The sequence below is a fragment of the Pseudomonas sp. IPO3778 genome, from assembly GCF_013386825.1.
Classification (GTDB): Bacteria; Pseudomonadota; Gammaproteobacteria; order Pseudomonadales; family Pseudomonadaceae; genus Aquipseudomonas.
Map to the genome: position 1 here is coordinate 1 of NZ_JACARC010000005.1, position 54,039 is coordinate 54,039.

62 protein-coding genes (1 of these 62 only partly in view) are annotated in these 54,039 nt (G+C 62.4%); 44 read left to right on the forward strand and 18 right to left on the reverse strand.

The window, feature by feature from the left end:
* Positions 1-357 precede the first annotated feature (357 nt).
* Positions 358-645 carry a hypothetical protein gene (locus HX855_RS00760; protein WP_177089696.1) on the forward strand — a complete coding sequence of 96 codons (288 nt, stop codon included), beginning with the start codon at positions 358-360 and terminating at the stop codon, positions 643-645.
* A gap of 21 nt (positions 646-666) precedes the next feature.
* Here HX855_RS00760 and HX855_RS00765 read toward each other — a convergent pair whose 3' ends face one another.
* On the reverse strand, positions 667-2,382 hold the full coding sequence (locus tag HX855_RS00765; protein WP_177089695.1) for an amidase: 1,716 nt from the start codon (positions 2,380-2,382) through the stop codon (positions 667-669).
* Positions 2,383-2,533: 151 nt separating this feature from the next.
* On the opposite strand from HX855_RS00765, the gene HX855_RS00770 reads away from it, so the two are divergent.
* Together HX855_RS00770 and HX855_RS00775 are read left to right on the forward strand one after the other, a co-directional pair.
* On the forward strand, positions 2,534-2,839 hold the full coding sequence (locus HX855_RS00770) for a putative quinol monooxygenase (RefSeq protein ID WP_177089694.1): 306 nt from the start codon (positions 2,534-2,536) through the stop codon (positions 2,837-2,839).
* 86 nt (positions 2,840-2,925) lie between these two features.
* Positions 2,926-3,180, forward strand: a complete 255-nt coding sequence (locus HX855_RS00775) for a hypothetical protein (RefSeq protein ID WP_177089693.1) — start codon at positions 2,926-2,928, stop codon at positions 3,178-3,180.
* A 14-nt stretch (positions 3,181-3,194) separates the two neighbouring features.
* Here the strand turns inward: HX855_RS00775 and HX855_RS00780 are convergent, their stop codons facing one another.
* Positions 3,195-3,995, reverse strand: a complete 801-nt coding sequence (locus tag HX855_RS00780; protein WP_177089692.1) for an SDR family oxidoreductase — start codon at positions 3,993-3,995, stop codon at positions 3,195-3,197.
* A 120-nt stretch (positions 3,996-4,115) separates the two neighbouring features.
* On the opposite strand from HX855_RS00780, the gene HX855_RS00785 reads away from it, so the two are divergent.
* The 4 genes from HX855_RS00785 (at position 4,116) to HX855_RS33735 (ending at position 7,783) form a co-directional block, all read left to right on the forward strand.
* Positions 4,116-4,640 (forward strand): MarR family winged helix-turn-helix transcriptional regulator, encoded by a 525-nt coding sequence (locus tag HX855_RS00785; protein ID WP_177089691.1) that lies wholly within the window; start codon positions 4,116-4,118, stop codon positions 4,638-4,640.
* Between the two features lie 293 nt (positions 4,641-4,933).
* A complete protein-coding gene (locus tag HX855_RS00790; RefSeq protein WP_177089690.1) occupies positions 4,934-7,081 on the forward strand; it encodes a TonB-dependent receptor domain-containing protein in 2,148 nt (715 codons plus the stop codon).
* A 118-nt stretch (positions 7,082-7,199) separates the two neighbouring features.
* Entirely contained in the window at positions 7,200-7,463 is a 264-nt protein-coding gene (locus HX855_RS00795) for a type II toxin-antitoxin system ParD family antitoxin (RefSeq protein ID WP_177089689.1), read from the forward strand.
* Positions 7,464-7,468: 5 nt separating this feature from the next.
* Entirely contained in the window at positions 7,469-7,783 is a 315-nt protein-coding gene (locus HX855_RS33735) for a type II toxin-antitoxin system RelE/ParE family toxin (protein ID WP_177089688.1), read from the forward strand.
* Here the strand turns inward: HX855_RS33735 and HX855_RS00805 are convergent.
* Together HX855_RS00805 and HX855_RS00810 are read right to left on the reverse strand one after the other, a co-directional pair.
* Positions 7,704-8,042, reverse strand: a complete 339-nt coding sequence (locus HX855_RS00805; RefSeq protein ID WP_177089687.1) for a hypothetical protein — start codon at positions 8,040-8,042, stop codon at positions 7,704-7,706. The genes HX855_RS33735 and HX855_RS00805 overlap by 80 nt on opposite strands.
* Positions 8,039-8,206 (reverse strand): hypothetical protein, encoded by a 168-nt coding sequence (locus HX855_RS00810; protein WP_177089686.1) that lies wholly within the window; start codon positions 8,204-8,206, stop codon positions 8,039-8,041. The genes HX855_RS00805 and HX855_RS00810 overlap by 4 nt, the downstream gene beginning before the upstream one ends.
* A gap of 211 nt (positions 8,207-8,417) precedes the next feature.
* Between HX855_RS00810 and HX855_RS00815 the strand changes: the two genes are divergently transcribed.
* The 4 genes from HX855_RS00815 (at position 8,418) to HX855_RS00830 (ending at position 13,588) form a co-directional block, all read left to right on the forward strand.
* Positions 8,418-9,263 (forward strand): DNA/RNA non-specific endonuclease, encoded by an 846-nt coding sequence (locus HX855_RS00815; RefSeq protein WP_177089685.1) that lies wholly within the window; start codon positions 8,418-8,420, stop codon positions 9,261-9,263.
* 258 nt (positions 9,264-9,521) lie between these two features.
* Entirely contained in the window at positions 9,522-10,067 is a 546-nt protein-coding gene (locus tag HX855_RS00820) for a sigma-70 family RNA polymerase sigma factor (protein ID WP_177089684.1), read from the forward strand.
* Positions 10,064-11,008, forward strand: coding sequence for a FecR family protein (locus HX855_RS00825; protein WP_177089683.1), 945 nt, complete (start codon positions 10,064-10,066; stop codon positions 11,006-11,008). The genes HX855_RS00820 and HX855_RS00825 overlap by 4 nt, the downstream gene beginning before the upstream one ends.
* A 90-nt stretch (positions 11,009-11,098) precedes the next feature.
* A complete protein-coding gene (locus HX855_RS00830; protein WP_177089682.1) occupies positions 11,099-13,588 on the forward strand; it encodes a TonB-dependent siderophore receptor in 2,490 nt (829 codons plus the stop codon).
* A gap of 55 nt (positions 13,589-13,643) precedes the next feature.
* On the opposite strand, the gene HX855_RS00835 is transcribed toward HX855_RS00830, so the two are convergent.
* From HX855_RS00835 to HX855_RS00845, 3 genes are all read right to left on the reverse strand, one after another.
* Entirely contained in the window at positions 13,644-14,237 is a 594-nt protein-coding gene (locus HX855_RS00835) for a TIGR00730 family Rossman fold protein (protein WP_177089681.1), read from the reverse strand.
* An 83-nt stretch (positions 14,238-14,320) separates the two neighbouring features.
* Positions 14,321-15,733 carry a PLP-dependent aminotransferase family protein gene (locus tag HX855_RS00840; protein ID WP_177089680.1) on the reverse strand — a complete coding sequence of 471 codons (1,413 nt, stop codon included), beginning with the start codon at positions 15,731-15,733 and terminating at the stop codon, positions 14,321-14,323.
* A gap of 17 nt (positions 15,734-15,750) precedes the next feature.
* Complete coding sequence (locus tag HX855_RS00845) at positions 15,751-16,353, reverse strand: FMN-dependent NADH-azoreductase (RefSeq protein ID WP_177089679.1); 603 nt, start codon at positions 16,351-16,353, stop codon at positions 15,751-15,753.
* Positions 16,354-16,548: 195 nt separating this feature from the next.
* Here HX855_RS00845 and HX855_RS00850 point away from each other — a divergent pair, with 195 nt between their 5' ends.
* From HX855_RS00850 to HX855_RS00860, 3 genes are all read left to right on the forward strand, one after another.
* Positions 16,549-16,995 carry a carboxymuconolactone decarboxylase family protein gene (locus HX855_RS00850; RefSeq protein ID WP_177089678.1) on the forward strand — a complete coding sequence of 149 codons (447 nt, stop codon included), beginning with the start codon at positions 16,549-16,551 and terminating at the stop codon, positions 16,993-16,995.
* Between the two features lie 67 nt (positions 16,996-17,062).
* On the forward strand, positions 17,063-17,383 hold the full coding sequence (locus tag HX855_RS00855; RefSeq protein WP_177089677.1) for a multidrug efflux SMR transporter: 321 nt from the start codon (positions 17,063-17,065) through the stop codon (positions 17,381-17,383).
* Between the two features lie 114 nt (positions 17,384-17,497).
* Positions 17,498-18,136 carry a hypothetical protein gene (locus HX855_RS00860; RefSeq protein WP_177089676.1) on the forward strand — a complete coding sequence of 213 codons (639 nt, stop codon included), beginning with the start codon at positions 17,498-17,500 and terminating at the stop codon, positions 18,134-18,136.
* Between the two features lie 65 nt (positions 18,137-18,201).
* Here HX855_RS00860 and HX855_RS00865 read toward each other — a convergent pair whose 3' ends face one another.
* A complete protein-coding gene (locus HX855_RS00865) occupies positions 18,202-18,747 on the reverse strand; it encodes a hypothetical protein (protein ID WP_177089675.1) in 546 nt (181 codons plus the stop codon).
* A 213-nt stretch (positions 18,748-18,960) separates the two neighbouring features.
* Here HX855_RS00865 and HX855_RS00870 point away from each other — a divergent pair, with 213 nt between their 5' ends.
* Complete coding sequence (locus HX855_RS00870; protein WP_177089674.1) at positions 18,961-19,290, forward strand: hypothetical protein; 330 nt, start codon at positions 18,961-18,963, stop codon at positions 19,288-19,290.
* Positions 19,291-19,293: 3 nt separating this feature from the next.
* Here HX855_RS00870 and HX855_RS00875 read toward each other — a convergent pair whose 3' ends face one another.
* A complete protein-coding gene (locus tag HX855_RS00875; protein ID WP_177089673.1) occupies positions 19,294-19,845 on the reverse strand; it encodes a DUF4262 domain-containing protein in 552 nt (183 codons plus the stop codon).
* 172 nt (positions 19,846-20,017) lie between these two features.
* Between HX855_RS00875 and HX855_RS00880 the strand changes: the two genes are divergently transcribed.
* Positions 20,018-20,713 carry a fumarylacetoacetate hydrolase family protein gene (locus HX855_RS00880; RefSeq protein ID WP_177089672.1) on the forward strand — a complete coding sequence of 232 codons (696 nt, stop codon included), beginning with the start codon at positions 20,018-20,020 and terminating at the stop codon, positions 20,711-20,713.
* Between the two features lie 36 nt (positions 20,714-20,749).
* The gene (locus HX855_RS00885; RefSeq protein ID WP_177089671.1) at positions 20,750-21,661 is read left to right on the forward strand and encodes an AraC family transcriptional regulator; all 912 of its coding nucleotides are present in this window, start codon (positions 20,750-20,752) and stop codon (positions 21,659-21,661) included.
* Here the strand turns inward: HX855_RS00885 and HX855_RS00890 are convergent.
* Both HX855_RS00890 and HX855_RS00895 read right to left on the reverse strand, forming a co-directional pair.
* Positions 21,646-22,014: a VOC family protein gene (locus tag HX855_RS00890; RefSeq protein WP_177089670.1), complete on the reverse strand. Its 369-nt coding sequence runs from the start codon at positions 22,012-22,014 to the stop codon at positions 21,646-21,648. The two genes, HX855_RS00885 and HX855_RS00890, sit on opposite strands and share 16 nt — an antisense overlap.
* 9 nt (positions 22,015-22,023) lie before the next feature.
* The gene (locus tag HX855_RS00895; protein ID WP_177089669.1) at positions 22,024-22,968 is read right to left on the reverse strand and encodes an SDR family NAD(P)-dependent oxidoreductase; all 945 of its coding nucleotides are present in this window, start codon (positions 22,966-22,968) and stop codon (positions 22,024-22,026) included.
* A gap of 106 nt (positions 22,969-23,074) precedes the next feature.
* On the opposite strand from HX855_RS00895, the gene HX855_RS00900 reads away from it, so the two are divergent.
* From HX855_RS00900 to HX855_RS00910, 3 genes are all read left to right on the forward strand, one after another.
* Entirely contained in the window at positions 23,075-23,965 is an 891-nt protein-coding gene (locus HX855_RS00900; RefSeq protein ID WP_177089668.1) for a LysR family transcriptional regulator, read from the forward strand.
* A 79-nt stretch (positions 23,966-24,044) separates the two neighbouring features.
* A complete protein-coding gene (locus tag HX855_RS00905; protein WP_177089667.1) occupies positions 24,045-24,491 on the forward strand; it encodes a GNAT family N-acetyltransferase in 447 nt (148 codons plus the stop codon).
* A 4-nt stretch (positions 24,492-24,495) separates the two neighbouring features.
* The gene (locus tag HX855_RS00910; RefSeq protein WP_177089666.1) at positions 24,496-24,756 is read left to right on the forward strand and encodes a hypothetical protein; all 261 of its coding nucleotides are present in this window, start codon (positions 24,496-24,498) and stop codon (positions 24,754-24,756) included.
* Between the two features lie 287 nt (positions 24,757-25,043).
* Here HX855_RS00910 and HX855_RS00915 read toward each other — a convergent pair whose 3' ends face one another.
* Positions 25,044-25,988: a sensor domain-containing diguanylate cyclase gene (locus HX855_RS00915; protein WP_177089665.1), complete on the reverse strand. Its 945-nt coding sequence runs from the start codon at positions 25,986-25,988 to the stop codon at positions 25,044-25,046.
* Between the two features lie 243 nt (positions 25,989-26,231).
* Here HX855_RS00915 and HX855_RS00920 point away from each other — a divergent pair, with 243 nt between their 5' ends.
* The gene (locus tag HX855_RS00920; protein WP_177089664.1) at positions 26,232-26,480 is read left to right on the forward strand and encodes a DUF1652 domain-containing protein; all 249 of its coding nucleotides are present in this window, start codon (positions 26,232-26,234) and stop codon (positions 26,478-26,480) included.
* 4 nt (positions 26,481-26,484) lie between these two features.
* Here the strand turns inward: HX855_RS00920 and HX855_RS00925 are convergent, their stop codons facing one another.
* Positions 26,485-26,628, reverse strand: a complete 144-nt coding sequence (locus HX855_RS00925; RefSeq protein ID WP_166742173.1) for a hypothetical protein — start codon at positions 26,626-26,628, stop codon at positions 26,485-26,487.
* 270 nt (positions 26,629-26,898) lie between these two features.
* Between HX855_RS00925 and HX855_RS00930 the strand changes: the two genes are divergently transcribed.
* The 5 genes from HX855_RS00930 (at position 26,899) to HX855_RS00950 (ending at position 29,200) form a co-directional block, all read left to right on the forward strand.
* A complete protein-coding gene (locus tag HX855_RS00930) occupies positions 26,899-27,219 on the forward strand; it encodes a YXWGXW repeat-containing protein (RefSeq protein ID WP_177089663.1) in 321 nt (106 codons plus the stop codon).
* Between the two features lie 47 nt (positions 27,220-27,266).
* Positions 27,267-27,848: an RNA polymerase sigma factor gene (locus HX855_RS00935; RefSeq protein WP_177089662.1), complete on the forward strand. Its 582-nt coding sequence runs from the start codon at positions 27,267-27,269 to the stop codon at positions 27,846-27,848.
* Entirely contained in the window at positions 27,845-28,276 is a 432-nt protein-coding gene (locus HX855_RS00940; protein ID WP_177089661.1) for a hypothetical protein, read from the forward strand. Before HX855_RS00935 ends, HX855_RS00940 begins: the two co-directional genes overlap by 4 nt.
* Complete coding sequence (locus tag HX855_RS00945; RefSeq protein WP_177089660.1) at positions 28,273-28,749, forward strand: periplasmic heavy metal sensor; 477 nt, start codon at positions 28,273-28,275, stop codon at positions 28,747-28,749. Before HX855_RS00940 ends, HX855_RS00945 begins: the two co-directional genes overlap by 4 nt.
* 241 nt (positions 28,750-28,990) lie before the next feature.
* Positions 28,991-29,200, forward strand: coding sequence for a YXWGXW repeat-containing protein (locus HX855_RS00950; RefSeq protein ID WP_081480101.1), 210 nt, complete (start codon positions 28,991-28,993; stop codon positions 29,198-29,200).
* 134 nt (positions 29,201-29,334) lie between these two features.
* On the opposite strand, the gene HX855_RS00955 is transcribed toward HX855_RS00950, so the two are convergent.
* On the reverse strand, positions 29,335-30,234 hold the full coding sequence (locus tag HX855_RS00955) for a LysR family transcriptional regulator (RefSeq protein WP_177089659.1): 900 nt from the start codon (positions 30,232-30,234) through the stop codon (positions 29,335-29,337).
* A gap of 106 nt (positions 30,235-30,340) precedes the next feature.
* Between HX855_RS00955 and HX855_RS00960 the strand changes: the two genes are divergently transcribed.
* The 10 genes from HX855_RS00960 (at position 30,341) to HX855_RS01005 (ending at position 40,154) form a co-directional block, all read left to right on the forward strand.
* Entirely contained in the window at positions 30,341-31,204 is an 864-nt protein-coding gene (locus HX855_RS00960; protein ID WP_177089658.1) for a VOC family protein, read from the forward strand.
* Entirely contained in the window at positions 31,201-31,905 is a 705-nt protein-coding gene (locus HX855_RS00965) for a class II aldolase/adducin family protein (RefSeq protein WP_177089657.1), read from the forward strand. The genes HX855_RS00960 and HX855_RS00965 overlap by 4 nt, the downstream gene beginning before the upstream one ends.
* Complete coding sequence (locus HX855_RS00970) at positions 31,902-33,359, forward strand: 2-hydroxymuconic semialdehyde dehydrogenase (RefSeq protein WP_177089656.1); 1,458 nt, start codon at positions 31,902-31,904, stop codon at positions 33,357-33,359. The genes HX855_RS00965 and HX855_RS00970 overlap by 4 nt, the downstream gene beginning before the upstream one ends.
* 8 nt (positions 33,360-33,367) lie before the next feature.
* On the forward strand, positions 33,368-34,144 hold the full coding sequence (gene dmpE, locus HX855_RS00975) for a 2-oxopent-4-enoate hydratase (RefSeq protein ID WP_177089655.1): 777 nt from the start codon (positions 33,368-33,370) through the stop codon (positions 34,142-34,144).
* Between the two features lie 11 nt (positions 34,145-34,155).
* A complete protein-coding gene (gene dmpH, locus HX855_RS00980; RefSeq protein ID WP_177089654.1) occupies positions 34,156-34,956 on the forward strand; it encodes a 2-oxo-3-hexenedioate decarboxylase in 801 nt (266 codons plus the stop codon).
* Between the two features lie 10 nt (positions 34,957-34,966).
* Positions 34,967-35,158, forward strand: coding sequence for a 2-hydroxymuconate tautomerase family protein (locus tag HX855_RS00985; RefSeq protein ID WP_177089653.1), 192 nt, complete (start codon positions 34,967-34,969; stop codon positions 35,156-35,158).
* Between the two features lies 1 nt (position 35,159).
* Positions 35,160-36,098 carry an acetaldehyde dehydrogenase (acetylating) gene (locus HX855_RS00990; protein ID WP_177089652.1) on the forward strand — a complete coding sequence of 313 codons (939 nt, stop codon included), beginning with the start codon at positions 35,160-35,162 and terminating at the stop codon, positions 36,096-36,098.
* Positions 36,099-36,108: 10 nt separating this feature from the next.
* Positions 36,109-37,128 carry a 4-hydroxy-2-oxovalerate aldolase gene (dmpG, locus tag HX855_RS00995; protein WP_177089651.1) on the forward strand — a complete coding sequence of 340 codons (1,020 nt, stop codon included), beginning with the start codon at positions 36,109-36,111 and terminating at the stop codon, positions 37,126-37,128.
* 179 nt (positions 37,129-37,307) lie between these two features.
* Complete coding sequence (locus HX855_RS01000; protein WP_177089650.1) at positions 37,308-38,657, forward strand: aromatic acid/H+ symport family MFS transporter; 1,350 nt, start codon at positions 37,308-37,310, stop codon at positions 38,655-38,657.
* Positions 38,658-38,804: 147 nt separating this feature from the next.
* Positions 38,805-40,154, forward strand: coding sequence for an OprD family porin (locus HX855_RS01005; protein WP_177089649.1), 1,350 nt, complete (start codon positions 38,805-38,807; stop codon positions 40,152-40,154).
* 293 nt (positions 40,155-40,447) lie between these two features.
* Here the strand turns inward: HX855_RS01005 and HX855_RS01010 are convergent, their stop codons facing one another.
* The gene (locus HX855_RS01010) at positions 40,448-41,389 is read right to left on the reverse strand and encodes a LysR substrate-binding domain-containing protein (protein ID WP_177089648.1); all 942 of its coding nucleotides are present in this window, start codon (positions 41,387-41,389) and stop codon (positions 40,448-40,450) included.
* A gap of 118 nt (positions 41,390-41,507) precedes the next feature.
* Here HX855_RS01010 and HX855_RS01015 point away from each other — a divergent pair, with 118 nt between their 5' ends.
* From HX855_RS01015 to HX855_RS01025, 3 genes are read left to right on the forward strand one after another with little or no spacing between them, the layout of a single operon-like run.
* Entirely contained in the window at positions 41,508-42,512 is a 1,005-nt protein-coding gene (locus HX855_RS01015; protein ID WP_177042586.1) for an aldo/keto reductase, read from the forward strand.
* Positions 42,513-42,529: 17 nt separating this feature from the next.
* A complete protein-coding gene (locus tag HX855_RS01020; protein ID WP_218176001.1) occupies positions 42,530-43,327 on the forward strand; it encodes an SDR family NAD(P)-dependent oxidoreductase in 798 nt (265 codons plus the stop codon).
* A 29-nt stretch (positions 43,328-43,356) separates the two neighbouring features.
* A complete protein-coding gene (locus tag HX855_RS01025; protein WP_177089647.1) occupies positions 43,357-43,773 on the forward strand; it encodes an SRPBCC family protein in 417 nt (138 codons plus the stop codon).
* 133 nt (positions 43,774-43,906) lie between these two features.
* On the opposite strand, the gene HX855_RS01030 is transcribed toward HX855_RS01025, so the two are convergent.
* The gene (locus HX855_RS01030; RefSeq protein ID WP_177089646.1) at positions 43,907-45,304 is read right to left on the reverse strand and encodes a cell wall metabolism sensor histidine kinase WalK; all 1,398 of its coding nucleotides are present in this window, start codon (positions 45,302-45,304) and stop codon (positions 43,907-43,909) included.
* On the reverse strand, positions 45,282-45,965 hold the full coding sequence (locus tag HX855_RS01035) for a response regulator transcription factor (RefSeq protein ID WP_003219726.1): 684 nt from the start codon (positions 45,963-45,965) through the stop codon (positions 45,282-45,284). The genes HX855_RS01030 and HX855_RS01035 overlap by 23 nt, the downstream gene beginning before the upstream one ends.
* A gap of 367 nt (positions 45,966-46,332) precedes the next feature.
* Here HX855_RS01035 and HX855_RS01040 point away from each other — a divergent pair, with 367 nt between their 5' ends.
* The 5 genes from HX855_RS01040 to HX855_RS01060 all read left to right on the forward strand — a co-directional run bounded on the left by HX855_RS01040 (position 46,333) and on the right by HX855_RS01060 (position 53,601).
* Positions 46,333-47,238 carry a hypothetical protein gene (locus tag HX855_RS01040; protein WP_177089645.1) on the forward strand — a complete coding sequence of 302 codons (906 nt, stop codon included), beginning with the start codon at positions 46,333-46,335 and terminating at the stop codon, positions 47,236-47,238.
* Positions 47,239-47,536: 298 nt separating this feature from the next.
* Entirely contained in the window at positions 47,537-47,884 is a 348-nt protein-coding gene (locus HX855_RS01045; RefSeq protein ID WP_177089644.1) for a hypothetical protein, read from the forward strand.
* 95 nt (positions 47,885-47,979) lie between these two features.
* Complete coding sequence (locus tag HX855_RS01050; protein WP_177089643.1) at positions 47,980-49,218, forward strand: TolC family protein; 1,239 nt, start codon at positions 47,980-47,982, stop codon at positions 49,216-49,218.
* Entirely contained in the window at positions 49,211-50,491 is a 1,281-nt protein-coding gene (locus tag HX855_RS01055) for an efflux RND transporter periplasmic adaptor subunit (protein ID WP_177089642.1), read from the forward strand. Before HX855_RS01050 ends, HX855_RS01055 begins: the two co-directional genes overlap by 8 nt.
* Positions 50,488-53,601: an efflux RND transporter permease subunit gene (locus tag HX855_RS01060; RefSeq protein WP_177089641.1), complete on the forward strand. Its 3,114-nt coding sequence runs from the start codon at positions 50,488-50,490 to the stop codon at positions 53,599-53,601. Before HX855_RS01055 ends, HX855_RS01060 begins: the two co-directional genes overlap by 4 nt.
* Before the next feature lie 202 nt (positions 53,602-53,803).
* Here HX855_RS01060 and HX855_RS01065 read toward each other — a convergent pair whose 3' ends face one another.
* Positions 53,804-54,039, reverse strand: partial view of a Gfo/Idh/MocA family protein gene (locus HX855_RS01065; RefSeq protein ID WP_177089640.1) — the final stretch only. 880 nt of this gene lie beyond the right edge of the window; the window shows 236 of its 1,116 coding nt (coding positions 881-1,116); the start codon falls outside the window, past its right edge; it ends in the stop codon at positions 53,804-53,806.

Consider the following 54,039-nt stretch of genomic DNA (forward strand, 5'->3'; position numbering starts at 1 on the left):
GAAGAAACGGATATGTACTCGCTCCACCTCCAAACGCCAACAACGAACCCCCTTCGCCTACGGAAGAACCAAGTTGAAAGCACGCCTGAGGAAGGTACAAAAAAATCGGCGCTTACGTTTCGCTTCCATCGACGGACCCGGAGAGATCGCAAAAGGCCGGCGAGCAAAATGAACAGCAACAAGGCGGCAAGCGCGAGGGGTTTTGGGCCCTGTTCCATAGGGTGACCCCGTGTCCGTGAAGTTTTGTAAGTCCTTTCCCTGTTTACTGTAGGAGCAGGGCTTTCTCCCGATGCAACACTTGAAACAACACCCCCCTCGGCCATAGCCTCACGCTTTTCCTGACACTGAGGCCCGGCATTGGGTAAGCGAAAAACGGTTTGGCCCACGGAGCGGGAAGTTCGACTGCGCTTTATCCTGCTGGCAATCATTGAAACCGCCTGTGATCGGGGCGTTCCCATCGAGCGGCTTCTGCTCTCGTACATCCTCCTGCGCAACAAGCCGAGCCAAGAGCAGCTTTGGGAGGCAATCAGCGACTGCCTGCTCCTCGATGAGATGCGCGGCTTTCGCTTTGAACCCGGGTCGGAAGCGGATCGGTTGATGCGCCAACTCGGCGATGATGATGCAAGGAAAGGGATTGGAACCTGAACCGTTCCAATCCCTTTTTGTTTACGGCATGCTCACCACCAACCCCGGCGTGCGCGGCGGTACCCGGCGCTTGCTCCCGGTCGACTCATACGCCGACGCCAATCGCAGCAGCGCCGAATCGTCATACGCCCGGCCAGCAAAGGTCAGCCCCACCGGCATGCCGATGTCCGCCATGATGCCCATCGGTACCGTCACCGTCGGTACGCCCAGGTGCCGAATGGCGAGGTTGCCGTTGGCCACCCATACGCCGTTGCTCCAGGCGATATCCGCCGACGCCAGGTTCACGTCCGCATCCGCCGGGCCCACATCGGCGACGGTCGGAAAGATCACCGCGTCCAGCCCCAGCGTGTCCATCCAGTCTTCAAGGTCGATGCGCCGTGTCTGTTCGAGGCCGCGCAGGCCGTCGGGCACGGTGCTGATCCGGTCCCACGGCGTGATACCGCGCTCGGCCATGCGCACGTACTCGTCCATGCCAGCGGCCAGGTCGTCTTCGCGGTTGGGCAGGGTGCCGGGGTCGTGGGGGAAGATCTTCGGCCCGTCGACATCGGCCAGGCGGTTCAGCGTGGGGTCGTTGTTGGCCCGCAGAAAATCATCGAACGCCCAGGCCGAGAGTTCCCACAATTCATCGTGGAGGAATTCCTTGGAGACCAGGCCACGGGTAAACACTTTCGGCGCGCCCGGGCGGTCGCCTTCGCAATTGGAGACCAACGGGAAATCCACGTCGACCACTTCTGCGCCCGCCGCTTCGAGGGCGTTGCGCGCCGCTTCCCAGAGGTCAATCACCGAGGCGCGGGTGTTGATGCGCTGGCCGGTGGGGCCGCCGATTCCCGGCTCGTCGCTGGTGCCGGCTTCCGGGTCGGCGTTGATGTACATGCGCGGCACGCCGAAGCGTTTGCCGGCGAGTGCCTCGCCGGTCGCGGCCAGGGCTCCATAAGATGCAGGGCGTACCGAGGCCACGCCGGGGATCGGCACCCAGGGCTGCATCCGCCACAGGTCGCCGCGTGTGTCGGGGTCTTCGGCCACTACCACGTCGAGCACTTCAAGCAGGTCGGCCATGGTGCGCGCATAGGGCACGACCACATCCATGGTCGGGGTCAGCGGCCAGTTGCCGCGCACCGAGATCACGCCACGGGACGGGGTGTACGCACACAGGCCATTGTTGGACGCCGGGCCGCGCCCGCTGGACCAGGTTTCTTCCGCCAGGCCAAAGGCCGCGAAGCTGGCCGCAGTGGCGGTACCGGCGCCGTTGGAGGAACCAGAGGCGAAGGGGGCGGTGAGGTAGTTGGCGTTGTACGGGCTCTCGGCCCGGCCATACACACCGCGCTGCATGCCGCCGTTGGCCATGGGCGGCATGTTGGTCTTGCCCAGGCAAATGGCGCCGGTGGCGCGCAGCCGCTCGATGGTGAAGGCATCGCGGTAGGCCGTCAGGTTCGCGAACGCCGGGCTGCCGGAAGCAGCGGTGAGGCCCTTGACCAGGTAGCTGTCCTTGGCCGTATAGGGAATGCCGTCGAGCGGTCCCAGGGTTTTGCCGTTGGCGCGGCGTGTATCGGAGGCCCGGGCCTCCTCAAGCGCTTGCGGGTTGCGCACCACCACAGCGTTCAGAGCGGTGGCGGTGTGGGGGGCATCGTAGGCGTCGATCCGGGCGAGGTAGGCCTCTACCAGTTCAACCGCGGTGGTCTGGCCGGACTCGAGTGCCGCGCGCAGCTGGGCAATGGAAACTTCGGTTACTTCGATCACGTGGTTATCGCCGGGTGCAGAAAAGGGGAGGGCTTGAGGGCTGACTCAATCCATTCAGTGAAAGTAGCTTACTGATAGATTTTTCGTAGCGCCAGAGCATGGCATCCCTTACTGTGGCCCCTCACTTTCCTTATTGATAACGGTGCTGTTTATGTCCGATGAAGTGCGGCTTGTCGTCATCATCAATACCCAGCCTGGGCGGGGTGCGGACCAGTTGGCCGCGTTTGCCAGGCTCGCTCCGCAGGTGCGGGCCGAAACGGGTTGCATCCAGTACGACCTGCATCCGGTGGAAGGCAACCGCGACAGCTTTGTGTTGATCGAGACGTGGGCGTCAAAGGCGGCGCTCAAGGATCACCACGCTGCGCCCCACATGCTGGAAGCCGCGAAGCACAACCCGACATTCCGTGCCGGCCCCGCCAACGTCTTGGTGCTGGAACCCGCCGTCCAGACGCTCTGACTTCAATCCGTTGGCTCAAGGGTTTATCATCGGCCCTTCATTTTTTGCTGCCCGGAAAGAGTTCGATGGTGTTTACAAGGACTGTCATGGCGAGCGCACTGCTCGCCGTTCTGGCCACCCAGGCCCACGCGTCCAACCTGGACCTGACTTACGAAGCGCCCATCCTCAGCGCCGTACCCCTCATCCCGCAGGCTGAGCCCAAGCCGCGCTTCCCGGTCAAAAGCCTGGCGCCGGTGACCGTGGAAAACAGCTGCACCGGCCCCGAGTGTACGTACGAAACCGACATCAGCCTGCCCCGTGAGGAGCAGACTGTGCGGCGCATTTCCATCGGTATTCAATAAGACCAACGGGTGCCTCAGACAATCCCGTACCGAGGTGCCGGTTTACCCGTCTGCGTGGCCGCAAACAACGCGCCGCGCGCGGCATCGTAGGTATCCCACAACCCGCCATCGGCTACCGAAGGCCAGGTGATCGACTCGCCCTGGTCAAGCCCGGCCAATGCCGCGTCCACCAGATTTTCAGTGGTCATGACCGACTCTTTTTGCAGTGCGGAAAGCGGAATGCCCGACTCGTCCCAAATCTCGGTAGCGGTGGACGCCGGCAACACGATCTGCACCTTCACCGCGGTTTCTGCCAGCTCTGCCTGCAAGCCACGGCTGAACGCCAGGACATAGCTCTTGGTGCCGCTGTATACGGAACTGACCGGCAGCGAGTGCACGCCCAATACCGACGCCACGTTGATGATCACACCTTCATTACGCACCAGCATACCGGGCAACACCGCGTGGGTCAGGCGGGTGAGGGCGGTGATGTTCAGGGCGATCTGGGTCATGGAGTCCTCGACCGAGGACTGTGCCAGCGGGTGCAGGCGGGCCAGGCCGGCGTTATTTACCAGCACCTGGATCGCCGGGTTGCTGGCGAGCAGGCTTTCTACGCGGGCCAGGTCCGCAGGGTTGACCAGGTCGGCGCCAAGGGTCTGGACCTGGCGCCCATGGGCCTGGGTGATCTTCGCCGCCAGGGCTTTCAGGCGGTCTTCACGACGGGCCACCAGGATCAAATCGTAGCCGCGAGCCGCCAATCGGTCGGCATACACCGCACCAATACCGGAGGACGCGCCTGTGATGAGGGCAATTTTTGTGGAAGCGGGGGTCGACATGAACGGCTCCAATAGATGAGTACTCAACCAATATTGTTGAGGGCTCAAGTTATAAGCTCGGGATTTGTCCTTGTCAATGGTTTAGTACTCAATCATTCTAGCGGCATGGAGGAACTGAAAATGCCAACAGAGAAGATCAACACCGATAACGCACGCGCCGACCTTTTGGGTCTGCTGGGCGACGTGGCGTGCACCAACAACGCGTTGCGCCGTGCCGCCAGGCGGCTGGGGCAACTGTATGACGAGGCGCTGGCACCGATTGGCCTGAAGGCCACACAAGTTGGCCTGCTGGGTGAAATCACCCGGTTGGCAGCGGATGACGAGCAGGGAGGGCCGACGTTGCAGGAGCTGGCCGGGCGCCTGGCGATCCTGATGTCGGCCCTGACCCACGCCATGAAGCCGCTGGTGCGCGACGGGATTGTCGAACTGCGCCCGGATGCGTCGGACAAGCGCACCAAGCGCTGCGTGCTCACGCCCAAGGGCGAGGCGCTGTTCAGCGAGGCGCTGGTGTACTGGGCGAGCGCCAATAACCGGGTGGAGGAAGTGCTGGGGCATGAGTCGGCGGCGCAGCTGCGGGGCATGGCGGACCATGTCGCCTCGGATGAGTTTTTGGCGGACTACAACGGCCGGTCAGTCCAGGCATAAACTTGATCTTTGGTTATCAGACAGACGCCGTCCGCCCATCCAATCGATGGCTTACGAGGGGGTGATCAGTGGGACGGCCACGATCTCGAATCTGCCATCGGCACTCACCCGTGACCCGTACCACTGATTGCCATCAATACTGAGCGTGTTTTTGTTCACTCGATGTGGACTTAACGTTGATGGGCGTCTGTCCGTTCATCAGTGGTGACCCGCCGTGCCCCGCAGGCATCCCACCACAGACCTTGTGCCGGACCCAGCCCGTCGCAACACCGAATTCCAAGGATTTACCCCTCATGCCCCCCGCGTTTCTGTTCCCCGCCCGAAAAGCCTGGCCCTTGCTGGGCTTTGGCGCCGCCCTGAGTTTCAGCCAGGCCACTCAAGCCGATGACACCCTGCAACTGGCCCCCGTTGAAGTCAGCAGCGCCGAACTCAGCGCCGACGAACTGGCCCAGGCCCAACTCAAGAGCGTGCCCGGCGCTACCAACTACATCGACATGGGCAGCGTCGACCAGGGGCGGGTGAGCACCAACGAAGACGTCTTCAAATACCAGGCCGGTGTATACGCCAAGGCGGCCAACAACGAAGGGGTGAAGCTTTCGATCCGTGGTTCGGGCATCAACCGTGGCCCCGGCGCCCATGCATCCGGCCTGTACGAAACCTTTGACGGCCTGCCACTGACCGGCCCGGGTGGCACGCCCTACGAACTCAAGGACCCGTTGTGGCTCAGCCGGGTTGAAGTGCTGCGCGGCGCCAACGGTTTTGACCGGGGCGCGTTGGCCTTGGGCGGGGCGGTCAACTACGTGACCCACACCGGCTACGACGCCCCCACGTTGCAAGTGCGCTACGAAGCCGGCAGCCATGGCTACGGCCAGCGGGAAATCAGTTCGGGGCAGGTGCTGGGGGATGCCGACTACTACATCAGCCTCACCGACTCCCACTACGACGGCTTCCAGCACCACAGCGCCGGCAGCGGCAAGGGCATGGCGGCCAACTTCGGCTACCGCTTCAATCCGGACCTGGAAACCCGCTTCTACTTCCGCTACCGCGAAACCGACAACGATTCCCCCGGCAAGCTGACCCGCGAGCAGATCAGCCATGACCCACGCGCCGCTGCCAGTCTCAACGTGACGCGGGACTCGAAACGCACGCAACCGGGCTCCACCTGGATCGCCAACAAGACCACCTTGCACCTGGACGACAACGCCAGGGTCGAAGTCGGGCTGGCGTATCACGACTACCCGATGGACTTGCGCGAGGGCACCAACCGCCTCAAGGTCGCGTACACCGACGTCAGTGGCACTGTGAATTACATCCGCCAGGACACGTTGTTCGGGCGCGACAGCAAGACCACCCTCGGCCTGCGCACCACCCAGGCGATGCCGAATAACGGCGGCTCGGAGTTCGTGCGGATTCCCACCGGCAATACGGCGGGCTACGCGCCCGGCACCAAGACCCGCGACTACAGCTACCTGGGTTCCGACAGCGTGCTGCATATCGGCAATGACCTGGAGCTGATGCCGGACCTTTGGCTGACCACCGGGCTGGCGGCGATCTACACCCGCCGCGAAACCGAAGTCAGCTATCCAGAGACCCACACACCCGTCAGCCAGCACGATTGGGACTACGCACCACGGGTGGGCCTGCGCTATGACTTCAGCCCGCAGCTGCAGGTGTACGGCAACCTGAGCCGCTCGGTTGAGCCGCCCCATGCGTGGTCGATGATCTGGGGTTCCAACCTGTATTTCCCCAAGGGCAGCGGCCCGGCGACCGGCCTGCAACGTGAAGGCGTGAAACTGAAAAACCAGACCGCCACCACCCTGGAAGTCGGCGGGCGCGGTGAAGAGTGGTTCGGCCAGTGGGATCTGGCGCTGTACCGTTCCGAGGTACGCCACGAACTGCTCAGCGTCGAAACCCAGGCCGCGACGTCTACCACGTCCGCCATCATCGCCGAATCCAACGCCAGCCCCACCGTGCACCAAGGCCTGGAACTGAGCCTGATCAGCCCGCTGTGGGACGGCGGCCGCACTGGCCAGCTCGCCCTGCGCCAGGCCTATACCTACAGTGACTTCCGTTACCGCAACGACGACCGCTTCGGCGACAACACCTTGCCCGGCGTTCCCAAGCACTACTACCAGGCGCAACTGCGCTACAGCCACCCGAGCGGTTTCTACACCAGCCTCAACGGCGAGCATTCATCGCGGGTGGCGGTGGACTACGCCAACTCCTACTACGCAGCGGCCTATACGCTACTCGGCGCGACGCTCGGGTATGACGCGCCGAAGCACGACTGGCAAGCGTGGGTCGACCTGCGCAACCTGACCAACCAGCGCTACGCGAATACGGTCACGCCGGGTTATGACGACAAAGGCATGGATGTGGCGCGGTCGACGCCGGGGGATGGCATGGGGGTGTACACCGGGGTTTCCTGGAGCTGGCGCTGAGGCACAATCCCTGCGTCGGGCAGGTGGCTCGTCCGGTTTTGCTATCCACGGCTTGCGATTGAAATGGCTCAAAACTACTATCTATTAGTATCCAATCCCAGTTGTAAGGAGAGTAACCATGGCTACCAGCGTCGCTTTGAGCCCTCACTTTGAGGATTTTATCCAGCAGCAACTGGCTTCGGGTCGTTTTAATAATGTGAGTGAAGTCATTCGCGCAGGGTTGCGCTTGTTGGAGGAACAGCAGCAACAGTTCGCGGCCAGGCAGCTTGAGTTAAAAGCGGCTTTGGCAGAGGGGCTTGCCAGCGGAAAGCCGCGTTTGGCGGACGAGGTATTCGACGAACTTGAAGCTAAATTCCGCGATTTGGTCAAAACCAGGGGTTAGTACGCATGAGGCTACTGATCACGCCGAGTGCTGTTCAGGATATCGAAGATATCGGTTTTTACATTGCGCAGGACAATGCTCGACGAGCCCTCAGTTTTATTGGCGAGTTGAGACAACAATTTCGGATAATCGCGTCGACGCCATTGGCCTATCGCAGCCGAAAGGAGCTGGGTGAGAACCTGCGTTCCAGCGGCTACGGACGCTATGTGATTTTCTTTGAGTGTTCCGATGAGCTCGTCACTATTGTTCGGGTGTTGCACGAGGCTCGTGACCTGGGTGCTCAATTAAGCCCTCAAGTCGGGCCTGCTCCCATGCACTGAGCAAGGCGACCGGATCGGTACCGAAACGCTGCCAGTTCTCGGGGCTGCCGGTCCTGCCGTCAGGGGCTTCGCAGGAGAGGCAGCCGCGAAGTACGCCATCGTGCGCCAGCAGCGTGATCTGCCAACCCTCCACGCGAAACAGCTTCCCATCGATCTCGATCGGGGACGCTGCAACCTCCACGGTACGGGTGCCAAGGGCGATGTCCTTGAGCAACTGGTAAGCCTCCCGCGCAGAGACGGTCGAGGTGGATGGAGTCATGAAGATGAGCCTTTTCCGAGGGCGTGCAGTGTCGCTTTCCTGAGCGGGTGTTTCAAGTTTGGAGCATCAGTCCATGCGCCGGTTTTTTTGCTTTTAACGCTGGTTTTTTTGTAACAATTGCGTGTATAAGATAAAGCCTGCTCAACTGAAAGATAAATGTTCATGAGCAGTTAGTTCCTTGCGCCACTGGCGTGGGCACTTAAGCGGGTACGCACATGGAATGTCGCGGTACGCGCAAATACAGTTATCCAACTGTCAGCAATCAACTTGATAGCGTTGTCATCTCATTACGAAGTGGCTGGCATCCTGTCAAGGTCAATTGCGTCCGCTTTATCCATTCAAACTTAACTAATCTGTTGTAAATGGAGTATGACCATGCAAAGGAAAGCACTGTTCAAATACGTCGCGTTGTTGTGGGTGCCGCTGATGGCGGGCTGTATCAGCACCCCGCCTTCACGGGTGCCGGAGCGCGCCATTCAGGCGCCTGTGGAGCAGGCCGTCACGGTCGATAACTGCTCTGAAGGTTGCCCTTCCGGCGGCGGGCCGCTGACGTTGAATCGCCAGGCCTACACCCTCAATAACAACGCGTCGACCAAGTTTGCCAACTGGGTCGCCTACCGGATTACCAAGTCCACACCGGCCAGCGGTCGCCCGCGTAATTGGCAGACGGATCCGGACATTCCTGCGGGTGAAACCCTTGACCCGGTTGACTATAACGGCGCCAACGTGGCGTTGAAGGTCGACCGCGGGCACCAGGCAAACCTCGCGTCGATGGCCGGGGTTGCCGACTGGCAAACCCTCAATTACCTGTCCAACATTACCCCGCAAAAGTCCGATCTGAACCAGGGGCCGTGGGCACACCTGGAGGATCAGGAGCGCAAGCTGAGCCAGGACGCGACGGTGGATGAGGTGTATGTGATGACCGGCCCGCTGTATGAGAAATTCATCGGCACCTTGCCGGGCACTAATAAGGTCCACACAATTCCCAGCGGTTACTGGAAGATTGTGTCTGTGGGCAAGTCGCCGCAAGACGGTCTTTATGCGTCCTTCATCATGAATCAGGAAACACCCAAGGGCGCCAACTTCTGTGACTACCGTGCCACGGTTGAACAGATTGAACAACGTTCCGGGCTGACATTCTGGAGTGAGTTGCCGCAAGCGGTGCAAACGGCACTTAAGTCAAAACAAGGGCAACTGCCGCAGAGAATCGGCTGCAAGTAAGCGCCGCGCGCTAAGTTTTATTGTTAGTTATCATTGGCCCCTTAAGTGGGCAGGCACAAGCGTGCCTGTCGACTAAGGGGCGTTTTAATTAAGTCAGGTATTAACCCATCGCTTAACAAGCCCTTATTGTCTACCCGCGTCCGGCTCACTGCAGGTCACCCACGTCGGCTTCGATTGGCGAGCCCCCTTGCTCCCCCTTCGTTTTACTGTCATCGTTCGCGCAATTGGTAATCTTTCTTGTTTGAGAAATTTTTGCGCATGCACGACTTTCCTGTCGCTGAGGGTGATATAGCCCGTCGCCAGCAGACCCTCACCGCCCTCTACAGTGACCACCATTCGTGGCTGCACGGTTGGCTGCGCAAGAAACTTGGCTGCTCGCACCATGCGGCAGACCTGGCCCACGACGCGTTTATCCGCATCCTGCTGCTGGCCGACCCCCACACCATCAAGGAACCTCGGGCTTTTCTGGCGACGACGGCGGGGCGCTTGATGATTGATGGCGCGCGCCGGCGGCGGATCGAGAAGGCCTATATGGAAGCCCTGGCGATTCAGCGTGAAGACGCCGGCATGCCCGACCCGGCGGCGATTCATGTGGCGCTCCAGGCCCTGGAACGCATCGCCGAGATGCTCACCGGCTTGCCCGCCAAGGCCCGCGAAGCCTTCCTGCTCAGCCGGCTCGACGGCCTGACCTACAGCGAAATCGCCGCACAATTGCAGGTGTCACCCAGCACCGTGAAGAACTACATCTCCAGCGCGCTGGTGCACTGCTATCACACCCTGCATGGGGCGGACCCGCTGTCGTGAATTCCGAGCAGATCATCAGTGAAGCCGCTCGCTGGCTGACGCTGTTGCACGACGACCCCGTGACCGAGGCCGACCGCGCAGCCTTCGAGCGTTGGCGCCAGGCCGACCCACGGCACGCCGTCGCGATCGAGCGCATGCGCAGCCTCTGGGGCAGCCTCGACGACGTGCCCGCTGCCCCGGCGCGCGTCGCCCTCAACCGTGCATTCGCCCCGCAAAAACCCAGGTTCGCCGCCCGTGGCACCCAGGCTATCGCGCTGTTGGGTGTGTTGCTGTGCGGCTGGGCCGGGTTTGAGCGGATGCCCGTGTGGATGGCTGACCAGCGCACCAGCGTCGGTGAACGGCGCCAAGTGGCACTGGCGGATGGCAGCCAGGTGCAGCTCAACAGCAATTCGGCACTGGACGTGAAGTTCGACGGCCACCAACGGGTGATCGACCTGTTGCAGGGCGAGATGTGGGTCGAGGTGGCCAAGGACGCGCAGCGGCCGTTCGTGGTACGCACCAACCAGGGTACCGCCACGGCATTGGGCACGCGGTTCCTGGTGCGCAAGGCCGAAGATGGCTCCACCGTGGTCACTGTGATCGAGTCCACCGTGGCCGTCAAAGGCAACAGCGCGGGTGACGTGAAAGTGCCGGCAGGGCAGCAGTCCACACTCCAGGACGGACATGCCGGCGCCCCGCAACCCACCGGCAACGCTGACCCGGATGCCTGGACTCGCGGCTTGCTCAAGGTCGATGACCAACCCCTGAGCGAAGTGTTGCAAACCCTCGCCGGCTACCGCCATGGCCTGGTGCGCTTTGACCCGCAGGCACTGCAAGGGATGCGCGTGTCGGGGGTGTTTAAGCTAGATGACACTGGCGCGGCGCTGGCGTCATTGGCGGATAACCTGCCGATCAAAGTGGAGTACTTCACCGATTTGGTGGTGATGATCAAGCCGCTGTAGAAAAATCTGAATAAAAACCGCTCTCATTCATACCCGATTTTCCGACATGTCCGTCATGACTAATAGAACCCCCATTTCCCAGGACTTCTCATGTCGCGCCTTGCTCGTCCCTTACCGCCACTGGCCCTTTCAGTGGCCATGGCGTTTGCCGCCGTACCCCTGCTGACCGTCCAAGCGTCCTACGCGGCCGAAAGTGCCGCGTTCTCCATTCCCGCCGGCGACTTGAGCCAGGCCCTCAACAGCCTCGCCGAACAGGCGGGCCTGGTGCTGGCCTTCGATTCGAGCCTGACCCGCGGCAAACGCAGCAATGGCTTGAGCGGGCAATACAGCACCGATGCGGCCCTGGCCCAATTGCTGGCCGGCAGCGGCTTGCAAGCCCTGAAGATTGCCGACAACCGCTACCGCCTTGAAGTCATCCCCCACACCGATGGCGCCATGGAATTGCAGGCCACCACTATCAGCGGCGCCTATCAGTCGGAAAGCCCCACCGGCCCTGTGGCTGGCTACGTGGCCACCCGCAGCCTGTCGGGCACCAAGACCGACACCGCGTTGATCGAAACCCCGCAGTCGATCTCGGTGGTCACCAAAGACCAGATGCGTGCGCAGAACGCCGAAAGCCTCAACCAGATTTTGCGCTACAGCGCCGCCGTGATCCCGGAAACCCGTGGCTCCACCGCCTCCCGTCTCGACCAGTTGACCATCCGGGGCTTCGCCCCCGCGACCTACCTCGACGGCCTGCGCATGCCCTCGAGCCGGGATGCCTTGCCGCAAAAAGACGCTTTTGACCTGGAGCGCGTCGAAGTGCTGCGCGGGCCGGCGTCGGTGCTGTACGGGCAGGGCACCCCCAGCGGTGTGATCAACATGGTCAGCAAGCGTCCGCTGGACACGCCGTTCCATGAAGTCGGCGTCGAGTACGGCACCTTCAACAAGAAGCGCACCACCTTCGACTTGAGTGGCCCGCTGGACGATCAAGGCGTGTACTCCTACCGCGTCGCCGGCCTGTTCGACGATGCCGACGGGCAGATCGAGCACACCGAAACCCGCCGCCAATCCTTGTCCACGGCCTTCACCTGGCGCCCGGACGACAACACCTCGCTGACCTTGCTCGGGCATTTCCAGAAGGACCCCAAGGGCGCGTCCTACGGCTCGATGCCGGCCTGGGGCTCGGTGCTGCACAGCCCGACCGGGCGCAAGATCGACGTGGATTTCTACGACGGCGAAAAAAGCTTCGAGAAGAGCGACCGCGAGTATTACTCCATCGGCTACGCCTTCGAACATCACTTCAACGATGTGTGGACCGTGCGCCAGAACGCCCGCTACCTGCGCAGCGAAGGGCAGTACCGCAGCCTCTACAGCAACTACCTGGAAAGCGACTACCGCACCATTCGGCGCTCGACCACTGCCAGTGACGTGAACATCGACGCTTACGCCCTCGACAACCAGGTGCAGGCCAAATTCGACACTGGGCCGTTGCAGCACACCGTGCTGATGGGCGCCGATTACCAGAACACCAGCACCGACACCAAGTCGGGCAACGGCGTGTACACCGCAGGCCCTACGCTGGATATTTTCGACCCGGTCTACGGTGCGGCCGTGCCGGTACCGGCCTACACCAGCGATGCCACCTCCCGCAGTGAGCAAACCGGCGTGTACCTGCAGGAACAGATGAAGTGGGACAGATGGGTGCTGTTGATGGGCGGGCGCTATGACTGGGCTACCACCGACAACAGCACCCTGGCCATGGCCACCCAGAAAAAGACCCAGTCGTCCCAGGACAGCAAAGCCTTCACCGGCCGCCTGGGCCTGGTCTACCTGTTCGATAACGGCCTGGCGCCGTATGTCAGCTATTCGGAATCCTTCCAGCCGCAATCCGGCACGGGCTACGGCGGTTCCACGTTCCAGCCCACCGAAGGCAAGCAGACGGAAATCGGCATCAAGTACCAGCCGCCGGGCAGCAACAGCTTCATCACGGCAGCCATTTTCGACCTGCGCCAGACCAACGTGCCGACGCTGGACCCGGACGCTTCCCACCTGTGCAACGGCTCACGCTGCCAGGTGCAGGACGGTGAGGTGCAGTCCCGTGGCTTCGAACTGGAAGGCAAGGCCAGCCTGAACGACAACCTGGACATCACCGCGGCCTATGCCTACCTGGATAACCGCATCAGCAAGTCCAACAACACCGTGCGTTATGCGCCCATCAGCGACATCGGCGTGGGCCCGGCCATCGCGGCCGAAGGCACCACCACCTACGCCGTACCGCGCCATACCGCGTCGGCCTGGGCGGACTACACCCTGCACGACGGCACCCTGAAAGGCTTCGGCGTCGGCGCCGGTGCGCGGTATGTCGGTTCGTCGTGGGGCGATACCGCCAACACCCTGAAAGTGCCGGGCTACACCTTGTTCGATGCGGCGGTGCACTACGACATTCCGCACATCAACCGCCAGGGCGACAACCTGCGCCTGGCGGTAAACGCCACGAACCTGGCGAATAAGGAGTACGTCGCGTCCTGCTATTCCTACTCGTGGTGCTGGTATGGCTCACAGCGCACCGTGCAGGCGAGTGCCACGTATCAGTGGTAAATAAAAAGGCCTTGGCGAAAGGATTCGGGAGCAGCAGCGCCAAGGCCAAAAACAGTTAGTTCGCCATCGGTTCGATCAGTTTGGAAACCACCGGTGCCTGCCACTGCTCAAGGGCATCAATCAGGGCGCCGGGGTCTTCATTGAACATCAGCATCTGGCTGTGTTCGACCTTCATGAAGCCTTCCTTCACGGCGTGATCCAGCAGGCTGCGCACCGGGTTGAAGAACCCGGCGGTATTCAGGCACGCCACACCCTTGTGGTGCTCGCCCACTTGGGTCAGCGTGGCCGCTTCAAACAACTCCTCCAGTGTTCCCAGGCCGCCGGGCAGGGCAATAAAACCGTCGGCGCAGTCGCTCATGCGGGCCTTGCGGCTGCGCATGTCCCGGGTCACTTCATGCCGGGTGAGCCCGGCGTGGGAATGGCCGCGTTCATGGAGCAACCGGGTGATGATGCCGACGACTTCGCCCCCTTCAGCCAGCGCGGCATCCGCCACCACGCCCATCAAGCCTTTGTGGGTACCGCCGTAGACCAGGCGAATACCGCGCCGGGCGATTTCCCGGCCAAGGGCCTGGGCGCTTTCCACATACAGCGGGTTGAAGCCGAAATTGGTGCCGCAGAAAACCGCAAGGCTGCGTAGGGGCGTGGGCATGGAGACTCCAGGCGGGTGAGCACAAGCCGTCCAGCATGCCGGCGCCAGCCGGCGGGCGAAAGAGCCAAGAACCGCCTTGCGGGTCAGGCCATGAGTGCGTCCAGGATGCGTTTTCCAAGGGCTTCGGCGACGGCCTCGGACTCGATATTGGCAAAGCCCAGCAACAGGCCGGGGCCGGTCTGACCTCGGATATTCCAGTCGCTCAAGGCCTCGGCATAAATGCCGGCTTGCGCCAGGCGTTCCACGCACACGCGGTCCGACTGGTGGGCGTTCAGGCGCAGGATCACGTGCATCCCGCCCGGTTGGGCATCAATCGAAATCTGCTCGCCCAAGGCCTTGCGCAAGCCCCTGGCCGTGGCTTCCCGACGCTCACCGTAGAGTTTGCGCATGCGCTGGATATGCCGCGCAAAATGCCCTTCGGCCATGAACGTCGCAACGATCGCCTGGGTCAGCTCCGGGCAACCGCCGAGGAAGGTCTGGCTGACGTGTTCGAAGCGCGCCACTTGCGCCTCGGGCACCACCAGATAGGCGAGGCGGATACCGGGAAACAGCACCTTGCTGAACGTCCCGGCGTAGAGCACCCGGCCGTCACGGTCCAGGCTCTTGAGGGCCGGCAGCGGGCGGCTTACGTAACGGTATTCACCGTCGTAGTCGTCTTCGATGATCCAGGCCTGCTGGCGGCGAGCCCAATCCAGCAGTTCCAGGCGCCGGGGCAACGACAGCGAGACACACAGCGGGCTTTGATGGGCCGGCGTGACCACCACGGCGCGGGCGCCTTTGCCCTGTTGCACGGCCTGGGACACCTGCATGCCGTCCTGGTCCACCGGTACCGGTATGGCGTTGATACTCAGGTAATCCAGCAACGGTCGGGTGAACAGGTAGCCCGGGTCTTCCACCAGCACCCGGTCGCCCGGTTCCAGCAGTGCATGGGCGATCAGGCCCAGCGTATTGCGATAGCCCGAGGTGACGAAGATTTGCGCAGGCGAACAATGGATGCCCCGGGCGACCTGTAAATAGCTGGCAATCGCCGTGCGCAGCGAGTGCAGCCCGTAGACGCAGGGGTTGGCCATGTCGGCGACCTGAGTGGCCCGCACGCAGCGTGCGGCGATTTTCGACCAGATCTTGCGCGGGAACGCATCCAGTGCCGGCAGGCCCATCTGAAACGGCAGCACGGCAGCCTTGTGCCGGACGGCATTGTGGTCGCTGATGGCGGCGGGGCGCTCCGGCAGACTGGCCTTGATTCCTTCCGCCACCACGGTGCCGGCCTGGCCACGGGCCTGGATATAGCCTTCGGCCGCCAACAGCGAATACGCCGTGTCGATGGTGCCCCTGGCCAGTCCCAGCTCCTTGGCCAGGGCCCGGGCCGCGGGAATGCGTTCGCCCGGCTTGAGCACACCGTCGGCAATTGCGCTGCGGAACCGCCAGTAAAGTTGCCGGTAGATCGGCTCCGGGGCGCCGGCGTCCAGCGGTGAAAAGGCCTTGATCGAAGTGCTCATCCGGCGGCGAGTCCTGTTCAGATGGCGAAGTAGTCGTGCAGCGCCTGGTGGGTCTGGCGGCGGGTCTGGGCCAGGGTTTCCGGGCGTGAAGCGGTGCCTTCGACGGTGAAGAAGGTCACGTCGTGCAGGCCGATCATGCCCAGGATGGTTTTCAGGTACGGCGTCAGGAAGTCCGGCTGGTGGGCACGCTCCCCGGAAAATCGGCCGCCCGAGGCCACGGCGACGAACACGGGCCGGTCCTGCAATAAGCCAACCTTGCCCTGGGCCGAGATATCGAAGGTGCGGCGCACCCGCGCAATGTGATCGAGCCACAGCTTGAGGGCCGCCGGCACCGAGTAGTTATGCATGGGGGTGGCGATGACCACAATATCCGCCAGCTCCACTTCCCGCACCAGCCGTTCGGACTGGGCCATCGAGCCCTCTTGGGAGATGTCCACCGGCGACTGCTGGGACGTTGCATAAGGCTCGTCCACCGGCGCCAGGGCATTTCCAGCGATCAGGCGCTGCACCACCTCGGCGGCCGGGTGCCGTTGGCGCAGGCATTCGATGATCTGGTGGGAGAGCGCGTTGCTTTCCGACGCCGGCCCGCGAGGGCTGGCACTGACATGGAGAATATTCATGGTGCGGTGCTTCCTGGATGGATGGCCCTCAGTCTACGAACCCCATGACCCATGGCAAAGAGCCAAGAATCAAGATTCAGAGTAGGCCATGTCCGCGCCTTCATGGCCTGGTGTTCAAGCCAGATCATGGCTCTTTTGAGGTAGGCCATGGCGCCGCAAGATGGCGGCTTCATCCCACTGCGACAGGATTTCACCATGACAACGCGTCTCGACTACTCCAATGCCTCCCCTGAAGGTTACAAAGCGTTCGGCGGGGTTTACGTCTACCTGCAGAACAGTGGCCTGTCCAAGGCACTGATCGACCTGGTCTACCTGCGGGTGTCCCAGGTCAACGGCTGTGCCTTTTGCATCGACATGCACTCGCGGGACTTGCTCAAGCAAGGCCTGGCCGTGGACAAGCTGGTGCTGGTGCCGGTATGGCATGACGCTGGTGCTGTCTTCACCCAGCGTGAGCGCGTGGCGCTGGCGTTTGCTGAAGCCGTTACCGCCAGTGATGTGTCGGACGCGGACTACGCGGCGGCGGCTGCCGAGTTCAACGACAAGGAACTGGCTGACCTCACTTACGGTATTGCCTTGATGAATGCCTTCAACCGCCTGGGCATCACCTTCCGTACCACGCCAGCGGCGACTGCCAAGGCATAGCCCACGCGGATTCGGTGTGGCGGGGCTCCTCGCCACACACCTACTGTATTTCCTGAGGGCTCACCCCATGGCATGGCTACTGCTCGGCTTGGCCGGCATTCTTGAAATCGCCTTCGCGTTCGCGATGAAGGCCTCGGATGGCTTCACCCGATTCACCCCTGGATTGCTCACCGTGGTGACCGGCGTTTCCAGCGTGATCCTGCTTTCGGTATCGCTGCGCACACTTCCAGTGGGCAGCGCCTACGCCGTCTGGACCGGAATCGGCGCAGCGGGCACCGCGATCCTCGGCATGGCATTGCTGGGGGATTCCACCGCGCCGTTGCGGGTGCTGTGCATCGTGCTGATCCTGGCAGGGGTGATCGGCCTCAAGCTGGTCTCGGCCAATTAATACCGGTATGAGCAGGTATTTATCAGAGATGGCCTTTTAACATTGCGGCTCACTCTTTATCATCCGCCCCAGCACTCCGGCCATGGAGACGCTCCACTCATTAAGGAAGTCGTAATGCACATTGGAAAAATGCTGGGGTTGGCCCTGATCACGTTGTCGATGAGCGGCTGCGCCAGTTTCACGAAGGACGAGGTGGCCCCCGTCACGCTGCCCTCTAAGGCCAGCTACGCCAACAAACCGAACATCTACGTAGACTTCAAGTTCTACCAGGGCGAGCCCACAAATGCCTCGGCCGCCGAAGTGCCACAAGCACGGGAAATGCTGAAGCCACAATTGCAGAAAGTCCTGACCGACTCGGGCCTGTTTGGTCGCGTCACCCTGGACGAATTCCAGAAGCAACCGGGCGATTACAACCTGCGCCTGAAGGTCTACAACCATCCACCGGGTGGCGGCCAACTGGCCCTGGCGTTTATCAGCGGCTTTACCTTCACCATCATCCCGGCGCTGGGGACTGATCAGTACACCATGAAGCTGGAGTCGGTGGACGCACAAGGCCAGACGCTCAGCACCGGCACCAACCATGACGCGATCAATACCTGGATGGGTATCTGGTTTATCCCGCTGATGGCCAACACGCCAAAAGACGCAGTGACCGACACCTTCACCCGCCAGGTCAATGCCCTGCTCAAGCAAATGGTCGACGGCAATAACCTGAAGTACTCGGCACTGGATGCCGGCGTGCCACGGGCGTGACACGTTGCAAGCAATAAGCTGAAACCGCTGCGAGGGCAGGGTGACCGGTCCTCGCAGCCCAGGCGTTACTTCAGCGCCTGGATAAACAGCGGGTCGCTGTACAGCGACTTGAGCAAATCCCGCACCATCGGGTTGTAGGCATTGGCAGCATTCGGGATCGCAATGAACCCGAAGAACGAACTGGACCAGGTGTGATTCACTTCCTTGGTCGCGTCGTACACCACGTCACTCCCCTTGAGCAGCGTAAACCGTGCGGCCAGCGTGCCGTTGCCGGAGCCCATGCCTGCCGTCAGCGAATTCTTCACCACCAACACTTGCAGATGACGTTCCGCTTGCGGGTTCAGCAGGCCTGCCAATTGCAGTTCCTGAGTGATCGCGGCCTGGATGTGCGCCGGAATGCTGCCACTTGGCGAGCGAATCGGATTGGCCCGTACCGTCAGCGAGCCTTCGCCCGACGCAGCCGTGACTTGGGCATTGCTGACGGGTTGCAGCGGCGCTTTTTGCTTGAGGATCTGGACGTTGTCGAAGTTCGGCTCGTATTGCGTCATGGTGACGCCGCAGCCTTGCAACAGCAGCGCGAGCAATGGGGTCAACAGTAGAAGCTTTTTCACGGCGTTTCCTTGCGTGAGTGTGGGAGAGCGGCGCGATTATCGTCAGCTGATGGCCGGTCGGCAACAGGTAGTGGCAAAATGCCTTAATTATGGCTGAAGATTTCGGTCTGGTTCCCTGCCGGAAAAGTCATCGATAAGGCAATTTGGTGGCCCCTTTGTAACAAAATCCTCGCCAAAATCACTTTTATTTTCAGGTGGTTAGGCGGGATGCAAATGCGCAAGGTTGGAATCATGCTGATTGCCTGTTCCCTGGCGGGTGGGGCGGTTTCGGTTCAGGCACGGGAGTTGCGGGACAACGACAAATACATGTGCAGCTGGGGCGCCGGCACGGCGGCCCGGGCGCAGGAATTGAAGTTGTCGGGTGTCTCGCTGTATGCCGCACGGCAGAAGCTGAAGAGCTACCAGTTCAAGAAGTCCTGGATGCACATGATGGCCATGGGCATCACCGAGCAGACCTATGACAGCCGCTCGCGGGTCAAGCCCGAGGTGATTCGCCAGAGTTTTTATCAGGACTGTGTGCGCTACAAGCTGGCGCGCAAGTAACCCCTACTTGTCCAGCAGCGGCTGGAGCCGTGAGAACGACTGGTCGTAGGTCGGCTCCCACGGAAAGCGCCCTTGCTTGTCCGGCCAGACCATTTGCAGCGCGGGGAAATCCGCCTGGACCGAACCGTAGAACCAGCCGGCATAACCGAGGTATTCGCGGTAGTGCTGGCGGGCGACAGGAATGAACGCGATGCGCATGCCTTCGGCAATATCGTCATAGGGCGTGTAGGTTTCATAGGCGGCTTTCGCGCCGGCAAAGCGGATCGCGGTGATGTTCAGCAACTGCTGTGCAATCTGCGGTGGCAGCCCGAATACGATGATTTCCGGCTGGCCGAAATTTGCGTAGAACCCCAGCGAGTAGGCAAACGACGGCTCCGCGTCTTCGGCACGCACATGTACATGATGCCAGCCGATTTTCTTGATATCCGCCAATACCTGTTCGTCGTACTCCGAATCTGCCTTGGGCAACTGGAATCCCGGGAGCGGGGCCTTGGCCGATGTGTTCATCGAGAACAATGAGGCGGCGAAGAGGGCGACGGCGCGAATGATGTTCATCAGAGTCCTTTCTGCGGGATCGTTGTGTGAAAGCGCGATGAGGCTAGCAGCGTTGGGTTCGGTCGGCAAAGTGATCGATGCACCGCTCAGTACAAAATCTGCGTAAGGCTGTCCAACTTCGCCCTGGGGCCAGTGCGCATACTGGCCCCAGGTAAACGAAGAGGCACCTGCCATGACCCGCTACGTCATCACTCCCAACGAAATCCCGTCCCTCGCCATCCACGGCGACGACGCTCGCTTCCCGCTGCGCCGGGTGTTCTGTGTGGGGCGCAACTACGGCGAACATACCCGTGAAATGGGCCATGACCCCGACCGCGAGCCGCCGTTCTTTTTCATGAAGCCGGCGGATGCCGTGGTGCCCGCCGAGGGCGTGATCGCCTATCCGCCGCTGACCGCCGACCTGCACCATGAAGTCGAGTTGGTGGTGGCCATCGGCAAGGGCGGGGTGGACATTGCCCCGGAAGACGCCTTGGCCCATATCTGGGGTTACGGCCTGGGCATCGACCTGACCCGTCGCGATCTTCAGGCTCAGGCGAAAAAGGCTTCGCGGCCGTGGGAATGGGCCAAGGCCTTCGATGAATCGGCACCCTGCACGGCGTTGCAGCCGGTGAGTGCCGTCGGCCATCCGGGCACTGGGCGCATCTGGCTCAAGGTCAATGGCGAACAACGCCAGGTGGGCGACCTGGCGGACCAGATCTGGTCGGTGGCCGAGGTGATCAGCCATGCGTCCAAATCCGTGGCGCTGAAGGCGGGCGACCTGATCTTTACCGGCACCCCGGCGGGCGTCGGCACCTTGCAACCGGGGGATGTGGTGACCGCCGGCATCGACGGTCTGGCCGAGCTGAGCTTCACCCTCAGCCAGGGTTAACGCTACAGTGGTGCCCAGGCCTTTCGAGAACGACGTATGCCCGGCACCCGCATCACCACGTATGGCATGGAACAACGCAGCGACCGCCCCGACTTCTACATCCGCGACAAGCGGGGCAGGGCGGCGCTGACCAGTCCCCATCGCCACGAATACTTCCAGATCCAGATCAACCTGGGCGGCGACACCGTGCAGCACATCGGCGGTGCGGTGCGCCCGTTCCCGAAAAAGGCCCTGGCCTTTATCCTGCCCCATCGCCTGCACGTGATTCCCCACCCCGAAGACGGCGACTTCATGCTGATCAATTTCAGCCAGGGGTTTTTCCTGCCGCAGCTGACCTGCGACCCGCTGGACCTGGAAGACATTCCCATCGGCCAGGCCCCCGAGCTGTCACCGTTTCGCTTCCAGGAACAACTGGATTTCATCCTGGAAGACGCGGCATTCGAAGAAGTCAAAACCTGGCTGGAACACATGCGCGCCCTCGACGCCCACCGCAGCTTCGGCGCCCGGGAGCGGCTCAAGGGTTACCTGTTCCAGTTGATCGGGCTGGTGTGCCAGCAATACGCCGAACCGCTCCAGGCCTTCGCCGCCAACAATGCCACCCGACGTGGCCGCAAGGACGCCCTGGCGCGGGTGCAGGGCTACGTCCGTGAGCACCTGCACGAGCCTTCGCTGAACCTCACCGATGCCGCGGCCGCCGCCTTCCTGTCGCCCAACTACCTCACCCACCTGCTGCGCAAGGAAACCGGCAAGCCCTTTTCCCAACTGGTGCTCGACCGGCGCATGCAACTGGCGCGCACCTTGCTGCTCAATAGCTCGCAGTTGATCGGCGCCATTGCCGATCGCTGCGGGTTCACCGATGAAGCGTATTTTTCCCGGTGTTTTCGCAAAGCCCACGGGCTGGCGCCGGGGCAGTTCAGGCGGCGTGAGCAGGCTCAGCCCGGTACGTGATACACCGCTTCCAGATTGTGCCCGTCCGGGTCGATCACGAAGGCGGCGAAGTACCCGCTGTCGTATTTTTCCCGCAGGCCGGGGGCGCCGTTGTCGGTGCCGCCTGCGGCTATCGCTTGGGCGTGGAACTGCCGCACCTGGTCTTCGCTGCTGGCCGAGAAGGCAATGTGCTGCGGCGTGACATCCGTGTTCACGGCGCTGAAACCCAGTTGTGCCGGTCGCCCGGGAATCATCATGGAAAAGCTGTTGCTCCAGGTATCTTCCACCTCGATGCCGAGGGGGGCGAGGGCCTGTGTGTAGAACGCGAGGCTACGGTGGTGATCGTTTATCGAGATAACGAGATGGTCGAACATGGGGCTCTCCTAGAGGGGCGCGGTGTTGTTGATCAGTTGCAGTGACCGTTCCCACAAGGCCTCGGCTGCCTGCGGATCCAAAGCATGTGCATGTACGCCGGTTTCCGAATCTGCCACGTCCGTCAGTGGTGCCTGGTTGTTGTCTTCGAAATAGCGTCCGGTTACCCCTTCGATCAGGGGCGAAGCGGCCAGCAGCACCGACGTCGATGCGCCTTGTTCCAGGGTTTTCCATGGATAGTTGGCAAGGAGTTCGAGCATTTCCGGGCTGGTTTGATGGCGCTGCAACGGCGTGCGAATCCCGCCCGGCATCAGCGCATTGGCGATAATCCCATCGTCTTCCCATCGCCGGCCGGCCTCTACGGCCAGCAACACGTTGGCCGTTTTCGATTGGCCATACGCGGACCATTCATCATAGGGCCGGCGCTCGAACATGATGTCTTCGAACACGATGGGCGAAATGCGGTGGGCGTTGGAACTGACCGACACAATGCGTGCCCCGTTGGCGCTGGCCAACGCCCGGTGCAAGCCCACCGTCAGGACAAAATGCCCCAGATGGTTGGTTGCGAACTGCAATTCCCAGCCTTCTGCGGTGCGTTGAATCTGTGGCAGGGCCATGATTCCGGCATTGTTGACCAGCACATCCAGCCGTCCCTGCCAGTGCCGGGCAAAACGTGCGATGGAGGCCCGGTCAAGCAGATCGAGTGGCGACACCTTGATCGAACCCGCGCCGCGAACCGGCTGGTTGAGTGCTGCCGCGCGTGCGCCGGCCTGCACATCGCGTACGGCAATCGTCACCTCGGCACCTGCGGCGGCCAGTACTCGGGCTGTCTCGATGCCGATCCCGGAGCCGCCTCCCGTAACGATGATGCGCTTGCCGTTCAGGTCAACCCCGGCAATGACGGCGCTGGCGGTGGTGGCTTTGGTGAATCCGGTGAGCAGGGAGTGGCGGGTCATGGTGCAAACCTGTTGATTGGCGTGGAGTTCGGCTAATCTAGGTCTTTGCGATCAGCGGAACAATCCGCATCAGATGGCATGAATCAATGCGAAAAACGGCATAATAATGACCCAGGATTTCAATCAGTTGCACGCGGCCCTTGCGGTGGCCCGGCACCGAAGTTTTCGCGCGGCGGCCCAGGCGCTGGACATGTCGCCGACCGCATTGAGCCGGGCCATCTCTGCCCTTGAGCAACGCCTTGGATTGCGGCTGTTCAACCGTACCACCCGCAGCGTATCGGTGACGCCTGCGGGGGAAGAATTTCTCGCCAGAATCGAACCGGCACTGGCCCAACTGAACGACGCGCTTGAAGGTGCGAACCAGATTCGCGACACCCCGGTGGGTACGTTGCGCATCAATGCCTCTGAAGGTGCGGCGCGAATTATCCTGGGGCCGATCATTCTGCGGTTCCTGGCGCAAAACCCCGAGATGAATATCGACCTGTTCGCCGACGGCAGCCTGAGCGACATTGTTGCTCAAGGCTTCGACCTCGGTGTGCGGTATGCCGAGGCCGTGCCTCAGGACATGATTGCCGTGCCGCTTGAGCCGCATCACGCGATGGCGGTCTTTGCTGCGCCGTCTTACCTTGAGGGGCGTCCGTTTCCGCGTGCACCTGCGGACCTGTTGGCCCACAGCTGCGTGCGCATTCGTCATCCGAGCGGCGCGCTGTACCACTGGGAATTCACCCGGCACGGCAAGGACCAGCGCATTAATGTGCCTGGTCGTCTGACCGTCAACAGTTACAACCTGGCCGTCGATGCTGCGCTGACAGGCGAGGGCATCGGTTTTACCAGCGAATATTTTGTGCGTGAGCACCTCGCCAGCGGGCGTCTGGTGCGGCTCTTGGAGGAGTGGACGCCGCCGTTCGAGGGCTTGCACCTGTACTACCCGCGTCATCGACAAGTGTCCTCAGGCTTGCGCGCATTTATCGACATGGTGCGTGGTCGCGTGATGTGAATGACTGTTTTACAAATCCAACACAACCCATGTGTTTCAATTTACATACAATTGAGCGTCTCATTGGGAGGCGGTGCACATGGGGACGGTTATACGAGTGGCAACCCCGGACGATATCGAGGTCATTTTCGAGATTCGCACGGCGGTGGTGCAGAACCATCTAAGCCGCGAGCAGATGGCCGAGCTGGGTATTACCCCGCAGGTTGTTGCCGACAGCATGCGCGAGGCTCCCTGTGTGTGGCTTGCTGAAATGAAGGGCACGCCCGTCGCGTTCTCGATGGTCGATCTTGCCGACGGCGAGGTGTTCGCGCTGTTTGTGTTGCCGTCCCACGAGAACCTCGGGTTAGGCCGTCAATTGATGGCAGTGGCGGAGGCGGCGTTGTTCGAACGCCACGACACGCTATTCCTGATCACCGACGGGCGCGATCAGGTCCGGGCCAATGGCTTTTACCAACGGCTTGGTTGGTCAGTGGTCGACACAGCCGAGGGCGACGACGTCCGTTATCAGAAACACAAGGTGCAATGAGTGTATGAGTCAGCTGGAACCCCCTCAATCCAATGCCTTTCGCCATTTCGTCATCGGGGTTCTGTGTGTGGCGGTGGTGCTGGGGGCCTATTTCGTCCGGCTCAATGCCCAGGTTGACCGGCAGCGGGAAGAGGCGGCGGAGCGCCTGGCGTTATGCCGTCAGGCGGCCAGTGTTTCACGCACCACGCCCCAGGACGAACTGGTGCTGGTGGACCCCTGCAGGCACTTGAGTGAGCATTACCTGAAGAAGCCCAGGCACTTTTAATCAATAACCTTGTTTTTATCGCGGAATTAAACAGCGCAAGTTTGTTTAATGGCGCGTGCCATTGCACCAAAAAGTGGCAATTTTGATAATCGGATCCATTAAAAATGTGTGGTTATTGAATGACTTAGCGCTGTTTTAATCCGACGAAAGGTTGAAAATTATCTTGTTACAAGTTTTCCCCCTCGGTAATATAGCCCTGCGTTCACCTCCCACGGTTTATGCATTTTTAAATCCCAAGTTTCCATCAGCTACTTGGGATTTTTTTTGCCCGCGATTTGACCTGTGTATCAATCCGCCACGTCGGCAAACTCTGCGCGCATCCGGCCATTGCGTTTGGCCTGGTACAGCAACTTGTCGACCGCTTCGACAAACGCCAGTGCAACGCTCCCCGGTTTTACCGTGCAAGTGCCCACCCCCAGGCTCAGCGTCAGCAGGTTCGACACCGCCGAATGCCCGTGGTCGATCTGCTGTTGGCGTATCAGGTGCAGGCAGCGTTCGGCCACGCGCCGGGCGGATTCGGCATCGGTTTCCGGCAGCAACCACACAAACTCCTCACCGCCGATGCGCGCAATGAAATCCCGTGGCCGGTTGGCCGCCTGCGACAGCGTGCGTGCCACCTGGCGCAGGCATTCGTCGCCCTTGATGTGGCCGTAGAGGTCGTTGTACTGCTTGAAGTAGTCGATATCCAACAGGATCAATGACAGCGGCAGTTGGCTGCGCTGGGCGCTGGTCCATTCCCTGGCCAGCACGGTGTCGAACATGCGCCGGTTGGCGATGCCGGTCAGGCCGTCCTGGAAGGAATATTCCTCCAGCTGTTTTTGCAGGCGAATCAGGTGTTCTTCGGTCTTCTTGCGCTCGCTGATATCGAACATAAAGCCGATCAGCGCCTGCACCTCGCCGTCCTTGCGCTCCACATGCACCACGTCGCGGATCCATACGTACTCGCCACTGGCGGTCAGCGCGCGGTAATCGGCTTCATGATCGACCCCGGCACGGGACTGGGAGACGCAGAAGTTGACGACGTACTCGCGGTCGTCCGGGTGCATGCGTTCCACCCAGTCGTCCACGGTGGCCCAGCTCTGGGGTGTCCAGCCCAGCAGCGCCTCGATTTGCGGGCCGATGTAGCTGAACGTCATGGTTGCCCAGTCGATACGCCAGGGAATGGCCTTGGTCGACTCCAGTAACGTCTTGTACACGGCGCTGTCGGGTTCGCTCGGCGGCTCGATGCTCATGCGGGGTGCTCTCGGTGGTGGCAAAAAACCAGAGCATCTGGCCATCATCGCCAGGAATCAAGCCCTTCGCGCGGCATCGGATGAGAGGTCGCGGTGTGGTTTTTCTGGCGTCAGCCCACCAGCGGTTTTAGTCAAAATGCGCACTAAGTATCACTTTCGACTTAATTCCCTAGCGGGTTTAAAAAGCTCATCTACCCTAGACGGATCACGTCCTCCGAGCCCGGTACAGGGAAGGGTGTTTGCATGGTTTCGATAGCCGAGTTGCGCCACATCATGGAGTCCGGCTTTCTGCCGCTGGCCTGTGACTGCTCGTTGAACAGCGACGGTTCGTTGCGCATCAATATCTTCGACCCGGCCTCCGGGCGCGTCGACCTGCTGCTGACCCGTGTTTCCCCGCAAGGTCTGGACAGCATCCGTTCCATCTCAAACCTCATTGGCGAACTGCGCACCGAGATCAAGGCCGGGCGCAGAGGGTTTGCGGCGGTCAGTTAACGGCTCAGGAAATGGCTTGTGCCGTCGGGGTGGTCACCACCCCGTAACCGCGCCAGCAGCAATGCTCGCGGTGGCCCGGCAGGAACACGCAGCCGCCAAGGTTCATGAGCAAGACAGCGGCAACCAGCAGTGAAATTCGACGAGACATGGTGATTTCCTCAAGGTAGTGAACGTTGCCGATCAACAGATAAACCTGCCGATTGCCAACGGTTAACCCTTGAACGCGGCCATCTGGCCAAATCCGTCGCGACTTTTTGCATATTTCATCAAACTCCCGCACACCCTGGGCAATACTGGCCCTGTCTGCCGTCCTGAACGGTCGCGATAAAAAGTTCATTTTGTTGCGACGGATTTTTCGGACACCCGCCGTTCAACCCTACAGCTGCGATCACTGGCGATCGCCGATGAAGGAGTTGTCATGAGACTTGCACGACCGCTGGCCACCTTACGTTATGCCTTGTTGATCCCGTTGGCATTCGCCGCCCTGGTCAGTACGCCGACCTTTGCCCAGACCGAAGTGATCATCCGCGAAGCGCCACCGCCGATGCGTGTCGAGGCCGTTCCCGTCGAGCGACCGGGCTACGTGTGGGACCGTGGGCACTGGCGTTATGAAGGCCGCGGCTATGCATGGGTGCCGGGCCATTGGCAGCCGGTGATGCGCAACGCCCGCTGGGAACCCGGCCATTGGGAATCGCGCGGCCCCAACTGGTACTGGATGGAAGGGCACTGGATCCGCTGACCGTCCCGTCAACCTGACCCTTAGCCACCGGACCGAGACTTGCCCTATTGAAAGACACTGATCCGGACGTTGAGCTGTTGGCCCGCATCGGTAACAACGAACCGGCGGCCATCAACGAAATGGTGACGCGCAAACTGCCGCGTTTGCTCGCGCTCGCCAGTCGGATCCTCGGGGATGCCGACGAGGCCAGGGACGTGGCCCAGGAAAGCTTCCTGCGTATCTGGCGCCAGGCCGCGAACTGGCGCAGTGGCGAAGCGCGCTTTGACACCTGGCTGCACCGGGTGGTGCTCAACCTGTGCCATGACCATTTGCGTCGGCGCAAGGAGCGCCCGTTGAACGACGAGGAGGCCATGAACGACGTGGTCGACAGCGCACCAGCACCCGATGAACAGCTGGAAGCGGCCGCCCGCAGCGAGCATATGGCGCAGGCGTTGGCGTCGCTGCCTGACCGCCAGCGTGAAGCGATTGTGCTGCAGTACTATCAAGAGCTGTCGAATATCGACGCCGCGGCGCTGATGAACATCAGCGTCGAGGCACTGGAGAGCTTGCTGTCACGGGGCCGGCGCAACTTGCGCAGTTACCTTGACGACACACCCGGGCCCGCCCGCCCAGGAAGGGGAAAACCATGACGCCCGAACGATTTGCCCAATTGGCCGAGGCTTACGGCGGCCACTTGCGCCGTTGGCCCCAGGCCGAACAGGCCCAGGCCCAGGCACTGCTGGATGCAGGCGATGCCAGCCTCCTTGAGGTGCTGCATCAGGCGCGCTGGCTCGATGGCCAGTTGGACGGCTATCAACTGGCGCCCGTCGACCCGGCGCTGGCGCGGCAGATTCGCCAGTCATTTCCCCGGCGCCCGTCCTTCTGGGCGCGCTATGCCGGCTGGCTGTCGCCCGCCGGTTTCGTCGGCGTGGGCATCGCCGGGATTGCCGCCGGAATCCTGGTGGCGTCCTTGAGCGTGCCGCTGCCCATGCTCGGCCCTGAAGTCCTGCCGAGCGTCTTCGACCAGGGCGATGCCGAAGTCGTCTTCACCGTCAACGCCGAGGAAAGCGAGCAATGACCCCGTCACCCAAGTACCTGAAGCCGCTGTTGGTTGTGTCGGTGTTGTTCAACGTGTTTTTGATCGGCGGTGTCGGCGGTGGCCTGTACCACTGGCTGGCGAATGCCAGGCCCGCCGAGGCGGTGGTGAACCAGCACGGTCTGCGTCAGGCGATGGTCAAGCTGCCGCCGGAGCGGCGCAAGGAACTGCGCCAGCTGTTGCGTCAGAATCGCTCGGACAGTCAACCGCTGGTGCTCGCCGGGCGCGAGGCACGGCTGGATGTGATCAAGCAACTGGAAGCGCCGACCCTGGACCGTGAGGCCTTGGTGACGGACTTGGGCAAGGCCCGCGAGGCGGACATGGCGCTCCGGGCGCTGGTGGACAACACCCTCGCGCAGTTCGCCAGCACCTTGCCCCGGGATGAGCGCCAGCGGTTGGTGGAGGCGTTGTATATGAAGGGGCAGGCGAAGGGCAAACTCGCTAAAAAGAACTGAGACGGGCGCTGATCGTTCCTACGCTCTGCGTGGGAATGCCGCCTCGGACGCTCTGCGTCCCACTGGCGATGCAAGGATCAGCTCTTGCGCAGGGGTGACGCGGAGCGTCACGGGATGCATTCCCACGCTGAGCGTGGGAACGAGTTTGACGAGACCGGCGACGGATTTTCCCGGCTGACGACGTTTAACCCCGGTAAGCCCGCCACTCAGGCGACGGCTAGTCTCATTGGGGAACCGCACCATGTCCCGCCTATTCAAAGCCACGCTGACCGCCACGTTGATGGCGGCTGCGTTATCCGGTTGTATTGTCGAACCTGTTCACCCGCGTCGTCCGCCGCCCTTGGTTGAAGTGGTGCCGGTGGCACCGGCGCCGGGGTATCAGTGGGTGCGGGGGCACTATCGTTGGGGGAATGGGCAGTGGTTGTGGGTGCCGGGGCATTGGCGGTATTGATCCTTCACCACTGTCAGCAACAACACCGAACCCCTGTGGGAGCTGGCTTGCCTGCGATAGCATCACCGCGGTCTACCTGACACACCGCGGTGCCTGCATCGCGGGCAAGCCCGGCTCCTACATTTGATGGATGCTCACTCCCCCCCAAACAACTCCACCACCTGCTTCCTCAACCAAAGATGCCGTGGATCCTTCTGATTCCGCGCATGCCAATGGTGTTTCAAGCTGTACGGCGGGATCTCCACCGGCGGCTCGATCGGCCTCACCGATGAGTACTGCACATACAGATTGGCCACGGTGCGCGGCAAGACCGCCACCAGGTCCGAGCGCTCGATAATCGCCGCCATGCTCATGTAATGGGACATTTGCAGGACGATCTTGCGTTCGATTCCCTGCTCGGCCAGGAAGCTTTCATACATCTCCTGGCTGCGGCTGCCGTCGCGTACCTGCAGGTGTTCCAGCTCGCAGAAGTCCTGCAGGGACATCCGCGCGTCGGTGATGCGGTGGTCACGTCGGATAAGGCACACCAGGTCGTGGGAAAACAGTCGCTGCTGGTAGATGTTCGGCGCATCCAGGTCGGGGAAGTAGCCCAACGCCGCGTCCACCTTGCCTTCGCGCAAGGCTTCCAGCAGGTCTTTGGGCCCCAGGCTCAGGCAGCGGATTTTCACGTGGGGCGCCGTGCTGCGCAGGCGGTCGAAGAGGGCGGGGAGGAACACCACTTCGCCGATTTCGCTGAGGCAGAAAGTGACTTCGTCGCGGCTCTCGGCCGGGTCGAAGGTGGGGCTGGGGAGGATTTCCTGGTCGATGGTGGCGATCACTTCCCGGGTGCGCTCGACGATGCTGCGCGCCCGTGGCGTGGGCTCCATGGCGGTGCCGCTGCGCACAAAGAGCGGGTCGCCCAGGGAGTGGCGCAACCGCGATAACGCCGCACTGGCCGCGGGCTGGCTCATGCCCAGGCGCTTGGCCGCGGCCGTGACATTGCCGCAATCGTGAATGGCCAACAGCACCCGTAGCAGGTTCAGATCTGTGCGCATGACTATAACCAAATCAAATAGATTGAATAACTAGAATTCGCTTCTGCTATTTGTGCCCGACGGCGAGGATTGTGTCCAGACAAGAATAAAACCAAGAGGCCCCTTCATGATCAATCTGCATGACATCCGCTATGTGCGTCTGGGCACGGCGGACCTTGCCCAGGCCAAGTTGTACGCCACGCAGATGCTCGGTCTGCAAGTGGCCCGCGAGGCCAACGGCGCGATCTATTTCCGCTCCGACAGCCGCGACCACACCCTGTGCTACTACGAAGGCGACCCCCGGGAAACCACCACCGCGTTCGAAGTCACTGACTCGAATGAACTCGACCACGCCGCCCAGCTGCTTGAAGACAACGGTTATGCCGTGCGCCACGGCAGCCGCGAAGAGGCCGAGGTGCGCCATGTCAACGAGCTGATCCACTTTCGCGACCCCAGCGGCAACCACATCGAACTGGTGCTGCGCCCCCACGCCAGCGGCAGCCGCTATTTCGCCAGCCGCGACGCCGGCATCACCGGCTTCAGTCATATCGGCCTGCGCACCACCAATGCCAAGCGCGATGAAGCCTTCTGGACCCAATTGGCCAACGCCCGGGTCAGCGACCGCATCGGTGAAGCGCCATTGCTGCGCATCGATGACGTGCACCACAAGATCGCCCTGTTTCCCTCCAGCCATGCCGGCGTGCAGCACATCAACCACCAGGTGGAAAGCATCGATGACGTGATGCGCGCCTGGTACTTCCTGAAGGACCGCGGGATCAAGATCCTGTTCGGCCCGGGCCGCCACCCCACGTCGGGGGCGATGTTCCTGTACTTCGAAGGCCCGGACGGCATGACCTACGAATATTCCACCGGGGTCAGCCACATCGCCCCGGAAGACGACGCCACTCACCAGCCCCGGCAGTTCCCCCTGGCCACCACGTCGTTCTGCGCCTGGGGCTCGAAGCCGGATATTCCGGAGTTCAAGTTATGAGCACGTTAAGCCAGCAGGCCGAAGTGCGCGTGGCTGCCCGCGCCCTGGCCCGGGCCGGGTTTGTCCACGCCTATGGCCATTGCAGCCTGCGCCTGGATGCCGACAGCTTTCTGGTGTGCGCCGCCAAACCCATGGGCCTGATCCAGCCCGGCGAGCCCGGCACGGTGGTGCCGGTGCACGGCCCGCTGCCGGAAGGCGTGCTGGGCGAGGTGCGCATCCACCAACAGATTTACCAGCGCCGCGCCGATGTGCAGGCGGTGATTCGCAGCATGCCGATGCAGGTGATGAGCCTGTCGTGCGCCGGCCTCACGCCCCAGCTGCGTCACGGCATGGGCGCCTATTTCAAAAACGGCGTGCCGCTGTGGGATGACCCGCAACTGCTGCGCGACGACACCCAGGCCGCGGCACTCGCCGCGCAACTGGGCAACGCCCAGGCCCTGGTGATGCGCGGCAACGGCGCCATCGTGGTCGGCGGCTCGCTGGTGGAAGCGCTGACCCTCAACTTTTACCTCGAAGACGCCGCCCGCATCGAACTGCAACTGCTGGCCACCGGCCTGGCCGACCACGCGCCACGGCTGAGCCCCGAAGAGGCCCGGCAACGGTCGACCAACAGCGGCCGGATCTTCGAACGCATGTGGGACTACCTGACGGCCGGCGATGCCGAGCTGAACCTGATAACAAGAGAAGAGCGCCAACCATGACCCAGCATTTTCACAACTTTATCGACAACCAATGGGTTGAAGGTGTGCGCACCTTCGACAACCGCAACCCCGCCGACAACAGTGTGATCGGCCAGGTCCACGAAGCCGGCCGCGAACAAGTGGACGCCGCCGTCAAGGCCGCCCGCGCCGCCCTGAATGGCCCGTGGGGCAAGATGACCATCGCCCAGCGCACCGCGTTGCTGCATAAGGTGGCCGACGGTATCGAGCAGCGCGCCGAAGCATTCGTGGCCGCCGAAATCGCCGACACCGGCAAACCCCATGCCCTGGCCAGCCACCTGGACATCCCGCGCGGCGCCGCCAACTTCAAGGTGTTCGCCGACCTGATCCGCAACGTGCCCACCGAAAGCTTCACCATGGACACCCCCGACGGCGGCAAGGCAGTCAACTACGCCGTGCGCAACCCGCGGGGCGTGATCGGGGTGATCTGCCCCTGGAACCTGCCGCTGCTGCTGATGACATGGAAGGTCGGCCCGGCCCTGGCCTGCGGCAACACCGTGGTGGTCAAACCCTCGGAAGAAACCCCGGCCACCGCCACCTTGCTCGGCGAAGTGATGCGCGACGCCGGTGTGCCGGCGGGCGTGTACAACGTGGTCCACGGGTTTGGCGAGCACTCCGCCGGTGCCTTCCTCACTGAACACCCGGACGTCGACGGCATCACCTTCACCGGTGAAACCGGCACCGGCGAGGCGATCATGAAAGCCGCCTCCAAGGGCGTACGCCCGGTGTCGCTGGAGTTGGGCGGCAAGAACGCCGGGGTGATTTTTGCCGACGCCGACCTGGACAAAGCCGTGGCCGGCATCGCCCGCGCCGTGTTCGAAAACAGCGGCCAGGTGTGCCTTGGCACCGAGCGCGTGTACGTGCAACGCCCGTTGTTCGACGCCTTTGTTGCCGCCCTCAAGGTACGCGCCGAAGCGATCAAGGTCGGCCCGCCGAATGAGCCAGGCGTGACCATGGGCCCGCTGGTGTCGGTCGGTCATCGGCAAAAAGTGCTGGGCTATTACCAGCAGGCTGCCCAAGACGGCGCCACCGTGGTCACCGGCGGCGGCATCCCGGACATGCCTGCCCACCTCGCCGAAGGCGCCTGGGTGCAGCCCACCATTTGGACCGGCCTGTCGGAAGACTCCGCCGTGGTGCGCGAAGAAATTTTCGGCCCGTGCTGCCACATCGCGCCCTTTGACGATGAAGACGAAGTGGTGCGCCTGGTCAACGACACACCCTACGGCCTCGCCGCCAGCGTGTGGACCAGCAATCTGCAAGTCGCCCACCGCATGGGCGCGGCACTCGACGTGGGCATCTGCTGGATCAACGCGTGGTTCCTGCGGGACCTGCGCACCGCCTTCGGGGGCGCCAAGCAGTCGGGCATCGGCCGCGAAGGCGGGGTGCATTCCCTGGAGTTCTACACCGAACTGCGCAACGTGTGCATCCGCCTGTGAGTACTGCCATGACGAACCTCAACCACCTCGGCGCGCAGTTGCACCAAGCGCTCACCGACAGGAAACCGCTGGCACCGCTCACCGAGCAATTCCCGGCGTTGAGCGTGGCCGACGCCTACCAGATCCAACTGGCCATGCTGCAACCGCGCCTGGATGCCGGGCAAACCGTGATCGGCAAGAAAATCGGGGTCACCAGCCAAGTGGTGATGGACATGCTCGGCGTCGACCAGCCGGACTTCGGCCACCTGCTCAGCGGCATGCTGGTCAGCGATGGCGCCGCCCTGGCCTGTGCCGATTTCATCGCGCCCAAGGCCGAAGGCGAAATTGCCTTTGTGCTCAAGGCCGACCTGATGGGCCCCGGCGTGACGGCGGCCGATGTGATCCGTGCCACGGCGTATGTGATGCCGTGCTTCGAGATCGTCGACTCGCGGATCAAGGACTGGAAAATCAAGATCCAGGACACCGTGGCCGACAACGCGTCCGCCGCCGCGTTTGTGCTGGGTGACGGCGCGGTCGACCCGCTGGATATCGACCTGGCCTGCGTCGGCATGACCTTGGAAAAGAACGGCGAAATCGTCGCCACCGGCGCCGGTGCCGCCGCCCTCGGCCACCCGGTAAATGCCGTGGTGTGGCTGGCCAACACCCTGGGGCAACTGGGCATCGGCTTGAAAAAAGGTGAAGTGATTTTGTCCGGCTCCCTGGCCGCCATGGTCCCGGTGCAACCCGGTGATCAACTGCGCATGAGCCTGGGCGGTATCGGCTCGGCTTCCGTTCGTTTTGTTTGAAGGACACCCCCATGAATCTGTCAGCAACCACCCTCGCCGAACTGGCCACCCACCTGGAAAACGCCGAGCTTAACCGCGAAGCCGTGGCTAAGATCACCGATGCCCATCCCGACATGGACTGGGAAGATGCCTATGCCATCCAGGACGCGATCCGCGCCAACAAAGAAGCGCGTGGCGTGCGCATCGTCGGCCTGAAAATGGGCCTCACCTCGTTTGCCAAGATGAAGCAGATGGGCGTGACCGAGCCGATCCACGGCTTTCTGACCGACTACGGCTCCTGCGCGGATGGCTCGGTGATCGACGTCGACACGCTGATTCATCCCAAGGTTGAAGCCGAAATCGCCTTCGTACTCAAGCACCCGCTGAAAGGCCCGGGCGTGCACGTGGGCGACGTATTGGCGGCCACCGACTTCATCCTGCCGGCGGTCGAAGTGATCGACTCACGCTACGAAAACTTCCGCTTCGACCTCAAGAGCGTGATCGCCGACAACACCTCGTCCGCGCGCTTCGTCACCGGCGGCCAGGCTCGCAGCCCGCTGGGCCTCGACCTGAAATGCCTCGGCGTGGTGATGGAGAAAAACGGCGAAGTGGTCGCCACTGCTGCCGGTGCCGCCGTACTCGGCCACCCGGCCCAAAGCGTGGCGATGCTCGCCAATATGCTCGCCGCCCAGGGCAAGGAATTGCCCGCCGGTACCTTCATCATGACCGGCGGCGTCACCGAAGCCATCGCGGTAGAGGCGGGTGACCAGATCACCGTGCGCTACCAGCACCTGGGCAGCGTTTCCATGCGCTTTGCCTCCAAATCTGCGTGAGGAAACCACCATGCCGATCATGCAAGTTTTTCTGATGGAAGGCCGCGACGACGAACAGAAGGCGCGGCTGATCGAGGCCTTGACCCACGCCGCGATTGAGTCGATCCAGGCCCCGCCGGAATCGGTGCGGGTGATCATCACCGAAGTGCCGAAAACCCAATTCGGCATCGCCGGTAAAACCGCCAAGGCTTTGGGGCGCTGAGATGAGTGAGCATAAAAAGAACGTCGCAATCATCGGCTCCGGCAATATCGGCACTGACCTGATGATCAAGATCCTGCGTCACGGTAAGCACCTGCAGATGGCGGTGATGGTCGGTATCGACGCCGCCTCCGACGGCCTGGAGCGCGCGCGGCGCCTCGGTGTGGCGACCACCCACGAGGGCGTTGAAGGCTTGGTGACGCTGCCGGAATTTGCCGACATCGACTTCGTGTTTGACGCCACTTCGGCCACCGCCCACGTGCAGAACGATGCCTTTTTGCGCCGGCACAAGCCCGGCATCCGCCTGATCGACCTGACCCCGGCCGCCATCGGCCCGTACTGCGTGCCGGTGGTGAACCTGGATGCCAACCTGTCGGCACTCAACGTCAACATGGTGACCTGCGGCGGCCAGGCGACCATTCCGATGGTGGCGGCGGTGTCCCGGGTGGCCAAGGTGCACTACGCGGAAATCATCGCTTCCATCAGCAGCAAATCCGCCGGCCCCGGCACCCGGGCGAACATCGACGAGTTCACCGAAACCACCGCCCAGGCTATCGAAGCGGTAGGCGGGGCGCGCAAGGGCAAGGCGATCATCGTGCTCAACCCGGCCGAGCCGCCGTTGATGATGCGCGACACCGTGTACGTATTGTCGGAAGCGGCAGACCAGGGCGAGATCGAAGCCTCCATCGAGGACATGGCCAGCGCCGTGACCGCGTATGTGCCGGGGTATCGCCTCAAGCAAAAGGTCCAGTTCGAGGTGATCCCCGCCGAGGCGCCGCTGAACATTCCAGGCCTGGGGCGTTTCAGCGGCTTGAAGACCACGGTGTTCCTCGAAGTCGAGGGCGCCGCCCATTACCTGCCAGCCTACGCCGGCAATCTCGACATCATGACCTCCGCTGCGTTGGCCACCGCCGAACGCATGGCGCAGTCGATGGCATTGTGAGGCACACGACATGACATTTGATCCCGGCAAGAAGCTCTACATCAGTGACGTCACCCTGCGTGACGGCTGCCATGCGGTGCGGCATCAGTATTCGATCGACAACATGCAGACCATCGCCCGTGCGCTGGACAAGGCCCGTGTCGACTCCATCGAAGTGGCCCATGGTGACGGCCTGCAAGGTTCCAGTTTCAACTACGGCTTTGGTGCCCACACCGATCTGGAGTGGATTGAGGCCGTCAGCGATGTGATCAGCCACGCCAAGGTTGCCACCCTGTTGCTGCCGGGCATCGGCACCGTGCACGACCTCAAGGCCGCGTACAACGCCGGGGCGCGGGTGGTGCGGGTGGCCACCCATTGCACCGAGGCCGACTGCGCCCGCCAGCACCTTGAATACGCGCGCACCCTGGGCATGGACACGGTGGGCTTCCTGATGATGAGCCACCTCACCAGCCCACAGAACCTGGCGCTGGAAGCCAAGAAAATGGAGAACTACGGCGCCACCTGCATCTACGTGGTGGACTCCGGTGGCGCCATGAGCATGCAGGACATTCGCGAGCGCTTTCGTGCGGTTAAAGCCGTGCTCAAGCCCGAGACAGAAACCGGCATGCATGCGCACCACAACCTGTCCCTGGGGGTGGCCAATTCCATCGTGGCGGTGGAGGAGGGTTGCGACCGTATCGATGCGAGCCTTGCCGGCATGGGCGCCGGTGCGGGCAATGCGCCGCTGGAAGTGTTCATCGCCGCGGCCGACCGCATGGGCTGGAACCATGGCACCGACCTGTATGCGCTGATGGACGCTGCCGATGACATCGTGCGGCCGTTGCAGGACCGCCCGGTGCGAGTCGACCGCGAGACCCTGGCGCTGGGGTATGCCGGGGTGTATTCGAGCTTTTTGCGCCACGCCGAAGTCGCGGCGGCGCGGTATGGCTTGAAGGCCGTGGACATTCTGGTGGAGCTGGGCAAACGCCGGATGGTGGGCGGGCAGGAGGACATGATTGTGGATGTGGCGCTGGACCTTTTGGAGCGCTGACCTCCCTGTGGGAGTCGGGCTTGCCCGCGATGGCATCACTGCGGTGTGCCTGAGATGCCGCGGTGCCTGCATCGCAGGCAAGCCAGCTCCCACATCTTGAGCGGATTTCAAATCGAAACATCAGCGTTGCGATGCACTTGATTCACCCCACAGACAAATCCAATAAAAGGGGAACATCCATGAACGGCAAGACCGCCAACCTAGGCGCAATGATCGACAACAACAGGATTTCCGGCTACCAGGTCATGGTGCTGGTCCTGTGCTTCCTGGTGGTGCTGGTGGACGGCTTCGACACCGCCGTCATCGGCTACATCGCCCCGGCCCTGCGCCAGGAATGGGGCCTGCAACCCAGCCAGTTGTCACCGGCGTTTGGCGCCGGGCTGCTGGGCTTGATGGTCGGCGCCTTTATCTTCGGGCCGGTGGCTGACGCCTATGGGCGCAAGAAGGTGCTGCTGGTGTCGGTGCTGATTTTCAGCCTCGGCACCCTGGCTTCGGCGTACTCCACTTCCATCGACATGCTCACCGCACTGCGCTTTCTCACCGGCATCGGCCTGGGCGGGGCGATGCCGACGTGCATCACCTTGAGCGCCGAATACTCGCCGGCGCGGCGGCGGATGATCATGGTCACCCTGAGCTACAGCGGGTTCACCACCGGCCTGGCGCTTGGCGGGGCAGTGGCCAGCCAGATCATCCCGGTGTTCGGCTGGCGCGGGGTGTTGATGATTGGCGGGGTGGTGCCGCTGCTGTTGCTGCCCTTGCTGGCCTGGCTGTTGCCGGAGTCGGTGCGCTTTATGGCGGCCCACCCACAACATGCCGAGACGCTGCGCAAGGTGATGGGGAAGATCACCGGCCGCACCGACCTGCACGACATCACCTTCATCGAACCGCAAAGCCCGGTGGCCGTGCGCTCGCCTATCTCCCAACTGTTTATCGAAGGCCGCGCCCTGCGCACGGTGCTGTTGTGGGGCACGTTCTTCTGTTCGCTGTTTGTGTTCTACCTGCTGACCAGCTGGCTGCCGAGCATCCTCAAGGACGCCGGCTACGACATCGCCAGCGCCGCGCGCATTGGTGCGATGGTGCCGCTGGGCGGCACGGTGGGTGCGATTCTGATGGCGTTGCTGATGGACCGCGTGAGCCCGTATCGCGTGCTGGGCCTGGCGTATCTGGGTTCGGCACTGGTGATTGCACTGGTGGGCTTCGCGCTGGCCGATGCGTTCTGGCTGGGGCTGACGGTGTTCATGGTGGGCTTCGGCGTGGCGGGGGCACAGAACGGATTGAACCTGCTGTCCGCCAGCATCTACCCGACGGCCGCACGGGCCACGGGGGTGAGTTGGGCCATGGCCAACGGGCGGGTCGGCTCGATTATCGGTTCGGTGCTGGGGGCGTGGTTGATCGCGCAACTGGGGCAGCCGTCGGTGTTTTTTATCGTGCTGGCGATACCGGCGCTGGTGGGCTCGATGGCGATCTTTTCGCTGCAACGCATGACCGGGCGCCGGAAGGCGCCGGAGGTCACCGCACTCCCGACTTGACTGTTTTTCTGTAGGCGCGGGTTTGCCCGCGAAGAACGCCCGGGTAGCGCGTGCATTCAGGATGCCAGCGTTATCGTTGACGACCTTCGCGAGCAAGCTCGCTCCTACATGACTCCCAAACAACAATAAAAGTAATGGGTACCCTCAATGAAAAATTCCGTACTGAAATCGGCGCCTTCGTGCGCGCGCGTTTTGCCTCTGGTGTTCGCGGTGGCCGCTGTTTCCCACGCCAATGCCGAAGGGTTTATCGACGACGCTCACGCCAAAATCGAAGCCCGCAACGTCTACTTCAACCAGGACAACCGTAGCGGCCCGGCCCAGCCGTCGAAGCTGGAGGAGTGGGGCCAGGGCTTCATCCTCAACTTCACTTCGGGCTACACCCAGGGCCCGGTCGGCGTCGGTGTAGACGCCCTGGGCATGCTCGGCATCCGCCTGGATTCCGGGCGCGGCACCCATGGCAACCCCAACAGCGTCAGCCAGGGCGGGTTTGTGTTTCCCACCGACAGCGATGGCCGGGCGGTGAGTGATTTCGCCAGCCTGGGCCTGACCGGCAAGGTGCGTGTGGCCAAGACCGAACTGAAGGTCGGCACCCTGATGCCGAAACTGCCGGTGGTGGTCTACAACGACGGTCGCCTGCTGCCGGAAACCTTTCAGGGCTGGCAGGCCACGTCCAAGGATTTCGACAACTTCACCCTGCTCGGCGGGCGCTTGAGCGGGGTCAAAAGCCGCAACTCCTCGAACAACGAAGACCTTGCCATCAGCGGTGCAGGCGGCCCGGCCGGCAAGCGCAGCAACCAGTTCTATTACGCCGGCGTCGACTACACCCCGCGCCCCGATCTGTTGTTGCAGTACTACTACGGCGACCTCGAAGACTTCTATCAGCAGCACTTTGTGGGCCTGGTGCATAACCTGACCTTGCCCGTGGGCAGTTTCAAAAGTGACCTGCGGTTTTTCGACAGCAGCTCCGACGGCCGCAACGGCAGCGCGGCGGGCCGGGCCGAGGGTTATCGCAGCACCGGCTACCACAACAACGGCGAAGTGGATAACCGGGTGCTGGCGGGGTTGTTCACCTACAGCCTGGCCGGGCATGCGTTCAGCCTGGGCTACCAGCACCTCAATGGGTCCAGTGACTTCCCGTTCCTCAACCAGGGCGATGGCTCGGCGACTTACCTGATCACCGACCGCCAGACCGGCGCACGTTTCCAGCGCGCCGGCGAAAACACCTGGGTCGCGCAGCACGCGTTTAACTTTGCCTCCATCGGGGTGCCGGGGTTGAGTTCACAGGTGATCTACCAGCGCGGTGGCGACATCAAGTCGGACCAGGGCAGCCAGCATGAGTGGGAGCGCGACCTGGTGCTGACCTATGCGTTCCAGGGGCCGACGTTGTCCGGGTTTGGCGTGCAGTGGCGCAACGCGATGCTGCGCAGCACCGTCACCACACAGCGCGACCTGGACGAAAACCGGCTGTACGTGACCTACACCCACGCGTTGTTTTGAGGGGGCTTTGACCAGCGATTTTCTGGCGTACTGATCATTCCCACGCTCTGCGTGGGAATGCCGCCCCGGACGCTCTGCGTCCAGCTGACGTCGCCAGGTTCAGGTCTTGCGCAGTGGTGACGCGGAGCGTCACGGGATGCATTCCCACGCAGAGCGTGGGAACGATCAGGTCGCTGGGGGAATGGGCAGTGGTTGTGGGTGCCGGGGCATTGGCGCTACTGATCCCCCACACGTTTAGCTGCGACACCGAACCCTGTGGGAGCTGGCTTGCCTGCGATGGCATCACCACGGTCTTACTGACAGACCGAGGTGCCTGCATCGCGGGCAAGCCCGGCTCCCACAGGTGATAGGGGCTCTGTCAGGACTTTCCGGAAGGTTTCCACCAACGGCCGCAGGTTGATCCGGTGCCACGCCGCCCACAGCGGCGTGGTGTAGGTCAGCCACGGCAACTCCCGCAGCACCACCCCCGGTGGTGCATTGCGGCTCAGGCCTTTTTGCACCATTGCCACGCCCAAGCCCGAGGCCACCAATCCCAATGCGGTAAACGGCTCGCTGGCTTCCATCGGAATCTGGGGGGTAAAGCCCGCCCGAATGCACGCGGCCACAAAGTCATCCGCCGGGTTCGCCCCGGGTTTGCGTTGCACGCCAATCCATTGCTGCTCGGCCAGGTGCTCAGGCAGCAGTTCGCTGACGCTGGCCAGGGCATGATGCTCGGGCAGCGCCAGGAGCATGGGATCGTCCAGCACTTGCAAGGCAATCAGGTCCGGGTCATCCGCGGCCGGGGGCTCACCCACCAGGGCGATGTCCAGGCTGCGTTGGCGCAAGCCTTCCAGTTGCTCAAGGGAGGGCAGGTTGTACAGGGCGATATGCACGTTCGGCCGCGCGTCCCGCAGTACCTTCAGGGCGTTGGGCAACACGCCGGCGTGCATGGCGTTTTCGATGTAGCCGATGCACAGCCCGCCTTCTTCACCTTTGCCCAACCTGCGACCCAGGGACTCCAGGCGGTTGGCGTGGGTCAGCAGCGCCTTGGTTTCGGCCAGGAACGTCTGGCCGTCGCGGGTCAGGCGGATGCGCTGCTGGCTGCGCTCGAACAGGGTCAGGCCCAGGCGTTCTTCCAGCTGGGCGATCTGCCGGCTCAGGGGCGACTGGGAGATGTGCAACCGTTCGGCAGCACGCCCCACGTGTTCTTCTTCAGCGACTACAACGAAGTAGCGCAGTTGGCGGAAATCGATCATGTCAGACCTGTAAGGACTCAAGTTGGTCGCAGTATGTCTTGGACGGTCCGATCTCTGCAATCTACGATCTGCTCAACGGTCAACACAGTGACCTTGAACAATCTTGAGGATTTACCCCATGAGCTTGAAAGACAAACTGCCCGGCGTGCTGGGTTTTGGTACCGCCCCGTTGGGCAACATGTTCCGCGCGATTCCGGAAGACGAGGCGCAGGCCACCGTTGAAGCGGCCTGGAACCAGGGCGTGCGTTATTTCGACACCGCACCGTTCTACGGTTCAGGCCTCTCGGAAATCCGCCTGGGCCAGGCCCTGTCGAAGTACAACCGTGACGACTACGTGCTCAGCACCAAGGTCGGCCGGGTGATTCTGGATGAAGTGGAAGAAAGCGCCCGTGACCTCGGCGAGAAAAGCGGCGTGTTCGAACATGGCCGGCCGAACAAGATGGTCAACGACTACAGTGCCGACGCCACCCTGCGCTCCATCGAAGACAGCCTCAACCGCCTGCAAACCGATCGCCTGGATATCGTGTGGATTCACGACATCGCCCAGGACTTCTACGGCGACCAATGGCTGGACTACTTCAACCAGGCCCGCACCGGTGCCTTCAAAGTGCTGACCCGCCTGCGTGAAGAAGGCGTGATCAAGGCCTGGGGCCTGGGCGTCAACCGCGTCGAGCCGTGCGAATTGACCCTGGACCTGACCGAAGCCCAGCCCGATGGTTTCCTGCTCGCGGGCCGCTACACCTTGCTCGACCATGAGCGCGCCTTGCAGCGCCTGATGGACGCAGCGCTGGCGCAGAACGTCGAGATCGTGGTCGGCGGTCCGTACAGCTCAGGCATCCTGGCCGGCGGCGCGCACTTTGAATACCAGAAAGCCAGCCCGGCGATCATCAGCAAAGTCGAGCAGATCAAGGCCATTGCCGCTGCCCATGGCGTCAGCGTGAAAGCAGCGGCCCTGCAATTCTCCCTGGCCCACCCGGCCGTGGCCGCAGTGATTCCGGGTGCCAGTCGTCCGGGTCGAATAGCGGAAGACGTTGCGGCGTTGTCAGAGAAGATTCCCGCAGCCTTTTGGCAGGCCCTGCGCGACGCCCGATTGATTTCGGCCCGTGCACCGCTGCCGCTCTAACCACAGGAACGCGAACGATGAAAATTGATATCAGTGGCAAAGTTGCAATCGTCAGTGGCAGCACCGCCGGGATTGGCCTGGGCATCAGCCAGGCCCTGGCCCAATCCGGCGCCACGGTGGTGGTGATCGGGCGTGAATCGGGCAAGGTCGACGAGGCGCTGGCGACGATTCGCCAGGCAGTGCCCGGCGCTGACCTGCGTGGGTTGGTGGCGGACCTCGGCACGGTGGAAGGCGCTGAAAAACTGTTCGCCGCCGAGCCACGGGCCGACATCCTGGTGAACAACCTCGGGATCTTCAACGACGTCGATTTCTTCGACGCCCCCGACAGCGAGTGGACGCGTTTCTACGAGGTCAACGTGATCTCCGGCGTGCGGTTGTCGCGGCATTACACCCCGGGCATGGTCAAGCAGGGCTGGGGCCGGGTGATCTTCGTATCGTCGGAATCGGGTGTGGCAACGCCGGCTGACATGATCAACTACGGCGTCACCAAAAGCGCCAACCTGGCGGTGTCCCATGGCTTGGCCAAGCGGCTGGCGGGCACCGGGGTGACGGTCAACGCGATCCTGCCGGGGCCGACCTTTACCGATGGCCTGGAGCACATGCTCAAGGACGCCGTGGCCAAGTCCGGCCGCAGTGCGCGGGACGAGGCGGATGTGTTTGTGCGCAACGCCCGGCCCACGTCGATCATCCAGCGCGCCGCGAATGTGGATGAAGTGGCGAATCTGGTGGCGTACATTGCTTCACCCTTGTCCTCTGCCACCACCGGGGCCGCATTGCGGGTCGACGGCGGTGTTGTCGACAGCATGGCAATCTGATTTTTCTTGAATGATTTGGAGTGTGAATCGTGGCAAAAGCATCTGCTGTTATTGAAATTCCGGTGTCGGCCGAACAGGTTTGGCAATTGGTGGGCGGCTTCAATTCGCTGCCGGACTGGCTGCCCTTTATCGTCAAGAGCGAACCGAGTGAAGGCGGGCGTGTGCGTCACCTGCAAACCGCCGATGTTGGGGTGGTGGTGGAGCGGTTGCAAAGCTTTGATAACGTCGCACGCACCTACAGCTACTCGATCAGCGAGTCGCCGTTTCCGGTGAGTGAGTACCTGGCGACCTTGAAGGTAGAAGGGCTGACCGCCAGTTCTGCCAAGGTAACCTGGTCGGGCGTGTTTACCCCGGTGGCCGGTGTGACGGATGCGGCGGTGGAGGAGTTGTTTACCGGGGTGTACGGCGGCGGGCTTGAAGCGCTGCGGGGCAATTTCCCGGGCTGAAATATTGGCTTGGGGTTAATGAGGTCAAATGTGGGAGCTGGCTTGCCTGCGATAGCATCAACTCGGTGTAACTGATAAACCGAGGTGCCTGCATCGCAGGCAAGCCAGCTCCCACATTTTACAACTGTGTTCTTCAGGCTTCGGGCATCAGTTGTTGGCGGCACTCTAGGATCAATTTTGCGCCGCCGCTTTCGCTGCTGCCCACGTCCAGTTTGAAGCCGTGCAGGTTGATGATTGCGGCCACAATCGACAGCCCCAATCCAAACCCGCCTTGTTGTTGATTGCCTTCGTCTACCCGGTAGAAACGCTGGAACACCGCTGCACGCTCTGCGGCGGGAATGCCGGGCCCGGAGTCGAGCACTTCGATGCGGGTGCTGCCGGCATCGTTGACGCCCCGCAGGATCACTTCGCCGCCCGGCGGGGTGAATTTGATCGAGTTGCTCAGCAGGTTGGCCAGGGCTTCGAACAGCAGGGCGCGGTCGCCGGTGATCCACGGTAGCGAGGCCGGCACTTGCAGCAGCAGTTCCATCTCGCCTTCTTCCGCCAGGGGCAGGTAGAAGTCGTGGAGTTCCTGCAGCAAGGGCAGGGGGTCGAGCACCAGGAAGCCTGAACGGCGCTGGTGGTCTTCCAGTTCGGAGATCCGCAGCAAGCCACGGAAGCGTGCCATCAGGGTGTCGGTTTCGGCGATGGCCGCGTCCAGTTGCAGGGCGTGGGGCGCGTCTTCATCGGCCTGCTGCTGGATCCGGTACAACTGCGCCCGCAGGCGGGTCAGCGGGGTGCGCAGGTCGTGGGCGATGTTGTCGCACACGCCCTTGACCTCGTTCATCAGCTTCTCGATACGGTCGAGCATGGCGTTGACGATGGCCGCCAGCATGTCCAGTTCGTCGCGCCGGTCAGACAGCGGCAAGCGATGGGTCAGGTCGCCGGCCACGATGGCTTCGGCGCTGGCCTGGATCCCGCGAATCCGCCGCAACGGGCGCCGCCTGAGCAAGTGCCAGCCCGCCGCACCGGGAATGATCGTCAGGGTAATCCCCCACAGCAAGGCGTGCAGGATGATGCGGGTCACGCCGAACAGCGAGCCGTTGGCGCGCACCAGGATCAGCCAGCGGCCGTCTTCGGTGTGGGTGGCCACGGCGTCGCAGCTGTCGCGGGGCAGTTTCGGGTCGTCGGAGTCGATGCAGTTGGCCAAGGCATGGATGTGCCCGTCCATCGGCAGGTCGGGCGGTATCACGCGGATCGGGCCGCTGATGGGGTTGAACTGGCTGTCGAACAGACCGTAGGCGTCAACGCCCTTCATGTCGAAGGTCATGCTGGTGGTCAGGGCTTCCACCAGTTCTTCGCCGTCAAAGCGCTGGAACAAGTGCTGGCGTTGCATCAGCGAGTGGCGCGAGAGGTCGCCCAGGTAACCGGACACCTCGTAGTACAGCACGCCCATGAGGATGCAGCTCCAGGCCACGAACAACGAACTGTAGAGCGCCAGCAGCCGGCTGCTGGAAGAGCGCCAGCCTTTAGAGGGGTTCAGCAATGACATACCCGGAACCTCGTACCGTGCGGATCAGCGGCGTGAGGCCCGGCGGGTCGATTTTTTTGCGCAGGCGGCCGATGTGCACGTCGATCAGGTTGGTGCCCGGGTCGAAGTGATAACCCCAGACTTCCTCGAAGATCATCATCCGCGACAGGATCTGCCCGGTGTTGCGCATCAGGAATTCCAGCAGTTTGTATTCCGTCGGCAACAGGCTCAGGGGCTGTTCGGCGCGGCTGGCTTCACGGCTGATCAAGTTCAGTTCCAGATCGGCCACCCGCAGTGCGGTTTCGAATTCCTTGACCGTGCTTTTGCGCCGCAGCAGCACTTCGACGCGGGCGGCCATTTCGTCGGAGGCGAACGGTTTGGTCAGGTAGTCATCACCACCGGCCCGCAGGCCGCGTACCCGTTCATCCACGTCGGAGAGGGCGCTGATCATCAGGATCGGTGTCGACACGCCAATGGTGCGCAGGGTGGTGACGATGGCCAGGCCATCCAGTTCCGGGAGCATGCGGTCGAGGGTGATCAGGTCGTAATCACCGCTGACGGCGCGGACCAGGCCTTCGCGGCCATTGTCTACCCAGTCTACGTCCAGTCCATGGCTACTCAGCTCGGCAACGATCTCGCGGGCCGTTACGGCGTCGTCCTCGATGGTCAAAATGCGGGTCATAAGGATTACCTGGTGAGCGATTCACACTGAAGTGCGGGCATTTTGCCAAGAAATGATAGCCCGCTTCCTAAATAAAAATTTATGTAGGCATAAACGACACAATTCACCTTACCCCGCTGAATCTGAACGAATGCTGTGTGTGTAGGATTTTTTGCCTTCAGCGTCGTACTCACGGTTATTTCCTACAAGGAATGCATAACGCCCGCTGCGCCAGGGCGTTTCTTGCAAGTTGCATGGTTCACATTAGTTCAAATTACTTAACTTATTGAAATATATGGGTTTTTAAATTAAAGGCTCCTGGCACGTCGCCTGCACTGTCCCTTTTGAGACTTGTAACACCATTTTTCATGCCTGGAGCACAACAACAATGATCACATCCTCATCCACGCTGCAAGAGTCGAGCACGCTCTCCGGGGTTTCCTGGGGCGCGATCTTTGCCGGGGCCGCTGCGGCGGCTGCACTGTCCTTGATCCTGGTACTGCTGGGCTTCGGCCTGGGCTTTTCGGCGGTGTCGCCGTGGGCCGACAGTGGCATCAGCGCCAAAGGGCTTGGCATTTCCACCATTGTCTGGCTGGCGGTTACGCAAATCATTGCGTCGGGGATGGGCGGTTACCTCGCCGGTCGCCTGCGGGTGAAATGGGCCAATATGCACGGCGATGAGGTGTACTTTCGCGACACCGCCCACGGCTTCCTGGCCTGGGCCGTGGCCACGCTGGTAACGGCGGTGCTGATCGTCGGTTCGGTCAGCGGTGTGGTCAGCGGTGGTGTAAAGGCCGGGGCCAGCGTGGCTTCGGGTGCTGCCAGTGGCATAGGCCAGATGGCCGGCAGTGCGAGTAAGGGTGAAGACTTCGGCTATTACGTCGACAGCCTGTTCCGCGACGATCGCCCGGCAGCCGTCAGTGATGACGCGGTGCACGGTGTGGTCGCCCGCATCTTTGCCCGCACCGTGAGCAACAACGGCCAGTTGGCGCCTGAAGACCGTGCCTACCTGGCACAGTTGATCAGCCAGCGGACCAACCTCAGCCAGGCTGACGCCGAGGCGCGTGTGGACCAGGTGTATGGCCAGGCCCAGAAGGCGTTGGATGATGCCAAGTTGAAAGCCAAGCAGGCGGCTGACACGGCTGCGAAAGTGGCTGCCTATACGTCGTTGTGGACCTTCGTGGCGCTGTTGATCGGTGCGTTTTTTGCCAGCCTCGCCGCCACGTTTGGAGGTCGTCGCCGGGATGCGGTGGTGTACCTCGAAACCACTGTCCACGCCACTTCCGTTCGTTAATTCAAGGAGAACGTCATGCGCTCATTACTGTTGTTTTTCCTCGGTGTGCCTATTCCGGTCATTATCCTGATCGCGATCTTTATGCACTGATTCCGAGCCTTGCTCGGTCTAATGTGGGAGCGGGCTTGCTCGCGAAAGCGGTGTGTCAGTCGCCAGGTGTAGGGGCTGACACTCCGCCTTCGCGAGCAAGCCCGCTCCCACATTTTTGTTGGGTGTTGTGGCTGGCATGTGGGCTTGGGCCAAATCTCCGGATTTTGTTAATTGTTGGTTAATAGCCTTTTGGCTAGACTCCCGCCCCATGAGCCGTTATCTGCGTTTTTTCCTCGTCTTGCTGTTGAGCCTCGCGCTTCCCCTCACCGGGATGGCGGGTGTGCCGTCGAGCACCGAGCCGTGCCCGATGCAGATGTCCGACATGCAGATGATGGGCGACATGTCCCCGGACTGTTGCGCAGACGGTGCCGGCCACGCCGACCACGGCAAAAGCTGCAAGCCCGGCCAGGAATGCAAGACCGGCGGCATGCTGCAATTGTCGATGCCGGTGCTCAAGGCGCCGGTGACTACCTCCAGTGCGCTGCTCGTCAGCCTCTCTTCTGATTTCATCCCCGACCGTACGCCGTCCGGCGTCTGGCGCCCGCCCCGTAGCTGATTCCTGTTGCACCTGAAGACGCGTCCCTGACCCGGGACGGCCTTGCTGTGGCCGTGTAAAGCGGTGCGCAGCGCAACAAAACAGGACATTTCAAGATGAATTCCCTCTGCGTGCGTGCCCTGTTGGTGGGCGTGCTGGCGTGGCCGACGCTGGCGTCTGCACTGACCCTGGATGAAGCCCTGCGCCTGGCGCAAAACAATGCGCCGTCCCTGGCGGCTGAATCCTCAAAATTGCAGGCGGCCACCCAGGCGGCGATTCCCGCAGGTGAACTGCCGGACCCGAAACTGGTAGTGGGCCTGCAGAACTTCCCCATCGGCGGGCCCAATCGCGGCACGCTGTATGGCGATGACATGACCGATCAAATGATCGGCATCCAGCAACAGGTGCCCAGCCGCGACAAGCGCAAGGCACGGGTTGAGTTGGCTTCCGCCACGGTGGATACCGCGGCGGCGGAAGGCCGGATCGAACGCCTCAACGTGCGCCAGGCCACGGCCCAGGCGTGGATTCGTGCCTATGCGGTGGAGCGCAAGGACGCGCTGTTCAAGGACTTCTATGAGCAGAATCGCCTGCTGCAAGACACCGTACGGGCGCAGTTGGCCGGTGGCCGTGGCCAGCCCTCGGATGCCGTGATTCCCAAACAGGAGGCCGCCGACCTTGCCGAGCGCGAGGACGAGTTGATCCAGCAACGCGCCCAGGCCCGTGCCGCCCTCAAGCGCTGGATCGGCCCGGCCGCCAGCGAAGCCCCCAGCGGCCAGTTGCCCAACTGGAAGGTCGACACCACCGGCTTCACCCACAACCTGCATCAACACCCGGTGCTGCAAGCCTTTGTGCCGCGCACCCGCGAGGCCGAAGCACGGCTGAACGAGGCCAAGGCGCAAAAGACCTCCGACTGGAGTTGGGAAGTGGACTACCAGCACCGAGGCCGCGAATACGGCGACATGGTGAGCCTGCAGTTGACCTTCGATTTGCCGATTTTCCCCGGTCGCCGACAGAACCCTGGCATTGCCGCCAAGCAAGCCGAACTCGACCAACTGGACGCCGAACGCGAAGCCAAGACCCGCGAACACACCCAGGAACTGGAAGACGACCTGGCCACCTATCAGCGCCTGGACCGCGCCGTGCAGCGCAGCCAGGACAGCCTGGTGCCGCTGGCCGAGGAGAAGGTTTCCCTGAGCCTGGCGGGTTACCGCGCGGGCAAGGGCGACCTGATGAACGTGGTCAGCGCCCGCCGCGAGTTGGTCGAGGCGCGCTTCAAACAGATTGATGCCATTGAGCAGCGCGCCCTGACCGGCGCCCAGCTGTATTTCGCTTACGGGGAACCCGCCAATGAATAACCGAATCGTGAACATGGCGCTGTTGGGCGGCGTCCTGCTGCTGGGCCTGGGCGGTGGCTACTGGCTGGCGCAGATGCGCGCGGCACAACCGGCCATGGCCGGGGCGATGCAGGCGCCGGACGAGAAAAAGGCGCTGTACTGGTACGACCCGATGTACCCGCAGCAAAAGTTCGACAAGCCGGGCAAGTCGCCCTTTATGGACATGCAGTTGGTGCCGCGTTACGGCGGCGAGCAGGGCGCAGCGGCGGACACTGCGGCGATCCGTATTGATTCGAGCCTGACCCAGAACATCGGCGTGCGCCTGGCCAGTGTCAGCCGTGGCGTGTTGGCGTCGAGCCTTGAACTGTCGGGCCTCCTGGCCTTCAACGACCGCGATGTGGCGGTGGTGCAGGCGCGGGCTGCCGGGTTTGTGGAGCGGGTTTACGCCCTTGCGCCGGGTGATGTGCTCAAGGCCAACGCGCCCCTGGCCGACATTCTGGTGCCGGAATGGGCCGCCGCCCAGGAAGAGTTTCTTGCCCTGCGCCACAGCGATCCCGGCCTGTTGGCCGCCGCCCGCCAGCGCCTGCGCCTGAGTGGCATGCCCGCCGGGTTGATCGCCCAGATGGAACGCAGCGGCCGGGTGCAATCGGTGATGACCCTGACCAGCCCGTTGGGCGGCGCATTGCAAACCCTGGACGTGCGTGAAGGCATGACCGTTGCGGCAGGCCAGACCCTGGCGCGGGTCAACGGCCTGGGCACCGTGTGGCTGCAAGTCGCCGTGCCGGAAGCCCAAGGCGCTGCGCTGGCGGTCGGGCAAACCGTCGAGAGCCGTTTTGCCGGGTTGCCGGGGCAAGTTGTCAAAGGCTCCGTCGCGGCGATTCTGCCGGCCACCGCCATGGACAGCCGCACCGTGCAGGTTCGCGTCGAGTTACCCAACCCGGACGGCAGGTTGCGTCCCGGCATGACCGCCCAGGTGCGCCTGGCCCAATCCACCGGCCAATCGGTGCTGTTGCTGCCGAGCGAGGCGTTGATTCGCACCGGCAAACGGGTACTGGTGATGGTGGCCGAGGAGGGTGGGCGTTATCGCCCGGTGGAGGTCCAGGTGGGCGCGGAAAACCAGGACCAGACCGTGATCGTCGCCGGCTTGCAGGAGGGCCAGCAGGTGGTCGCCTCGGGTCAATTCCTGCTGGATTCTGAAGCAAGTTTGAAGGGTATTACCGCTCCGGCGTCCGACGGTTTTAAAAACGATGACGCCATGGACGGCATGAGCCTGCAACCGGGAGCCCGGCCATGATCGCCCTGTTGATTCGCTGGTCGGTGGCCAACCGTTTTCTGGTGTTGCTGGCCACGCTGTTTGTCACGGCCTGGGGCCTGTGGTCGATCCAGAACACCCCGGTGGACGCCTTGCCGGACCTGTCGGACGTGCAGGTGATCATCCGCACGCCGTACCCGGGCCAGGCACCGCAGATTGTCGAGAACCAGGTCACCTACCCGATGACCACCACCATGCTCTCGGTGCCGGGGGCGAAGACCGTGCGCGGCTTTTCGTTCTTCGGCGACAGCTACGTGTATGTGCTGTTTGACGAAGGCACCGACCTGTATTGGGCACGCTCGCGGGTGCTGGAATACCTCAGCCAGTTGCAGGCGCGTTTGCCGGCGTCGGCCAAGCCGGCGCTGGGCCCGGATGCGACCGGTGTCGGCTGGATCTACCAGTACGCCCTGGTGGACCGCACCGGCAAACATGACCTGGCGCAACTGCGCTCGTTGCAGGACTGGTTCCTCAAGTTCGAACTCAAGACCCTGCCCAACGTCGCGGAAGTGGCGACCATCGGTGGTCAGGTCAAGCAATACCAGGTGCAGATCGATCCCTTGGCCCTGGCCAGTCGCGGCATCACCCAGGCGCAAGTGGTGGAGGCCATCGGCAAGGCCAACCAGGAAACCGGCGGCTCGGTGCTGAATATGGGCGAGTCGGAATACATGGTGCGTGCTTCCGGTTACCTGAAAACCCTGGAGGATTTCCGCGCCATTCCCCTGCGGCTGGACGCCAACAACGTGCCGGTGACCCTCGGGGACGTGGCGACGATCCAGCTGGGCCCGGACATGCGCCGGGGCATCAGCGAGCTGGACGGTGAAGGCGAGGCGGTGGGCGGCGTGGTGATCCTGCGCAGCGGCAAGAACGCGCGTGAGGCCATCGCGGCGGTCAAGAGCAAGCTGGAGCAACTGAAAACCAGCCTGCCCCCCGGCGTGGAAATCGTCACCACTTACGATCGCAGCAAACTCATCGACCGCGCCGTGGACAACCTCAGCCACAAGCTGCTGGAGGAGTTCGTGGTGGTGGCGCTGGTGTGCGGGATTTTCCTGTGGCACCTGCGCTCTTCCCTGGTGGCGATCATCTCGTTGCCGGTGGGGGTGTTGATTGCCTTTATCGTGATGCGCTTCCAGGGGATCAACGCCAACATCATGTCCCTGGGCGGGATTGCGATTGCCATCGGCGCGATGGTGGATGGCGCGGTGGTGATGATCGAGAACGCCCACAAGAAGATCGAGGCGTGGCACCACGGGCATCCTAACCAGGAATTGAAGGGGGAGGAGCACTGGAAAGTCATCACCGACGCGGCGGTGGAGGTGGGGCCGGCGCTGTTTTTCTGCCTGCTGATCATCACCTTGTCGTTTATTCCGGTGTTCACCCTGCAAGCCCAGGAAGGCCGGTTGTTCGGGCCGCTGGCCTACACCAAGACCTACGCCATGGCCGCCGCGGCGGGGTTGTCGGTGACCTTGATCCCGGTGCTGATGGGGTACTGGATTCGCGGGCGCATCCCTGATGAGCAACGCAACCCGCTCAATCGTGGCCTGATCAAACTTTATCAGCCGGCCCTCGACGCTGTGCTGAGCTGGCCGCGCATGACCTTGCTGGTGGCGCTGTTGATGGTTGCCAGTGCGCTATGGCCGATGTCGCAGCTGGGCGGTGAGTTCCTGCCGCCGCTGGACGAGGGCGACCTGCTGTACATGCCGTCGGCGCTGCCGGGTTTGTCGACGCAGACCGCCGGCGCGTTGTTGCAGCGTACCGACCGCCTGATCAAGAGCGTGCCGGAAGTGGCCCATGTGTTCGGCAAGGCTGGCCGTGCAGAAACCGCCACCGACCCGGCGCCCCTGGAAATGTTCGAAACCACCATCGAGTTCAAGCCGCGAGACCAATGGCGCCCCGGCATGACCCCGGAAAAACTGGTGAAGGAACTCGACCGGGTGGTGCAGGTGCCGGGCTTGACCAATATCTGGATTCCGCCGATTCGCAACCGCATCGACATGCTCGCCACCGGGGTCAAAAGCCCGATTGGCGTGAAGGTTGCGGGCACCAGCCTGATGGAGATCGACGCCGTGACCCAGGCGGTGGAAAAGGTCGCCAAGACGGTACCTGGCGTCAGCTCGGCCCTGGCGGAACGCCTGACCGGCGGGCGCTATATCGACGTGGACATCGATCGCCCGGCCGCCGCCCGTTATGGCCTGAACATCACCGATGTGCAGTCCATCGTTTCCGGGGCAATTGGCGGTGAAAACATCGGCGAGACCGTCGAAGGCCTGGCGCGGTTTCCCATCAACCTGCGCTACCCGAAAGAATGGCGCGACTCGGTGAGCGCCTTGGGCAACCTACCGATCTACACACCGTCGGGCAGCCAGATCACCCTGGGCACCGTGGCCCACCTCAAAGTGACCGAAGGCCCGCCGATGCTCAAGAGTGAAAATGCCCGGCCTTCCGGCTGGGTGTACATCGACGTGCGCGATCGTGACCTGGCGTCGGTGGTGAAGGACTTGCGTGACGCGATCAACCAGCAGGTGCACTTGCAGCCGGGCATGAGCCTCAGCTACTCGGGGCAGTTCGAGTTCCTGGAGCGGGCCAATGAACGCCTGAAACTGGTGGTGCCGGCGACCCTGCTGATCATCTTCGTGTTGCTGTACCTCACGTTCCGCCGCGTGGATGAAGCGTTGTTGATCCTGGCGACATTGCCATTTGCGCTGACTGGCGGGGTCTGGTTGTTGTACTGGCTGGGCTTCAATTTGTCGGTGGCCACCGGCGTCGGGTTTATTGCCTTGGCGGGGGTATCGGCAGAGTTCGGCGTGATCATGCTGCTGTACCTGAAAAACGCCTGGGCTGAACGCCAGGGAGGAGGGGACCAGGCCTTACTGGCAGCCATCACCGAAGGCGCCGTCCTGCGGGTGCGCCCCAAGGCGATGACCGTGGCCGTGATCATCGCCGGTTTGTTGCCGATCCTGCTGGGTGGCGGTACCGGCAGCGAAGTCATGAGCCGGATTGCCGCGCCCATGATCGGCGGCATGCTCACCGCGCCACTGCTCTCCCTGTTCGTCATCCCGGCGGCGTACCGCCTGATGCGCCGCCCCCGAACCTGATGGCTTACATATAACCTGATGGCTTACACATAACCTGATGGCTTACACATAACCTGATGGCTTACACATAACCTGATGACTTACACATAACCTGTGGCGAGGGAGCTTGCTCCCGCTGGACTGCGCAGCAGGCCCATTTTTTGGGGCCGCTTCGCGCCCCAGCGGGAGCAAGCTCCCTCGCCACATTTAATCCTCTACAAATTCAGACCCCCTCAATCCTGACCCACCGCTCCTCCCGAGCCGCCACCCGAATCGCCGTCGCCAGCCGCTCCACCTCCCACGCCGCTGCAAAATCCGTCCCGTCGCTGCCCTTGCCAGCCAAGGCCATCACCAACTCATGCACCTCCAGGGTCTTCAACTCGTTGTACCCCAACTGATGCCCCGGCGCCGGGCTGAACGCCGCATACCCCGGCAACGAAGGCCCCGCCAGCAAGCGCT

Excerpts from the sequence above, each read along its gene's own strand:
- HX855_RS00770 (WP_177089694.1), top strand. The coding sequence starts at position 2,534 with ATGTCCGATGAAGTGCGGCTTGTCGTCATCATCAATACCCAGCCTGGG.
- HX855_RS00775 (WP_177089693.1), top strand. The coding sequence starts at position 2,926 with ATGGCGAGCGCACTGCTCGCCGTTCTGGCCACCCAGGCCCACGCGTCC.
- HX855_RS00780 (WP_177089692.1), bottom strand. The coding sequence starts at position 3,995 with ATGTCGACCCCCGCTTCCACAAAAATTGCCCTCATCACAGGCGCGTCC.
- HX855_RS00785 (WP_177089691.1), top strand. The coding sequence starts at position 4,116 with ATGCCAACAGAGAAGATCAACACCGATAACGCACGCGCCGACCTTTTG.
- HX855_RS00790 (WP_177089690.1), top strand. The coding sequence starts at position 4,934 with ATGCCCCCCGCGTTTCTGTTCCCCGCCCGAAAAGCCTGGCCCTTGCTG.
- HX855_RS00795 (WP_177089689.1), top strand. The coding sequence starts at position 7,200 with ATGGCTACCAGCGTCGCTTTGAGCCCTCACTTTGAGGATTTTATCCAG.
- HX855_RS33735 (WP_177089688.1), top strand. The coding sequence starts at position 7,469 with ATGAGGCTACTGATCACGCCGAGTGCTGTTCAGGATATCGAAGATATC.
- HX855_RS00805 (WP_177089687.1), bottom strand. The coding sequence starts at position 8,042 with ATGACTCCATCCACCTCGACCGTCTCTGCGCGGGAGGCTTACCAGTTG.
- HX855_RS00810 (WP_177089686.1), bottom strand. The coding sequence starts at position 8,206 with ATGAACATTTATCTTTCAGTTGAGCAGGCTTTATCTTATACACGCAAT.
- HX855_RS00815 (WP_177089685.1), top strand. The coding sequence starts at position 8,418 with ATGCAAAGGAAAGCACTGTTCAAATACGTCGCGTTGTTGTGGGTGCCG.
- HX855_RS00820 (WP_177089684.1), top strand. The coding sequence starts at position 9,522 with ATGCACGACTTTCCTGTCGCTGAGGGTGATATAGCCCGTCGCCAGCAG.
- HX855_RS00830 (WP_177089682.1), top strand. The coding sequence starts at position 11,099 with ATGTCGCGCCTTGCTCGTCCCTTACCGCCACTGGCCCTTTCAGTGGCC.
- HX855_RS00835 (WP_177089681.1), bottom strand. The coding sequence starts at position 14,237 with ATGCCCACGCCCCTACGCAGCCTTGCGGTTTTCTGCGGCACCAATTTC.
- HX855_RS00840 (WP_177089680.1), bottom strand. The coding sequence starts at position 15,733 with ATGAGCACTTCGATCAAGGCCTTTTCACCGCTGGACGCCGGCGCCCCG.
- HX855_RS00845 (WP_177089679.1), bottom strand. The coding sequence starts at position 16,353 with ATGAATATTCTCCATGTCAGTGCCAGCCCTCGCGGGCCGGCGTCGGAA.
- HX855_RS00850 (WP_177089678.1), top strand. The coding sequence starts at position 16,549 with ATGACAACGCGTCTCGACTACTCCAATGCCTCCCCTGAAGGTTACAAA.
- HX855_RS00855 (WP_177089677.1), top strand. The coding sequence starts at position 17,063 with ATGGCATGGCTACTGCTCGGCTTGGCCGGCATTCTTGAAATCGCCTTC.
- HX855_RS00860 (WP_177089676.1), top strand. The coding sequence starts at position 17,498 with ATGCACATTGGAAAAATGCTGGGGTTGGCCCTGATCACGTTGTCGATG.
- HX855_RS00870 (WP_177089674.1), top strand. The coding sequence starts at position 18,961 with ATGCGCAAGGTTGGAATCATGCTGATTGCCTGTTCCCTGGCGGGTGGG.
- HX855_RS00875 (WP_177089673.1), bottom strand. The coding sequence starts at position 19,845 with ATGAACATCATTCGCGCCGTCGCCCTCTTCGCCGCCTCATTGTTCTCG.
- HX855_RS00880 (WP_177089672.1), top strand. The coding sequence starts at position 20,018 with ATGACCCGCTACGTCATCACTCCCAACGAAATCCCGTCCCTCGCCATC.
- HX855_RS00885 (WP_177089671.1), top strand. The coding sequence starts at position 20,750 with ATGCCCGGCACCCGCATCACCACGTATGGCATGGAACAACGCAGCGAC.
- HX855_RS00890 (WP_177089670.1), bottom strand. The coding sequence starts at position 22,014 with ATGTTCGACCATCTCGTTATCTCGATAAACGATCACCACCGTAGCCTC.
- HX855_RS00895 (WP_177089669.1), bottom strand. The coding sequence starts at position 22,968 with ATGACCCGCCACTCCCTGCTCACCGGATTCACCAAAGCCACCACCGCC.
- HX855_RS00900 (WP_177089668.1), top strand. The coding sequence starts at position 23,075 with ATGACCCAGGATTTCAATCAGTTGCACGCGGCCCTTGCGGTGGCCCGG.
- HX855_RS00905 (WP_177089667.1), top strand. The coding sequence starts at position 24,045 with ATGGGGACGGTTATACGAGTGGCAACCCCGGACGATATCGAGGTCATT.
- HX855_RS00910 (WP_177089666.1), top strand. The coding sequence starts at position 24,496 with ATGAGTCAGCTGGAACCCCCTCAATCCAATGCCTTTCGCCATTTCGTC.
- HX855_RS00915 (WP_177089665.1), bottom strand. The coding sequence starts at position 25,988 with ATGAGCATCGAGCCGCCGAGCGAACCCGACAGCGCCGTGTACAAGACG.
- HX855_RS00920 (WP_177089664.1), top strand. The coding sequence starts at position 26,232 with ATGGTTTCGATAGCCGAGTTGCGCCACATCATGGAGTCCGGCTTTCTG.
- HX855_RS00925 (WP_166742173.1), bottom strand. The coding sequence starts at position 26,628 with ATGTCTCGTCGAATTTCACTGCTGGTTGCCGCTGTCTTGCTCATGAAC.
- HX855_RS00930 (WP_177089663.1), top strand. The coding sequence starts at position 26,899 with ATGAGACTTGCACGACCGCTGGCCACCTTACGTTATGCCTTGTTGATC.
- HX855_RS00940 (WP_177089661.1), top strand. The coding sequence starts at position 27,845 with ATGACGCCCGAACGATTTGCCCAATTGGCCGAGGCTTACGGCGGCCAC.
- HX855_RS00945 (WP_177089660.1), top strand. The coding sequence starts at position 28,273 with ATGACCCCGTCACCCAAGTACCTGAAGCCGCTGTTGGTTGTGTCGGTG.
- HX855_RS00950 (WP_081480101.1), top strand. The coding sequence starts at position 28,991 with ATGTCCCGCCTATTCAAAGCCACGCTGACCGCCACGTTGATGGCGGCT.
- HX855_RS00955 (WP_177089659.1), bottom strand. The coding sequence starts at position 30,234 with ATGCGCACAGATCTGAACCTGCTACGGGTGCTGTTGGCCATTCACGAT.
- HX855_RS00960 (WP_177089658.1), top strand. The coding sequence starts at position 30,341 with ATGATCAATCTGCATGACATCCGCTATGTGCGTCTGGGCACGGCGGAC.
- HX855_RS00965 (WP_177089657.1), top strand. The coding sequence starts at position 31,201 with ATGAGCACGTTAAGCCAGCAGGCCGAAGTGCGCGTGGCTGCCCGCGCC.
- HX855_RS00970 (WP_177089656.1), top strand. The coding sequence starts at position 31,902 with ATGACCCAGCATTTTCACAACTTTATCGACAACCAATGGGTTGAAGGT.
- dmpE (WP_177089655.1), top strand. The coding sequence starts at position 33,368 with ATGACGAACCTCAACCACCTCGGCGCGCAGTTGCACCAAGCGCTCACC.
- dmpH (WP_177089654.1), top strand. The coding sequence starts at position 34,156 with ATGAATCTGTCAGCAACCACCCTCGCCGAACTGGCCACCCACCTGGAA.
- HX855_RS00985 (WP_177089653.1), top strand. The coding sequence starts at position 34,967 with ATGCCGATCATGCAAGTTTTTCTGATGGAAGGCCGCGACGACGAACAG.
- HX855_RS00990 (WP_177089652.1), top strand. The coding sequence starts at position 35,160 with ATGAGTGAGCATAAAAAGAACGTCGCAATCATCGGCTCCGGCAATATC.
- dmpG (WP_177089651.1), top strand. The coding sequence starts at position 36,109 with ATGACATTTGATCCCGGCAAGAAGCTCTACATCAGTGACGTCACCCTG.
- HX855_RS01000 (WP_177089650.1), top strand. The coding sequence starts at position 37,308 with ATGAACGGCAAGACCGCCAACCTAGGCGCAATGATCGACAACAACAGG.
- HX855_RS01005 (WP_177089649.1), top strand. The coding sequence starts at position 38,805 with ATGAAAAATTCCGTACTGAAATCGGCGCCTTCGTGCGCGCGCGTTTTG.
- HX855_RS01010 (WP_177089648.1), bottom strand. The coding sequence starts at position 41,389 with ATGATCGATTTCCGCCAACTGCGCTACTTCGTTGTAGTCGCTGAAGAA.
- HX855_RS01015 (WP_177042586.1), top strand. The coding sequence starts at position 41,508 with ATGAGCTTGAAAGACAAACTGCCCGGCGTGCTGGGTTTTGGTACCGCC.
- HX855_RS01020 (WP_218176001.1), top strand. The coding sequence starts at position 42,530 with ATGAAAATTGATATCAGTGGCAAAGTTGCAATCGTCAGTGGCAGCACC.
- HX855_RS01030 (WP_177089646.1), bottom strand. The coding sequence starts at position 45,304 with ATGTCATTGCTGAACCCCTCTAAAGGCTGGCGCTCTTCCAGCAGCCGG.
- HX855_RS01035 (WP_003219726.1), bottom strand. The coding sequence starts at position 45,965 with ATGACCCGCATTTTGACCATCGAGGACGACGCCGTAACGGCCCGCGAG.
- HX855_RS01040 (WP_177089645.1), top strand. The coding sequence starts at position 46,333 with ATGATCACATCCTCATCCACGCTGCAAGAGTCGAGCACGCTCTCCGGG.
- HX855_RS01045 (WP_177089644.1), top strand. The coding sequence starts at position 47,537 with ATGAGCCGTTATCTGCGTTTTTTCCTCGTCTTGCTGTTGAGCCTCGCG.
- HX855_RS01050 (WP_177089643.1), top strand. The coding sequence starts at position 47,980 with ATGAATTCCCTCTGCGTGCGTGCCCTGTTGGTGGGCGTGCTGGCGTGG.
- HX855_RS01055 (WP_177089642.1), top strand. The coding sequence starts at position 49,211 with ATGAATAACCGAATCGTGAACATGGCGCTGTTGGGCGGCGTCCTGCTG.
- HX855_RS01060 (WP_177089641.1), top strand. The coding sequence starts at position 50,488 with ATGATCGCCCTGTTGATTCGCTGGTCGGTGGCCAACCGTTTTCTGGTG.